The sequence below is a fragment of the Kitasatospora sp. NPDC042419 genome (assembly GCF_056437345.1).
Genome location: NZ_JBWKAW010000032.1, coordinates 1 through 57,671 on the forward strand (window position 1 = coordinate 1; position 57,671 = coordinate 57,671).

A 57,671-nucleotide genomic window follows, 5' to 3' on the forward strand; every position below is an offset into this window, starting at 1 on the left:
TCGCCAAGGCCACCGAGGCCGCCGCGGTGCTCGTCACCTCCTCCGGCGAGGGCAAGGAGGTCGCCGCCCGCGTCGCGCTGCGCCTCGGCTCCGGCATCATCACCGACGCCGTCGACCTGGAGGCCGGCGACGGCGGCCCGGTCGCCACCCAGTCGGTGTTCGCCGCGTCCTTCCAGGTGAAGTCCAAGGTGTCGCAGGGCGCCCCGGTCATCACCGTCAAGCCGAACGCCGTCGCCCCCGAGGCCGCCCCGGCCGCGGGCACCGTCGAGGACGTCACCGTCGCGTTCACCGGCAACGCCGCCAAGGTCGTCTCGCGCACCCCGCGCGTCTCCACCGGCCGCCCCGAGCTGACCGAGGCCGCGATCGTGGTCTCCGGCGGCCGCGGCGTCGGTGCCGCCGAGGGCTTCGGCGTCGTCGAGGACCTCGCGGACGCGCTGGGCGCGGCCGTCGGCGCCTCGCGTGCCGCCGTCGACGCCGGCTGGTACCCGCACAGCAACCAGGTCGGCCAGACCGGCAAGCAGGTCTCGCCCCAGCTGTACATCGCGGCGGGCATCTCCGGCGCCATCCAGCACCGGGCCGGCATGCAGACCTCGAAGACCATCGTGGCCGTCAACAAGGACCCCGAGGCCCCGATCTTCGAGCTGGTCGACTACGGCGTGGTCGGCGACCTCTTCGAGGTGCTGCCGCAGCTCACCGCCGAGGTGAAGTCCCGCAAGGGCTGATCCACCGCCAGGGGCGCGTCCGGGAACCTCCCGGGCGCGCCCTTCGCACGTCCGCCCCTGCCCGCTCCCGGGGTCGGTCAGGGGTTGCGGAACCGGCCCCGGCCCCGGCCTCCCGGCCTGGTCACGGGCCCGGCCGGGATTCCGCGCGGCACGGCGCTCCCCGGCCCCGGGGAGCCGCGGCGGGCCCGTAGAGTCGGCGGCACGAGCGCCGGCGACCGCCGGCGGCGGGGCGGCCGATCGCGGACAGGGGCGAGGGCGGACACATGACACTCTTGACGGCACTTCAAGGCGGTTTCGGGGACTCCGGCGACGCGTTGCGGATCGACGGACGGGCACTCTCCCGGGAACAGTTGCTCGGCGCGGCCGCCGCCGTCGCCGACCGGGTGGCCGGCGCCCCCGCGCTCGCCGTGCTCGCCAGGCCCACCGCCGAGACGGTGGCCGCCGTGGTCGGCGGGCTGCTCGCCGGCGTGCCGGTCGTCCCGCTGCCGCCCGACTCCGGACCCAAGGAGCGGGCGCACATCCTGCGCGACTCCGGCGCGGTCCTGCTCGCGCACGCCGCCGGGGACACGCCGCCGGAGGACGACCCGGCCGGCGCTCCGGCGGTCACGGCGCTCCCCGTCGACCTGGCCGAGCGCTCCTCCACCGGCTACGCCGAACCCGCGCCGGGGGCGGCGGCCTTCGTGCTCTACACCTCCGGCACCACCGGCGCGCCCAAGGGCGCGGTGATCCACCGCTCCGCCGTCGCCGCCGACCTCGACGCGCTCGCCGAGGCCTGGCAGTGGACCGCCGGGGACACCCTCGTGCACGGCCTGCCGCTCTTCCACGTGCACGGCCTGGTGCTCGGCGTGCTCGGCGCGCTGCGGACCGGCAGCCGGCTGGTGCACACCGGGCGCCCCACCCCCGCCGCCTACGCCGCCGCCGGGGGCAGCCTCTACTTCGGCGTGCCGACGGTCTGGTCCCGGATCGCGGCCGACCAGGAGGCGGCCGGGCGGCTCGCCTCGGCCCGCCTGCTGGTCTCGGGCAGCGCCCCGCTGCCCGTCCCGGTCTTCGCACGGCTGGCCGCGCTGACCGGCCACGCCCCGATCGAGCGGTACGGGATGACGGAGTCGCTGATCACCGTCTCCACCCGCGCCGACGGCGAACGCCGCCCCGGCAGCGTCGGCCTGCCGCTCACCGGTGTGCGGACCCGGCTGGTCGGCGACGACGGCGAGCCCGTCCCGTCCGACGGCGAGAGCGTCGGCGAACTGCAGGTCGCCGGGCCGACCCTGTTCGGCGGGTACCTCAACCGGCCGGACGCCGACGCCGAGGCCTGGACGGCGGACGGCTGGTTCCGCACCGGGGACGTCGCGGTGATCGGCCCGGACGGCTTCCACCGGATCGTCGGCCGCGCCTCGGTGGACCTGATCAAGAGCGGCGGCTACCGGATCGGCGCCGGCGAGGTCGAGGCGGCCCTGCGCGACCACCCCGCGGTGGCCGACGCGGCCGTGGTCGGCGCGCCGGACGAGGACCTCGGCCAGGCGGTCGTCGCGTACGTCATCCCGGACGGTCCTGTGACGGGGGAACAGCTGACGGCCTTTGTGGCGGAGCGGCTCTCGGTGCACAAGCGGCCCCGACGGGTCGTGCTGGTGCCCGAACTGCCCAGGAACGCCATGGGAAAGGTGCTGAAGAAGCAGCTGCTCGCCGAGTCGGCGCACGGGTGACGGGCGGTCACCCGGCGGGCGCCGGGTGACGCCCGCTCACCTTCCGTGAGCCCTTCCTTTGGCGCACTCCACTGCGCACGGTGAGCGGACGCGTGCCTAACGTGACACGCAGGCAGAACTGAATCCCGGGCTCCACGCCTCGGCTTCCGGTCGCACGGCCGGAAGCCGAGGCGCGTCGACCGGGGACCCGTTCCCGCCTCCGTCCAGCGTTCCGCGATCCGCGTTCCGCGTTCAGTGCTCAGCAAAGGAAGACAGCAGGATGACGACCGTCAACACCGGCGCACCGGGTGCCGCCGACGAGCCGACCGGGCAGCACGCAGCCGCCACCACCCCCCAGCCGGCGCAGGCCGTCCGGACCTCCCGTCCCTCCCGGGCGGGGCGGGTCCGCCGGGGGATAGGCATGGTGGCCGTGATCGTGGCCGGCACCGGCGTGGTCGGCCTCGGCACCGGCGTGGGAAGCGCGGCCGCCGAGCCGGCGCCGGCCCACGCGGGGTGGGACGGGTCGAAGTACTGGTTCAAGAACAGCCAGGGCCAGTGGCGCTGGACGACGCACTACGACGTGTACCTGGCGCGGACCGGGGGGTCGTCCGGGACAGCCGCCTCGGCGTCCCCGTCGACGGTGACCGTCCCGTCCGGCGGGATCACCCAGGGGTGGGACGGGTCGCGGTACTGGTTCAAGAACAGCAAGGGCGAGTGGCGCTGGACGACGCACTACGACGTGTACCTGGCGCGGACCGGGGGGTCGTCCGACTCCGCGTCCTCGGGTTCCGCCTCCTCGACGCCGTCCTCCGCCGACTCGGCGGTCCCGGCGGCGGACGGTGACGTCGAGACGGCGGTCCAGTTCGCGCTCGCCCAGCTCGGCAAGCCGTTCAAGACGGCCGGGAACGGGCCGGACGGCTACGACTGCTCGGGCCTCGTCCAGCAGTCCTTCCGGCGCGGCGGCATCGAGCTGCCGCGCGTCGCGAACGACCAGTACGCGGCCACCACGCCGGTGAAGGCCAGCCAGCTGCAGCGCGGCGACCTGCTCTTCTGGTCGGACGACGGCAGCGCGCGGGGCATCCACCACGTCGCGATCTACCTGGGCGGCAACCAGTACGTGGAGGCGGCGCGGCCCGGCACGCTGATCCGGGTCTCCCGGATCAGCAGCGGCTACTACCCGACCCACATGGGCCGGCCCTGAGCCCGGTCCGCGGTCGGACGGCGCCCGGGCCGGACGGTCCGGGCGCCGTCGTACGGGGGCGCGGCGGCGGGGTGCCGGGGGCGGGGGCGGGCGGCCGCGGCGGGTCCGTGGTCAGGGGCGGCCGGGGCCGTCCGGGTCGTTCGGGTCGTTCGGGTCGTTCGGGCCGTTCGGGTCGTTCGGGCCGTTCGGACGGGGGAGGGTGCCGCGGGCGCCGGGGGCGGTGACGGCGAAGGCGCCGGCCCGGGCGGCGGCGGCCGCGGCCGAGAGGAGTGACGCTCCCTGCGCGAGCCGGGCGGCCAGGGCGCCGCAGAAGACGTCGCCGGCGCCGGTGGTGTCGACGACCGTCACCTCGGGGGCCGGGACGCGGTGGACCGTGCCGTCGGCGGCGACCAGTGCCCCGGCCGCGCCGAGGGTGACCACCGCGCCCTCGCCCAGGGCGGCCAGGGCGAGGGCGGTCGCGTCGCGGGCCCGGTCGGTCGTCCGTTCGGTGGTCGCGTCGTTGGTCCGGCCGGAGGCCGCGTCGTCGCCGCGGCTCCGGGAGCCGGTGCCGGTGCCGGTGAGCTGGGCGGCCTCGACGGCGTTGGCGACGATCAGCGGTCGCCGACGGGCCGGGCCCGTCCAGTCGGGGAGGCGGCCGGCCGGGGCGGCGTTGTGGATCCAGCGGGGGCCGGGCGGGAGGGCGGAGGCGGTCGCCAGGACGCACTCCTCGGGGACCTCGCCGCTGGTGAGCACGGTGTCGGCGGCGGTGAGGGCGAGCGCGGCGAGCGCCTCGGCCACCTCCGCTCCGGTGAGCCGGGCGTTGGCGCCGGGGACGACCAGGATGCTGTTCTCGCCGGACGGGTCGACCATCACCACGGCCTGCCCGGTGGGTGCGTGCGCGTCGGTCAGCACGGTGCCGGTTCCGACGCCCGCCCGCCGCAGGTCGGCCAGGGCGGCGCGGCCGTCGGCGTCCGCCCCGACCTTGGCCACCAGGTGGGTGGGCGCTCCCATGGCGGCGGCGGCCACGGCCTGGTTGGCGCCCTTGCCGCCGAAGCCCTGCGCCGAGTCGGTCACCAGGACGGTCTCTCCGGGTGCGGGCAGGGAAGGGCAGCGGAGGATCCGGTCGATGTTGACGGAGCCGACGGCCACGACGCGGCCGGGTGCGGTGGGTGCGGTGGGTGCGGTGGGTGCGGTGGGTGCGGTGGGTGCGGTCACCGTTCATCTCTAGGCGGTCGGGCGGCGGGAGGCAAACGACAGGTGGGGAACCGGGGAGCCGACGGAGCCGTCCTCTGATGGGGCCGGGGCCGGGGCCGGGGCCGTGGGCCGGGGCGGGTCGGCGGCGGGAGTCCGACGTGGGCGTGCGACGGCGGTCGGCAGGCGCGCGGGGCGGCGGCCGAGCCGGTCTCGCGTACGCCTTGGGCGGGGCGTGCGGGGTGTGGAGGGGGCGCGTGCGAGGATGTCGGACGCCGGTTGCCGGGGGTGTGCACTCCGGCGTGTCGGGGGTTGTACGGGCGTGGCGGCAGGGCCGCTGGCCTGGGCACATGCCTCCGTCAACCGGAGCGGCCGACGGTCGCGAGCAGGGCGGGCGGATAGGCATGGGGACCGGCGCGGCGGGGGTACCACCTCGGGTGGCGCTGGTTCGGCTGACGGGGGCGCCGCCCGGTGCGAACGGCGCCGGGGGAGGTCGAGGGGCAGGGGACGTTTGTGATCGTTTGGGTCAATGGCACGTTCGGGGCGGGCAAGACGAGTGCCTGCCGCGAGTTGGTGGAACTGCTGCCGGGCAGCACGCTGTTCGATCCCGAGCTGGTCGGGTTCGGGCTGCGCGCGATGCTGCCGGCCGACCGGATGGCGGCGGTGTCGGACTTCCAGGACCTGCCGGCCTGGCGCCGACTGGTGCCCGAGACGGCGGCCGCGCTGCTCGGCGAGGTGGCCGGGCCGCTGGTGGTCCCGATGACACTGCTGCGGGAGGACTACCGGGACGAGATCTTCGGTGCGCTGGCCTCGAACGGCATCACGGTGCACCACCTCGTTCTCGATCCTGAAGAAACGATCCTGCGCGAGCGCATAGCGCAACGCGAGGAGTGCCCGGACGATCCGGAGCGCAGCGCGCGGATCCGTCAGTGGTGCCTGGACCATCTGCCGCGCTACCGGGCCGCCCGCCGGTGGCTCGGCCGGGACGCCCGGCTCGTCGACACCGCCGGCCTCACCCCGCGCGAGACCGCCGCACGGCTCGCCCAGCTGGTCCGCGACGGGTCGGCCCGCTGCCCGATCGTGCAGACGCCCGACCCCACCGGCGACACCGTGGCCGCCGCCGTCCTGCTCTTCGACGAGCAGGACCGGGTCCTGCTCGTCGACCCGGTGTACAAGCCGGACTGGGAGTTCCCCGGCGGCGTGGTCGAGCGCGGCGAGGCACCGACCGACGCCGCCCTCCGGGAGACCGCCGAGGAACTCGGACTGCGGCTCGACCCGTCCGCGCTGCGGCTGCTGGCCGTCGACTGGGAGCCCCGGACCGGGCCGCGCCGGGGCGGGCTGCGCCTGGTCTACGACGGCGGACTGCTGGACGCCACCGCCCGGCAGGGGGTGCGGCTGCAGCAGGAGGAGCTGAGGGGCTGGCGGTTCGTCAGCCTGGAGGAGGCCGCCGGGCTGCTCCCCCCGGGCCGGTACCGGCGGCTGGCGGCGGCGCTGGACGCCAGGCGCTGCGGGGAACTGCGGTACCTGGAAGCCGGTCGCCGGGCCGGGGTGGGGCTGGCCAGGGCTGCCGACGCGGCGTGAGCGTTCCGCCGGGTGCCGGGTGCCGGGTGCACCAGGTGGGCCGGTGGCCGGTCGGTGGCTGACCCGTGGCCCGTGGCCGGTCGGCGGGCGCGGGGCGCGGGGCGCGGGGCGTGAGGTGAGGGTGCGGCCGGGGTGGCGCGAGCCGATGACGGCGCGTCGCCGACCGGGCGGCGGCAGGATGAGGGCATGCCCTTCACACTGAGTCACCCGGCCGCCGTGCTGCCCCTGCTGCGTGCGGCCGGGGAGCGCGGGCCGCTGGTCGCGTCGGCGCTGGTCGCCGGCTCGCTGGCGCCGGACGTGCCGTTCTTCGCCGAGTCGCTGCTGCCCGGCGTGTACCGGCAGGGACGGCTGACCCACCGCTGGTGGGCGGTGCCGACCGTGGACGTCGCGGTCGCGGCCGCGCTGGTGGCGGGCTGGCACGGGCTGCTGCGCGGGCCGCTGGTCGCGCTGCTCCCCGAGCGGTGGGCGGGCGCGGCCGAGGCGCTGACGGCCCGCCGGGGCCGCCGGGCGGGCGGGACGCCCCGGGGCACGGCCCGGGCCGACGCGGTCTGGTTCGCGGCCTCGGCGGCGCTCGGCGCGGCGAGCCACGTCGGCTGGGACGCCTTCACCCACGAGGGGCGGCTCGGCGCCCGGCTGCTGCCGGCCCTGGAGCGGCCCGTGGCCGGCGGACCGCCGCTGTACACGGTGCTCCAGTACGGCACCTCGGTGCCGGCACTGGCCGCGGTGGCGGGATACGCGGTGCGGGCGGCCCGGGCGGTGGAACCGCTCCGCCCGGCGGTCGTCCTGACCGACCGGGCGCGGCGCTCCGCTGCCGCGGGGCTGGGCGCGGCGACGGCGGCCGGGGTGGTGCACCGGCTCGTGCCGCTGCGCCGCCGGCTGATCCCGGAGGTGTGCTTCGGGGCGGGGGCCGGGCTGGCCGTGGGAGCGGTGGGGTACGCGCTGCTTCGGGCCGCGGCCTCGGCGGGGCCGGCGGTGCGGGCGGCGCGCGGGTAGTGCCGCACGGGTGGTGCGGGCCCGCGCGCGGGTCGGCACGGGAGCGCGCGGACGGGGCCGCACGGCGGCGCGCGAGACGTTCGGCCGGCCCGGACGGCCCGGCCGCGCCGTCCCGGGGACAGCGCGGCCGGTGGTGGTCGAGTGGCGGTGGATCGGCGCCGCCCGCCGGCGGGCGACGCCGATCCGGTGTCAGGCGGAGCGCAGCTCGGCGTAGCGGCGCAGGAAGAGGGCCTCGGTGAGAGCCATCCGCTCCAGCTCCAGCGGGTCGACGCTCTCGTTGACCGCGTGGATCTGGGTGGTCGGCTCCTCGACGCCGATCAGCACGATCTCCGCCTCCGGGTAGAGCGTGCGCAGGGTGTTGCAGAGCGGGATGGAACCGCCCTCGCCGGAGGCCACCATCGGGGTGCCGAAGGCCTCGGCCATCGCCGCGCCCATCGCCTCGTACGCCGGGCCGGAGGTGTCGGCGCTGAACGGCGCGCCGTTGCCCTGGCGCTCGACGGTGACCCGGGCACCGAACGGCACCTGGGCCTCCAGGTGGGCGACCAGCGCCTCCTGGGCGGCGGTCGTGTCGGTGCCCGGCGGGACGCGCAGGCTGACGGACGCCTTGGCGGAGGACTGGACGGAGGAGGTCGCGCCGATCACCGGCGGCGCGTCGATGCCGAGGACGGTGACCGACGGGCGGGCCCACAGCCGGTCGGCGACGGTGCCGGTCCCGGTGAGCGCGACGCCGTCCAGCACCTTGGCGTCGGCGCGGAACTGCTCCTCCGAGTACTGCACGCCGGTCCAGGTCTGGCCGCCGGCCAGGCCGGCCACCGCGACGTCGCCGTGCTCGTCGTGCAGCGAGGCGAGCACCTTGACCAGGGCCTGCAGCGCGTCCGGGGCGGCGCCGCCGAACGCGCCGGAGTGCAGGTTGCCGGCCAGGGTGCGGACCGAGACGTCGACCACGGTCATGCCGCGCAGCGAGGCGGTGACGGTGGGCAGGCCGGGGGCGAAGTTGCCGGTGTCGCCGATCACGATGGCGTCGGCGGTGAGCAGGTCGGGGTGGGCCTCGGCGTAGCGCTCCAGGCCGCCGGTGCCCTGCTCCTCCGAGCCCTCGACGATGATCTTCAGCCCGACGGGGTACCCGCCGTCCACCTGGCGCAGGGCCCGAAGGGCCGTCAGGTGCATCAGGATGTTGCCCTTGCAGTCGGCCGCGCCGCGCCCGTACCAGCGGCCGTCACGCTCGGTCAGCTCGAACGCCGGGCTGAGCCAGGCGTTCTCGTCGAGCGGCGGCTGGACGTCGTAGTGCGAGTAGAGCAGGACGGTCGGCGCGCCCTCCGGGCCGGGCAGTTCGGCGTAGACGGACTGGGTGCCGTCGGGGGTGTCCAGCAGCCGGACGCCGGTCAGGCCCTCGGCCTCGAAGGCCGCGGCGACCCAGCGGGCGGCCTTCTCGCACTCCTCGACCGGGAACTGGCGCGGGTCGGCGACGGAGGGGAAGGCGACCAGCTCGGCGAGGTCGGTGCGGGCGCGGTCCATCAGGGACCGGACGGCGTCGGCCAGGGGCTGCTGAGGCATCGGGATGCTCCGGGTGGGGCTGGTCCGTCCGAGGGGTGGTGCGGGCGAACGGCGTTGACGGGGGGTAGCGCCGATCATAGGCGGACACGAACGGTCCGGTGCGTGGGGGCGGCCCGGTACGGCACCGGGGGCCGGTGGGTACGGGGCCGCCCGGGCGCCGCCGAGCGGTGCGGGCGGGGGATTCGGCCGGGCGTTCGGTGCGGTGCGGCCGACGCCGGCGGGGTCGGCCGCATTAGGATTGCTGCCCGTGACTGACTCCGGAAGCCCTGATTCTCGTAGCCCGCACGATGCCGGTGGCCCGCAGGTCGCGCGCGGCCCGCTCGACGCCGATTCCGATGCCGGAACGGTGGCCGATGGCGTGGCCGATGCCGCGGCTGACGCCGTGACCGACGAGGTGACCCGCGAGGTGACCGACGAGGTGACCGACGTGGCGGCCGACGCCGTGGCCGACGGGCCCGGGCGGCTGGACGGCGTCTGGGACGTCGTCGTGGTCGGTGCCGGTCCGGCCGGCGCCTCGGCCGCGTACGCCGCCGCCGCGCAGGGCCGGCGGGTGCTGCTGCTCGACAAGGCCGAGCACCCCCGGTACAAGACCTGCGGCGGCGGCATCATCGGCCCCTCCCGGGACAGCCTCCCGCCGGACTTCAAGCTCCCGCTCCAGGACCGGGTGCACGCCGTCACCTTCGCGTACCGCGGCCGGTTCACCCGCACCCGGCGCTCGAAGCGGATGCTGTTCGGGCTGGTCAACCGGGACGAGTTCGACCTGCGCCTGGTGCAGGCGGCCAAGCAGGCCGGGGCGGTGCTGGTCACCGGAGTGACCGTCACCGGGGTGGAGCAGCGTGGCGGCGAGCACCGGACGGCGCTGGTCACCGCGGCCGACGGGCGGAGCTTCGAGGCGCGCGCGGTGGTCGGCGCGGACGGCAGCGCCAGCCGGATCGGCCGGCACGTCGGCGTCTCCTTCGACCAGATCGACCTGGGCCTGGAGGCGGAGATCCCCGTCCCGGCGTCGGTCGCGGCCGACTGGGCGGGCCGGATCCACCTCGACTGGGGCCCGCTGCCGGGCAGTTACGGCTGGGTGTTCCCGAAGACCGAGTCCAGCAGCCTGACCGTCGGGGTGATCTCGGCGCGCGGCGACGGCGAGCGGACCAAGCAGTACCTGGCCGACTACATCCGCCGGCTGGGGCTGGCCGGCTTCCCGCCGAGCGTGGAGTCCGGGCACCTGACCCGCTGCCGGGCCGAGGACTCGCCGCTCTCGCGCGGCCGGGTCCTGGTGGCCGGCGACGCGGCCGGACTGCTGGAGCCGTGGACCCGCGAGGGCATCTCGTACGCCCTGCGCTCGGGTCGGCTGGCCGGCGAGTGGGCGGTGAAGGTGGCCGAGGCGGGCACCGCGGGCGAGGTGCGGCGCGAGGCGCTGAACTACGCCTTCGCGATCAAGGCGGGGCTGGGGGTGGAGATGCGGGCCGGAAAGCAGATGCTGACCGCGTTCGAGCGCAGGCCGTACCTGTTCCACGCGGCGGTCTGCCTGGTCGACCCCGCGTGGCGGGCGTTCGCCCGGACCACGCAGGGGCACACCACCTTCGCCCAGGTGCTGCGGCAGTACCGGGCGGCGCGACGGCTGGCGGCGCTGGCCTCGCGCTGAGGACGGGTGCGGTGCGGCGGGCCTCGGCACGGGCCTCGGCACGGCCCTCGTGCCGGGGGTCGGGGGCCGGCGGGCCGGGGCGCCGTCGGGGAGTGCCCCGTCGAGGAGTGCCGCGTCGGGGACGCTCCGTCAGGGACGCTCCGTCAGGAACCGGACCGTCCCTGACGGAGCGTCGGTCATGCGGTGGTGACCGGCGGTGCTACTTGAGCCCGTTGTCGATCGCCGTGATGAGCGTTCCACCCGGGGTGTCGCCGGTCATCTCCCAGATCATCGCGCCGAGCAGGCCCTTCGACTTCAGGTAGGCCGTCTTCTTGCCGATGGACCAGGCGTCGTCGAAGGTCCACCACTGCCCGCCCGCGCCGGTGTACCCGTAGGTCGCGACGGACTGTTCGTCGTGGTGGACGGAGAGGTTGGGGAAGGTGGTGATGAGGTTGTTGTACCCGCGGGTGCCGGCCTCCTCCGCGAACTGGCCCGGGGCGGCGCCGGTCGCGCTCTGCCACTCGCCCTTCACGCCGCCGTCGGCCACGCCCTGCCAGCCGCGTCCGTAGAAGGCGAGGCCGATGGTGAGCTTGCGCGGGTTGACCCCGGCGTCGAGGTAGGGCTTCAGCGCCGCGTCCACGCTGAAGTGGTTCGGGTACGGGTCCTGGGCGTCCTGGTAGAGGTTGCCCTGGTGGCCGGTGCGGTTGGGCTCCCACGAGTTGTCGCTGCCGGCGCCGTGGAAGTCGTAGCCCTGGACGTTGGCGATGTCCAGGTAGTTGAAGATCTTCGAGAGGTCCCAGCCCTGGTCGATCTTGACCGGGTCGGCCGGTGTGAAGGCGGTCAGCAGCTTGTGCGAGCCGCCGAGGGCGTCGAGCTGCTTGCGGAACTCGGCGAGCAGCTGCGTCAGGTTGTTCTTGTCGTTGGCGTTGTAGTGGTTGCCCGCGTGGCCGTCGGGGGACCCGGGCCACTCCCAGTCGAGGTCGATGCCGTCGAAGATCCCGGCCGCCACGCCGTCGCCGCCGGCGCCGTTGTAGAGCGGCAGGTTGCCCTTGATCCACACGTCGACGCAGGACTTGACGAACTTCTGCCGGGAGGCCTCGGTGGCGGCCGCGTCGGAGAAGTACTTGGAGTACGTCCAGCCGCCGAGCGAGACGACGATCTTCAGGTGCGGGTACTTGGCCTTGAGCTTCTTCAACTGGTTGAAGTTGCCGCGCAGTTTGCCCCAGCCGTCGTCGGCCACCCCGTCCACCGACTGGGCGGCGCTCATCGGGCGGGCGTAGTCGGCGTCCGCGTCGCCCGCGCCGGTGCCCTGGTCCGGGTCCTGCGGGTTGGCGGTGGTGCCCCTGGTGACCCCGGCCATGCAGGTCAGGTTGACCGGATCGATGTTCTCGAAGGCGTAGTTGATGACGTCGAGCTTGGCCGCGCTGCCCGAGGTGTCGAGGTTCTTGACGAAGTACTGGCGGCCGTAGATGCCCCACTGGGTGAAGTAGCCGACCCGGGCGTACTTCCCGGCGCCCACCAGGTCGGAGGTGGTGACGGAGAGCGGCGCCGAGGCGGGCGAGGCGTTGTCCGCGCCGTCGCGGGCCTTCACCGTGAACGTGTAGGCCGTGGACGGGGAGAGGCCGGTGACGGTGGCGCTCAGCGTGGAACCGGTCACCGTGCGGACCAGGGCGGCGCCCTGGTAGACGTCGTAAGCGGCGACCCGGAGGTTGTCGGTGGCGGCGTTCCAGGCGAGCGTCACCTCGCTCGAACCCACCGCGGTGGTACGGAGGTTGGTCGGTGCGGTGGGCGGCGTCGGGTCGGTGGCCGGGTCGAAGGTGGAGGCGGTGACCGGGGCGCTGAGCGGGCCGGTGTTGCCGCGGGTGTCCTTGGCCCGGACGGTCAGGGTGTAGCTGGTGGCCGGGGTCAGCCCGGTGACCAGCGCGTCGGCGGTGGCGCTGGTGGCGAGCACGGTGGTGCCGCTCAGCACCTCGTAGGACGCGACCGCGAAGTCCCCGCCGGTGGCGGCGGGCCACTTCAGTGCGAGGCTGTGCGCGGTCGAGTCGGTCACCACCGGCGTGCCGGGCGCGGACGGCAGGACGTCCGAACTCCCGTCGCACTTGTCGCCGTTGATCCGGCAGCCGGTCGGGGTGCCGACCGGCCCGTTGGCGACGAACCAGAAGCTGTACGGCTCGGTGGTGCCGTGCGCGGGCACGTTGGCGTTGTAGAACGCGTTGGTGGCGGTGACGTGGCGGCCGTTGGCCGTCGCGGTGCCGTTGTAGCTGTTCTGGATGGTCACGCCGGCCGGGAGGTCGAACTCCAGGGTCCAGCCGGAGACGGCGGCGGCGTTGTCGTTGCGGACGATGTAAGTGCCCTTCCACCACGAGCCGTTGTTCTCGGTGGTGAAGGTGGCGGTGAGCTTCCCGGCGGCGTTGGCCGGCGTGGCCAGCGCGGTGATCGCGGCCAGCGGGAGGAGCAGGACGGACAGCAGCGCCAGCAGTCTGTGGCGCGCTCGCGGGCGGTGCGCCCGGGGTCGAGCGGACATGGTTCTCCCTGTGACGTGGGGGTTGGACAGGGTGACGTAGAACCGTACGGGTGGTGCGGGGCGGTGCTGGGTGGTGCTGGGTGGTGCGGTGATGCCGGACGGTGGTGCGGTGTGGTGCCGGATCGGCGCGTGTCGGCGCGCGTCGGCGCCTGTCGGTGCGGGTGGTGCGTGGCCGATCGGTGCCCGCGCTTGTGGGGAGACGGGGCATGGGAACTGTAGGAGGACTGGACCAATGCGTCAACAGGTCTGTACCAGTGGGGAGTTGGAGTAGTGGTTACCGGGCCGGCTCCCGGGCGCGCCTCAGGCGCGGCGCGGGCCGCCGACCAGCTCGTCGCCGAGCGGACTGCGGGCGTACAGCACCGAGCGGCCGTGCCGGGCCCGGCTCACCAGGCCGGTCGCGTGCAGGACGGCCAGGTGCTGGCTCACCGCGCCCGCGGTCACGCCCAGCCGGTAGGCGAGGTCGGTGGTGGTGGCCGGCTCGGCGAGCAGCGCCAGCAGCCGCGACTTCGGCGCGCCGAGCAGTTGCTCCAGCGCGCGCGGGGTGGCCGGCGGCCGGGGACCGGCCATGCCGGCCTGGCCGCGGGCCGGGTAACTGATGTGCGGTGCGCGGGTGTTGCTGATCATCGTGATCGCGCCCCGGGCGAAGAACGTCGGCACCAGGACCAGCCCGCGGCCGTCCACCGTGATCTCGTCGTCGCAGTCCGACCAGTTCCGGTTGATCGAGAGCACGCCGTCCGCCCAGTGCAGGCGCCGGTCGAGGTCGACGAAGAGCGCCGCCGCCCCCTGCTGGGCCAGCACCCTGGCCCGGTAGACCAGGTCCGCCTCCAGCACCGCACGGGCCTGCGGCCACCAGGCCGGTGCCAGGCAGCGCTCCCAGTACTCCTCCAGCGCGTCGGCGATCCTGGCCAGCAGTCGGGCCGGATCGGCCAGCCCGGCCGCCAGGACGGCGGGCAACGGGCGGTGGTCCAGCAGGAAGGTCTGCTCCAGCTCCGGACGCAACTGCTCGGGCGGCAGCGCCCGGACGGTGGCCAGCTCGGTGCGGAAGTCGGGGGAGGGGGTGGCCGGGCGCGGTGTCAGGAAGTCCGGGACCCAGCGGTTGGAGGAGACCAGGGAGCGGAGCAGCGAGGAGTCCAGCCGCTCGAACGAGGGCCGGACCCGCTCGAAGGAGGGGGACTGGAGCGCGTAGACGCCGGGGTGGGTCCACATCCGCAGGCTGAGCGCCGCCTCCTGGATCGGCGAGCAGGCGAACGAGGTGGTCGCCAGGTCGGCCAGGCCGAGTCTGAACCGGTGCACGCCGCCCCCCGTCGCCAGCTGCTTTTAGGCCCAGCCTAAATCAGTACTGCTGAGGGGAGGTCCCGGGGTGGGATCGTGTGCATGACCACCTCACCGGCGGCGACCGCCGCACCCACCTCCGGCCTGCCCGAAAGCGGCGGGCCTCCCGGCGGGCGACCGGGGAGCCCCGAGCTGCCCGAGCTGTCCGGGGCCTCCGAGGCCTCCGGGAGCGCGGGGGCGTCCGTGCGCTCCGCGGGCACGTCCGGGGGCACCTCAGGGGACGCCGGAGCGGCCGGGCCTGACGAGCCGTCGGAGCGGCGGGCGTCCCGGCTGCTGCACCCCGACCCGATGGTCCGGCGGCTCGCCGGGATCACGCTGCTCAACACCGTCGGCAGCGGGCTCTCGCTCTCCGTCGGCGTGCTCTTCTTCACCGGAGTCCTCGGACTGAGCGCCGCTCAGCTCGGCCTGGCGCTCACCGCCGCCGGGCTCTGCGGGGTCGTCGCGAGCGTCCCCGCGGGACGGGCCGCCGACCGGTGGGGAACGCGGCGGCTCCTGGTCGCCCTGGTGGCCCTCACCGGTCTGGGCACCGTCGGGTACACCCTGGTGGACGGTTTCCCGGCGTTCGTGGCGCTGGCCTGTCTGGTCGCCGCCGCCGACCGCGGCGCGTCCGCCGTGCGCGGCGCGCTCTACGCCGAGGTGCTGCCCGCCGACAAGCGGGTCGCCGGCCGGGCCTACCTGCGGGTGGTGACCAACGTCGGCATCTGCCTCGGTACGGGCGTGGGCGCCGTCGCGCTCCACCTGGACTCGCGGCCCGCGTACCTGACGGCGATCCTCGCGGACGCCGCCTCGTACCTGGTGGTGGCACTGCTGTTCCAGCGGCTGTCCGTGCCGGGCCCGGGCGGTGCGGCGCGGAGGCGGCCGGCGGAGGAGAAGCCGTCGCGGCCGGACGGGGAGCGGACGAAGGGCGGCCGCAACCCCGCGCTGCGCGACGGACCGTTCCTGGTGGTCACCGCGCTCAGCTCGGTGCTCGGCCTGCAGTTCGCGATGGTGGAGGTCGGTGTGCCGCTCTGGATCGTCCAGCAGACCGCCGCGCCCCGGATCACCGTGGCCGGCACCCTGATCGTCAACACCGTACTGGTGATCGCCTTCCAGGTGCGGGCCACCAGGGGGACCGAGGATCCGGCCGCCGCCGCCCGGGTCTGCGGCCGGGCCGGGCTGATCCTGGCCGCCTCCTGCATGGTGCTCGCGCTCGCCCACGGCGTGTCCGCCCCGATCGCCGCCGTGGTGCTGCTGGTCGGCGTGGCGCTCCAGGCGATCGGCGAGGTGCTGAGCCAGGCCGGCAGTTGGGCGCTCAGCTACGACCTGGCCGGTGAGCGCGCGCACGGCGCCTACCAGGGCGTCTTCAACGCCGGGAACTCCGCCGCGATGATGATCGGGCCGGCCGTGGTCTCGACCGCCGTGATCGGGTACGGCCTGGCCGGCTGGGCCCTGCTCGGTGCGCTGCTCGCCGCCGCCGGCCTGGCCATGGGCCCCGCCGTCCGGTGGGCCGCACGCGGCGGCGGCGAGCGGGGGGCTGCCGGGGCGACGCCGCGGGCCCGGCTGCGCCGGTACCTCGCGCGCCGAAACCTCGTACGCCGGTACCTCGCGCGCCGGAACCTTCCGCGGCGTCACCGGCCGCGCTCGTGCCGGAGCCTCCGGTACCGGACGCTCCGGCACCGGCTGCTGCGGCACCGCTGAGGGTGGTCGAGGTACCGCCGAGGACTGCTGCGGCACCGCTCAGGGCTACTCCGGCACCACCGCGAGTGCCTCGATCTCCATCAGCACCTCGGGCAGGAAGAGCGCCGACACCTGCATCGCCGAGCTGGCCGGGGGCGGGGTGTCGCCGAGGAACTCGTTCCGGACATCGCGGATGGCGCCCAGGTGCCCGATGTCGGTGAGGAAGTAGGTGAGTTTGACGAGGTCGGAGAAGTCCGCCCCCGCGGCCGACAGGCAGCGGCGGAGGTTCTCGAAGATCTGTCGGGCCTGCGCCTTCGGGTCGCCCGGCCCGACCAGCCGCCGCTCCTCGTCGAAGGCGACCTGGCCGGAGATGACCACCAGCCGGCCGGTGCCGGTGACGACCTGGGTGTAGCCGGTGCCGGCGGCCACACCGGGAGGCTCGGTGATGTGGGTGATGTGGGTGGGGTGCGCGGGCTTCCGCCCGGGTTCGGTGCTCATGAGGTCATCGTGGCTGACGGGTGATCACCGCACCAGTGTGTTTCCGGGGAGGGGCGGGGACGGGTGGGGAGGGGCGGGAGGGAGCCCGGAGCCCGGAGCCCGGAGCCCCGAGCCCGGAGGCCGGAGGCCGGAGCCCGGACCGCGAGGGCCCGGCCGGACCGGCCGGTCGGCGGCTCCAGCAGCGCCAGGTCCAGCACACGGCCCACCGCGTCGCCGAACAGCGGCCCGCCGTAGACGTGCACCGGCCGGCCGAGCAGCTCCGCGGGGGCGCGCCAGGCCGTCGCGGTGGAGGCCCGCAGGCCGCGTCGGCCGGCGGCGGTGCGCAGCTGCAGCCCGGTCTCGTTGATCCGGGGCGCGAGCAGGAGGACCGGAGCGGCCGTGTCGGTGGTCATGGGCACCGATGGTGCCGGGCGCGGTCGGCGTGCTGCCACCGGATTTCGCCGGCGGATCCGGTACCCGAGCCGGCGCCCGAGCCGGCGCCCGATTCGGCGCCGGGCGTGGCGCGGGGTGTGGCGCCGGATCCGCCACCGGATCCGCCACCGAATTGCCGGGCCGGTCGCCGATGGCTCTGGTCGAGCGGAGGGTGGGCATGTCAGAGTCGTCCGGGCGGCGCCCCACCGGACGGCGACCGCCCCTCCGACCCACCCTCAGCCGGAAAGCAGGACCGCACCGATGACCCGCGAAGCGCCCCTCGTCCACGTCACCACCGAGGACGCCGTCACCACCCTCACCCTCGACTCGCCGCACAACCGGAACGCGCTCTCCACCCGGCTGATGGCCGAGCTCACCGCCGGCCTCGCCGCCGCAGCAGCCGACCCGGAGGTGCGCGCGGTCGTGCTCACCCACGCCGGCAAGGTCTTCTGCGCCGGCGCCGACCTCTCCGAGGCGACCGGCGCGGACCCGACCGTCGGCCCGCGCGGCCTCGTCGACCTCCAGCGGGCGATCGTGGACTGTGCCAAGCCCGTCATCGCCGTCATCGACGGACACGTCCGCGCCGGCGGCCTCGGACTGGTCGGCTCGGCCGACCTGGCGGTGGCCGGACCGGCCGCCACCTTCGCGTTCACCGAGGTCCGGCTCGGCCTGGCGCCCGCCGTCATCTCGCTGCCGCTGCGCCCCAAGCTGGACCCGCGCGCGGCCTCCCGCTACTACCTGACCGGCGAGGTCTTCGACGCCGCCGAGGCGGCCCGGATCGGGCTGATCACGCAGGCGGCCGACTCCGCCGAGGCCGCCGCCGTCGCGCTGAAGGGCCTGCTGGACGCCCTCCGGCTCGGCTCGCCGCAGGGGCTCGCCCAGTCGAAGCGGCTGGCCAACGCCGAGGTGGTGCGGTCCTTCGAGCGGGACGCCGACGAGCTGGTCGAGCTGTCGGCGCGGCTGTTCGGCTCGGAGGAGGCGCAGGAGGGGATGCGGGCGTTCCTGGAGAAGCGCCCGGCGCGCTGGGCCCGCTGACGGGCGGCGGCTCCGGCCCGTCGGTCACCCGGCCGTCGCGAGCGTTGCGGGCGTCGGCCGGGTGGGGCGTACGGTCCGGAGCCGCGTACGCCCGGGGCGTCGGCTTCAGCGGACGGCGGCGGTCTCGCGCCAGAGGTCGAGCAGCGAACGGTCGCCGGAGAGGGCCACCCGGTCCGTGTCGACGGGAAGCCGGTTCCACAGCAAGAGGTAGAGGTCGTGGGCCGGGCCGGAGAGCGTCAGGTCGGCGGCCGGGGCGTCGGCGGGTCCGCCCGGCGGGAGTTCCACGGACAGCGGCTCCCGGCTGACGGTCAGCAGCCAGGACCCCGGCCGATCGCCGTCGGTCGGGCGGATGCCGTCGGGAGGCCGGACGCCGTCGGTCGGGCGGATGAGCACCGTCCGGGGCCGCTCGCTGCGCACCCGGGTCCGGCCGAGCGACATGAACCCGCGCAGCAGCTCGTCGATCCCGTCCAGTGCGAGCTCCGCGTCGACCCGGGGGCCCTCGACGCCCGCCGCCGCGTCGGCGTCGGCGCGGTGGACCGCCGTCTCGTGCGCCTGGCGGCGGGCCCAGAACGCGAGCGGGCTGGGCGCGGGCAGGAAGCTCCAGCAGTCCAGGTCGGCCGGGGCCGCGGTGAGCGTCGCCACCAGGGCGGCGTGGCCGGTCCGGAACCAGTCGACCAGGTCCGCGTCGTCCGGCTCCGGACCCCAGGCGGCGCGTTCGCCGTCGGCGTCCATCCGAGTGCGGTGCGCGTCGCGGACGTTGGCCGTCACCCAGCGGTGCACCTGGCCGGTGTGCAGCACCAGATCGCGCAGCCGCCAGTCCGGACAGGTGGGGACGGGGGCGGCGAGGTCGGTGCCGGCGGCGGCGTCCGCCAGCAGGGTGCCCTCACGGCGCAGCGCGTCGATGTGGTCGGTGATCTCCATGGGTGAAGAGTCTTGCAGCACCTGCGGTTTTCGGACCCGGGAACCGGGGCGGGCGGCCGGATTCGGTGGCAGGTCGGCAGTTTCCCGACGGCGTCGCGCGGTCACCCCGGGCCGTCGCGCGGTGGCCTCGCCGGTCGTCGCGCGGTGGCCGTGTGACCTTGGCCGCCTCCGCGCCGGTGGCGTCCTACGGACCGGTAACGTGAGCGCATGTCGATCACGCGTTCCCTGTTCAGCGCGGCCCGGGCCGGCGGCCGGCGTGCCGCGAGCCGGGCCGTCCACCGGGGCTGGCGGTGGGTGCAGCGTGCGGGTGCGGTGTCCAGCGAGAACCCCGGGCCGTACCGGTTCGGGGAGCTGGGGGCCGGGACCAAGCTGACGTTCCCGCTCGGGGCGGTGTTCAACGAGCAGTGGATCACCATCGGCCCGTTCTCGATCATCGGCGAGCGGGTCACCATCAGCGCGGGGTTCCTGCCGGGGCTCGACCTCGGGCCCGAGCCGATCGTGCGGATCGGCGGCGGCTGCGTGATCGGGCGGGACAGCCACATCGTCGGCCACCAGTCGATCGTGCTGGGTGACGACGTCTGGACCGGCCCCGGCGTCTACATATCCGACCAGGCCCACGAGTACCGGGCCACCGACCTGCCGATCGGCAAGCAGTGGCCGCGCAACGAGCCGGTCGAGATCGGCGCGGGCAGCTGGATCGGCACCGGCGCGGTGATCCTTCCCGGCGCCAGGCTGGGCCGCAACGTGGTCGTCGCGGCGGGCTCGGTGGTCCGCGGCGAGGTGCCGGACCACACGGTGGTCGCGGGCGCGCCGGCGAAGGTCGTCCGCCGCTGGACGGAGGAGGAGGGGTGGCAGCCGCCGTTCCGCAACGAGGCGCCGCGGCCGCTGCCGGACGACGTGACCGCGGCGCAGCTGCGGGCGCTGGCCGGGTGGGACCTGCGGCTGCCGGGTGAGTCGGAGGGCTGAGCCCGGGAGTTGCGGGGGCGGGGGACGGGGCGGGTTGGGGGCGGGGTGTCGTACGGGGGCGGGTGCTAGGCCGGTTCGCGGGTGGGGTCGGGGCCGCAGCCGGTGTCCGGTCCGGTGCGGTGGTCGGTGCTGCGGGTGCTGGTGGCACCGCGGGGGTCGGTGCGCCGACCGGAGTCGCGCTCCGCGTCGCGGGCGGCGATGGCGGCGGCGATGCGCGGGAGGTCGGCGGGCCGGGCCGGGTCCAGGCCGGTGAGGGCGGCGATCCGGCGCAGCCGGTAGTCGACGGTGTTGGGGTGCAGGTGGAGCACCCGGGCGGTCTGACGGCGGTTCGACCCGCCGGACAGGTGGGCGCGCAGGGTGGCGAGCAGTTCGCCGCCGTCCTCCAGCGGCGCGAGCAGTGAGGCGAGCCGGGACCGGGCCTGGCTGGGACGGCTGAGCTGGTACTCCAGCAGGAGGTCGTCCAGCCGGTGCAGCCCGGGCGGCCGGCCGACGGCCCTCGCCACGTCCAGCACCTCCTCGGCGAGGGCGGCGGCCGACGGCACCCCGGTCGGCGTCGCGGCCGCCGCGCCCGCCCGGACGGTGACCCCCGCCGCGCGTGCGGTGCGGTCGACGGTGTCGGCGAGCCGCTGCCAGACGGTGTCCGGTACGGCGTCCGGCCGGTGCTCCAGCGGGATCAGCACCACCCCGCCGGTGGCGGCGAGCACCGAGAGCGCCGACTGCCGGGTGGCGTGGTCGAGTTCGGCGCGCAGCCGGCGGAGCTTGCGGTGGCCGGCCACGGTCCGGTCGACACCGGGGGAGCGCTCGTCGGGGTGGTCGGCGACGGCGAGGCAGAGCACGGCGTACGCGGTCGGGAGGCGGAGCCCCGCGCGTCTCGCGGCCTCCTCGGCGGGCGCGCCGTCCAGCAGGGCGGTGAGCAGGGCGTGCCGGGCGGCCTGCTGTTCGTCGGCGCCGGTGCGGCGTTCGTCCAGGTAGCCCGCGCCGGCGGCGGCGGTGGCCTGGCGGAGCTGGTCGAGCAGCAGCCGGTTGAGTACCAGCAGGTCGGCCGCGTCACCGTCGTGGGCGTGCCGGGTGACCAGTTCCCAGCAGACCTCCAGCCCGAGGTGGTGGGCGAGCAGGACGGCGTCCAGCGGTACGCCCTCCTCGGCGCGCCGCGCGGCGGCCTCCCGGACGGCGGCGAACTCCGTCGCCGGGGCGGGCTGCCCGGTGCGGACGGCCTGGGCGAGCGCGCGGATCCGGCGTTCGGTGACCTGGACCAGCTCGCCGGCGACCTGCTCGCGGGGCAGCCGGTGGTACGTCGGCACCCGGTCGAGCAGTGCGGCGATGACGGCCTCGACCAACTCCGGGACGGCGCCGAGCAGGCGCTGGTCGGCGGGGACGCCGCCGATCACGGGGATCCGCCAATCGGCGGCTCGGGCGGGTGAATTGTGACCGGTCACAGGGATCACCGTCCAGGTCTGGGGGACACCCAAGGGCCAGGTCGGAGGGGCGACCGCATGATGGAGCCACTCGGGTTACCTGTTGGTAACAAACTTCCGCCATGGAGGCAACAGTTGAGAACCCCACTTCTCCGCTTCGCCGCAAGACCGGTACGCCGCAGGATCCTTGGGCCGCTCGGCTCGGCCCTGCTGGCGGGCGCGCTGCTCGCCGGCGGGCCGGCCGGGGTGGCGCGGGCGGCGGACGCGACCCCCACCGCGCCCGCCGTCACCGCCGCTGCCGTCACCGCCCCCGTCGCCGCTCCTGTCGCCGCTCCGTCCGGTGAACTCCCGCCCGACGGCGACCCGGTGGCCTCGCCGCCCGGCGCCAACGACTGGAAGTGCAGGCCGAGTGCGGCGCACCCGAACCCGGTCGTCCTCGTGCACGGCACCTTCGCCAACCGGTACGAGAACTGGCTCGCGCTCTCCCCGTTGCTGAAGGGCAAGGGCTACTGCGTCTTCGCCCTGGACTACGGGATGATCCCCGGCGTCACCTCGTCCGGCAGCGGACTGCTGCTCCCGATCGGCGGGCTCGGTCCGGTCGCGGAGTCGGCGGCCCAGCTCGGCCGGTTCGTCGACCTGGTGCGCGGTGCGACCGGTGCGGCGAAGGTCGACATCGTGGGCCACTCGCAGGGCGGCATGCTCCCGAACTACTACCTGAAGTTCCTCGGGGGCGCGGCGAAAGTCGACAAGGTGATCGGACTGGCGCCGTCCAACCACGGGACGACGCTGTCCGGGATCGCCAACCTGGCCCCGTACTTCCCGCGGGTCGCCGAACTGATCTACACCGTGTGCGCCGCGTGCCGGGACCAGGTGGTGGACTCGGACTTCAACCGGACCATGGCCTCGAAGCCGGACACCGTGCCGGGCGTCCGCTACACCGTGATCGCGACGGTCTACGACGAGGTCGTCACGCCGTACCGGACCCAGTTCCTGTCCGGGGTGAACGTGAACAACGTGGTGCTGCAGGACCGTTGCCCGATCTCGCTGGCCGAGCACGTGGCGATCGCCTTCTCGCCGACCGCACTGCACCTGGTCGCCAACGCCCTGGATCCGGCGCACGCCACGCCGGTGATCTGCGGCTGAGGCGGGCGGGGGCGGGGCGGGGCGGTTTGCCGCCGCCGCGGGGGGCAGCTGCGCAGGAAGTCGGACCGGCCGACTTCCTGCGCAGCGGCACGTCCGTGCCAAAAGGTCTTTGCAAAGTCCTGCCGGGACTTTGCAAAGCCGGGGGCTTTGCAAAGTCGTTCTGGGAGTCTCCTGAAGGTCTTGTCCTGGCTGCCCGAATCACACCGGATCGCCGGTAGATGTCAATCGGGTTGAAGCGGCGCAAGCCGGGCGAGTCGGGCAAGTCGGGCATGCTTTCAAGATCTCATCAGCCTTCTAGGCGATGATGGCTTCGCGGAAGGTGATCACGGCGGTCACGCCGTCGGGCCGCAGCTCGTACGTGCCGGGCGCGTCGAGGAGCGCGCCGTCGTAGCGGGTGAGGTCGGAGGCGCCGGCGGTCGCGGTGCCGGACAGGCAGACCAGCAGGACGGTGGCGCCGTCCGGGACGTCCACCGCGCGGGGCGTGTCGGCGAGCAGGAGCTCGGCGGTGACGCGGCCGCGGCGGGTCATCACGTTGAAGTCGACCAGCGGGCCGCCGAGCAGCCGGCAGTTGGTGGCCGCGTCGCCGGGGAAGGCGAGCGGGCGGAACGGGGCGTCGACGACGTGCTCGACACCGTCGACGGTCAGTGCCATGCCCTCGCCCTCGACCAGGGTGATCACCCGGTCGATGCCCGGGAAGGCCGAGAACGGACCGGCTGACGCGACGTCGGCCAGGCTCACCCGCCACCCGAAGTCGTCCAGCCCCGACCCCGCGGGGTACCCGGCGACCTCCCTGGTCACCCCGCCGCCGTTCCGCCAGGCCGTGGCCGGGCGCTCGGCGGCGCGTAGGAGCTGGACCGGTCCGCTGCTGCTCGTCATGGCGCGATCCTCGCACGGCGGGGTGGGGGTGGGAGGCGAGGGCTGGGACTGGGGCTGGAGGCCGGGGTGGACGAGGGGTGAGTCGGGTGCGGAGCCGCCCGCGCCTGTCGGGCGTTGGGTGGTGGCCGCCGAGTGGCTAGGGGTCGGGGGCGGGGCTGGAGGCCGGGGCGGACGGGGGCGAGTCGGGTGCGGGGCCGCCCGCGGCCGTCGGGTGGCCAGGGTCGGGGGCCGGGCGCGACCGGTCAGCGGCTGCGGGCGGTGAGGGGGAGGACGGCGGCGACGGTGGCGGCGACCGCCACGGTGGTGAGGGCCAGCGGGAGGCTGCTCGCGTCGGCGAGGAAGCCGATGACGGGCGGGCCGACGAGCATCCCGGCGTACCCGAGGGTGGAGGCGAACGCCACCGCCTGCGGGCCGCCGCCGGCGCCGGCCCGGGCGATGGCGAGCGGGAAGATGTTGGCCAGGCCGAGCCCGACCAGGACGAACCCGGCCAGGGCGAGCGGTACCGCCGGGGCAAGTGCGGCGAGCAGCATCCCGGCCGCCGCGGTGAGTCCGCCGAGGGTCATCAGCCGGGTCTGGCCGAGCCGGGCGGAGAGCCAGGTGCCGCCGATCCGGCCGGTCGTCATGGCGAGCGCGTACGCCACGTAGCCGGCGGCGGCCACCCCGGCGCTCGCGTGGACGTCGTCGGTGAGGTGCAGGGTGGTCCAGTCGGCGATGGCGCCCTCGCCGTAGGCGCAGCAGAGTGCGGTGAGGCCGAGCAGGAGGACGAGCAGCCGGGTGTGTGCGGGGCGGCCGTCGGTCCCGGACGCGGTCCCGGACGCGGACGCGGTTGCCGTCCCGTCCTTGGCGGGGGTGGGCGCGACCGCCCCCGCCGAGGACGGGCTGCGGAGCAGCACGGCGCCCGCGACCGCGGTGACCGCCAGGCCCAGCAGGCCGCTGAGCGCGAGCGACCAGCCGGCGGTGACGGCGCCCGCGAGCAGCCCGCCGGCGCCCGCGCCGACCAGGCCGCCGAGGCTGTAGCCGGCGTGGAAGCTGGGCATGACGGGGCGGCGGAGTTCGGCGACGATCTCGACGGCGGCGCTGTTCATGGCGACGTTGGCCCCGCCGTACCCGGCGCCGAAGAGCAGCAGGACGCCGCCGAGGGCCGCCACCGAGTGGGTGTGGGCGGGCAGCGGGACGGCCAGGCTGAGCAGGGCGAGGGAGGCGACGGTGACCGGCCGTGAGCCGTACCGCAGGCAGAGCCGCCCGACGACCGGCATGGTGGCGACGGCCCCGGCGGAGACGCAGAGCAGGGCGAGTCCGAGGGCGCTGTGGGAGGCGCTGACCTGGCTGCGGACGTCCGGGATGCGGACGACCCAGGCGGCGAAGAGGAAGCCGTCGACCGCGAAGAAGGCGGTGAGGGCGAGCCGGGCGGCACTCCAGGGGGTGCGGGCGGCGGTGTCGGCGGCGGCGTGAGTGCGGTCGGGGCTGTGGGGCTCGGGGGTCTTGCTGCGAGACTGGGGGGACGGCCGGTCGGCGGGGGCGAGGGGACGGATTTTGTTTCGGAGCGGCACAAAGTAACAATAGGCACGTGCAGCTCACACCATCAAGTCCCAAGCCCGGCTCCGGGGCCGAATCCGACGCGCAGCGCGACGCCCACCGCCGCTCGGCCCCCGACCGCGGCCGGACGCTGCTCGGTCCGGCGCTCTCGCTCATCCACACCGGCCAGACCCCGACCCGCTCGGCGCTCACCCGCGCGCTGGACGTCACCAGGGCCACCGCCGGAGCCGTCACCGCCGAACTGGAGGCGCTCGGCCTGATCACGGTCGACTCCCGCCCCGCCGGCGGCGGCCGCGGCCGCCCATCGCACCGGCTCGCCATCGACCCCGAGGGCCCGGTGGTGGTGGCCGGACAGATCCACGCGGACGGCCTGAGCGTCACCCTCGCCGGGCTCGGCGGCCTGCTCGACCCGCCGGTCCACCTCCCGCTGCCCGCCGCCACCGACCCGGTGCGGCTGCTGCGTGCCGTCGCCCAGGCCGGCGCCGAACTCGCCCGCGACACCGACCGGCGCTGCCTCGGCGCCGCGCTCGCGCTGCCCAACCCGGTCACCGAACCGGACGGCACCGCGCTCGCCGCCCTGCACTTCGCCTGGCCCAGCGGCACGCCCGTCGCCGACCTGTACGACGTCGAGGTGGGCCGTGCCGACCACGGCCCGCGGGCACTCGACCCGCTGCCCACCGCGATCGCCAACGACGCCAACCTCGCCGCCCTCGCCGAGTACCGGCACGGCGCCGGACGGGGAGCCCGGCACCTGCTGCTGGTCACCTCCGGCCACCGGGGCGTCGGCGGTGCACTGGTCATCGACGGCCGGCTGCACACCGGCAGCGCCGGCCTCGCCCTGGAGGTCGGCCACCTCACCGTCGACCCGCAGGGACGCCCCTGCGGGTGCGGGAACCGGGGCTGCCTCAACTCCGAGACCGACCCCGACGCGCTCTTCGCCGCCGCCGGCCTCACCCCCGACCCGGACCGCCCGCTGCTCGACCAGGGGCGCGAGCTCTGCCGGGCCGCCGCCACCGACGAGCGCGCCCGGGCCGCCGTCGAGCACGTCATCGACCGCCTGGGCCTCGGGCTGGCCGGCGTCGCCAACATCCTCAACCCCGACCGGGTGGTGCTCAGCGGGCTCCACCGGGACCTGCTGGAGGCCGCGCCCGAGCGGCTGCGCGCGGTCGTCGCCGAACGCAGCCTCTGGGGGCGCAGCGGCCGGGTGCCGATCGTCGGTGCCGAGCTCGCGCACAGCGCGTTGGCGGGGGCGGCCGAGCTGGGGTGGCTGCCGTACCTGGCGGACCCGCAGTCGGTGCTCCCGGGCTGAGCGGGTCGGGAGGGCCGGCGGGCGGCACCGGGCCGGGAGGGTCGGCGGGCCGCGGCGGGCGCGGTGCGGCGGTCGCGGTGCGGTGGGCTGGGTGCGACGAGGCGATAAGCGGAAGCTGGGTCTTCGCATAACGTCACTTATCGTGACTCTCATACACTCGTAGTGAGCATTCGGGGGGGCTTCGAAGGACTCGATCCACCCGCACGAGGAGAGTGGCCATGAGCACCCAGCCGACCGTCGAGCCGACCGTCGACGTCGACCGATCCGACGCCGAGTACCGGCGCTGGCTCAAGGAGGCGGTGCGCAAGGTCCAGGCGGACGCCAACCGCTCCGCCGACACCCACCTGCTCCGCTTCCCGCTCCCCGCCGAGTGGGGCATCGACCTCTACCTCAAGGACGAGTCCACCCACCCGACCGGCTCGCTCAAGCACCGGCTGGCCCGTTCGCTCTTCCTGTACGGGCTCTGCAACGGCTGGATCCGCCCCGGAAAGCCGGTGATCGAGGCGTCCAGCGGCTCCACCGCCGTCTCCGAGGCGTACTTCGCGCAGCTCGTCGGGGTGCCGTTCATCGCGGTGATGGCCAAGTCCACCAGCCAGGCCAAGATCGACCTGATCGAGTTCCACGGCGGGGAGTGTCACCTGGTCGAGCGTTCGGACGAGGTGTACGAGGCCTCCGCGCGGCTCGCCGAGGAGACCGGCGGCCACTACATGGACCAGTTCACCTACGCCGAGCGGGCCACCGACTGGCGCGGCAACAACAACATCGCCGAGTCGGTCTTCGCCCAGCTGCGCCTGGAGCCGCACCCCGAACCGGCGTGGATCGTCGCCACCGCCGGCACCGGCGGCACCTCGGCGACCATCGCCCGGTACGTCCACTACATGCAGTACGACACCCGGATCTGCGTGGCCGACCCGGAGAACTCCTGCTTCTTCGACGGCTGGGTCCGGCACGACCCGGACGCGGTCTGCGACAGCGGCTCGCGGATCGAGGGGATCGGCCGGCCCCGGATGGAGCCGAGCTTCGTGCCCGGGGCGATCGACCGGATGATGAGGGTCCCGGACGCGGCCTCGATCGCAGCGATCCGGGTGCTGGACGGCGTCCTCGGCCGGAAGGCGGGCGCGTCCACCGGGACCGGGCTGTGGAGCGCGCTGAGGATCGTCGCCGAGATGCGGGCGGCGGGGGAGCGCGGCAGCGTGGTCACCCTGATCTGCGACCCGGGTGACCGCTACCTCGACAAGTACTACTCGGACGACTGGCTGGCCGGCGAGCGGATCGACATCGCCCCCTACCGGGCCGGGCTGGAGTCGTTCCTGGCCGGCGGCGCCTGGGTGGGCTGACGGCCGCGGCCGGGCCGGACGGTGGGGCGGGCCGGTCAGCCGCCGGCGGCTGACGGCCGGTGGTCGGCGGGTGCCGAGGGCGACCGGCGGAGGGCGACCGACAGCGGATGGCCGACAGTCGACGGCTGACGGATCTCGGATCGTGTCAGCCGTCAACTGTCGGCGGCCGTCTGCCGGTCGTCGGCTTCCGGCCTCCGTCCGTCCGGCGTCGCGGTGCTGCCGACGGCCGTCCGGGGAGCGGGAGTTCCCCGGACGGCTACGGAAGCCGCGCGGTCGGCAGGTCGGCGGGGACGAGGAGTTGGAGCTCCTCCGTCGACGGGTCGGCGAGCTGGGCGACGCGCATGGCGTGACGCTCGACCATGGTCTCGAAGACCTGGCGGGCGGTGCGGCCGTTGCCGAAGCCGGGGCCGCGTTCGATCGTGGCGAAGTGGTCCAGCAGGGCGCTCGCGGTGTCGTCCGTGAGGGCGTACTCGTGCTCGGCGCACTGGGCCCGGGCGATCTGGAGCAGCTCGTCCGCCGAGTAGTCGGGAAAGGTGACGGTCCGTGAGAAACGGGACGAAACGCCGGGGTTGGCGGAGAGGAAGCGTTCCATCTCCGCGGTGTAGCCGGCCACGATGACCACCACCTCGTCCCGGTGGTCCTCCATCAGCTTCACCAGGGTGTCGATCGCCTCCCGGCCGAAGTCGCGGGCGCCGTCCTCGGGGGCCAGGGTGTACGCCTCGTCGATGAAGAGCACGCCGCCGCGCGCCCGGTCGAAGGCCGCGGCCGTGCGGATCGCGGTCGAGCCGATGTGCTCGCCGACCAGGTCGACCCGGGCCACCTCGACCAGGTGGCCGCGCTGCAGCACGCCGAGCGAGGCCAGGATCTCGCCGTAGAGCCGGGCCACCGTGGTCTTGCCGGTGCCGGGGGCCCCGGTGAAGACCAGGTGACGGCGGAGCGAGGGCGCCTTCAGCCCGGCCTGCCTGCGCCGCCGGCCGACCGAGATCAGGTCGATCAGCGTCCGCACCTCCTGCTTGACGGTGGCGAGGCCCACCAGGCTGTCGAGTTCGGCCAGCGCCTCGTCGGCGGGCCGGCAGTCGGGGATCGGTCCGATCGCCGCGGAGGCCGGGGCGGAGGAGGCCAACGACACTGCGGCCGCCGTCAGTTGGGACGCGCGCGGGGTCGGCACGTCGAGCGCCGCGGCGGGTGCCGCCACCACGTCGTCCGAGGTGCAGCCGTCCACCACCGGACCGGGTTCGGAGAACTCGAAGCCGGCCCGCTCGTTCTGCTCGGCCCGGCACCTGGTCAGCACCGTCCGGCAGCCGTCGATGATGTGGAAGCCGAAGCCCTTGCCGTGCGAGACCCGGCAGTCCTCGAAGGTGCCCCGGCCCTGCGCGGAGACGTAGACGCCGGCGTCCGAGCCGGCCCGGACGGTGCAGTCGCGCAGCACCGGGTCGGCGCCCTTGGTGACGATGACGCCGGTCGCCACGTCCGAGATCTCGCACCCGGTCAGCAGGCCCCCGCTGCCGTGGTCGCGGAACCAGAGCCCGGTGCCGGCCTCCTGGACCCGGCAGCCGGTGAGGTTGACCGTCGCGCCGCCGCTGACCGAGACCGCCGAGCTGCGGATCCGGCTGAACGAGCAGCCCTCCGCGACGGCGGCGGAGTCGCGGTCCAGTACGAAGAGCGCGTCCGGCAGGTCGTGCAGCGCGCAGTCGGTGAGCGTGAGCCGGGCGCCGTCACTGACCCAGAGCGCCGGGTACTCGCCGGCCGAGCCGTGGATCTGGCAGGACTCGGCGGTCGCCTCGGTGCCCTGGTCCCAGACCGAGAGCGCCCCGCGTCCGAAGTCCCGCACGGTGGAGTTCACGAGGCTGAGCCGGGCCCGGCCGCGCAGGTCGGCGCCGTTCTCGGGCAGGTCGTGCACCCGGCAGCCGGTCAGCACGAGCTCGGCCTCGCCGTCCAGGGTGAGCCCGTTGCCGGTGACCCGGTGGATGTCGCAGTCGACCAGCCGCCCGCCCGCCTGCGCCTCGGCCTGGACGCCGCTGCCCCGGATCTCGTAGATCTCGCAGCCGGTCAGCTCGGCCGCGCTGCCGGGGTCGGAGAGCAGGACGCCCGCGCCGGCGGCATGGTGCACCCGGCAGCGTTCGAGGGCCGCGGTGGCGCCGCCGAGCACGGCCAGACCGGCCTGGCCGGCGGCGGACACCTCGCAGTCCTCGAACGCCGCCGCGGTGCCCTCGCCGCGCAGCCGGAGGCCGAGCCCGGCCGGGTTGGCCACCACGCAGCCCCGCAGGGTGGGCCGGGCGCCCTCGGTCACCTCCACCCCGGCCGCCGAGCGGGTCTCCACCCGGCAGCCGGTGAACGAGGGCGTGGCTCCCGCCCCGGTCACCAGCACCGCGGGGACGGAGCTGTCGCTGCCTTCGATCACCAGGTCGCGGACGGTCGCGGCGGCGGTGACCGTCAGCGGCACCCCGCCCGGCGGGTCGATCCGGACCGTGCCGGGGCCCTGGGCGGGGACGATCGTGACCGGCTTGTCCAGGACGACGTTCTCCCGGAACGTGCCCGGTCGCACGGTGACGGTGTCGCCCGGCTCGGCGGCCGCCAGGGCCTCCGCGAGCGTGTCGTACTCGCCGGCGCGGCGTCGCCAGCGGGATGCGCTGTCCTGGGTGACCCGAACCCTGTGCTCAGCCATGACGGTCTGTCGTCCCACCTTCATCGAGCCGGCGATCTACGGACCGGACGCGCGCGGATGCGACTCACCTTCGTGCGACGCGTACGGGAGCGGTGCACGCGGGTGTGCGGGCCGTCCGCCCACCGTAGCGCGCCCGGGCGGGTGCTCCGGTCCGTCCGCCGCCGCGCGGGCCGGGGACCGTCGCGGGTTCCCCACATGCTTCAACGAGCGCGCACACTTCCGGTTCCGGTACGCGGGTGCGGGCCGCACCACGGCCCCGGTGCCGCCTCCGGCGCGGACCCCGGCGCCGGCCCCGGCGTGGACCCCGGCGCGGGGGTCAGAGCGGCCGGTCGGCGGGCCACTGCGCGCCGTCCTCCAGCACCTCGACCTCGTCGCCGAGCCGGAGGGTGCCGAGCATGTCGCCCTCGACGCCGGCCGGGCGCTCGGGGATCAGGTTCTGCCCGAACGCGGCCTTCTTGATCAGCCGGTGGTGCCGGGCCAGGGTGCGCAGCGGCTCGGGGCCGCGCCGTTCGCCGCTCTCCTGGTCGGTCGTGGTGACCACGCACCGCCCGCACGGCTTGACCACCCGGAAGGTCAGCTCCCCGATCCGGATCCGGCGCCAGCCGTCCTCGGCCCAGGGCTCGCCGCCGGAGACGACCGCGTTGGGCCGGAACCGCTCCATCGGCAGCTCCTCGTGGCCCTCCGGGTGGTCGGCGGCGATCAGCGCGTTGAGCTCCGCCAGCGAGGCGGTGGTGGTGAGCAGCAGCGGGAACCCGTCGGCCATCGAGACCGTGTCGCCGGGAGCGGAGAACGCCGGGTCGACCGGCCGGGCCCGCGGGTCGTCCAGGTGCACCAGGCGGTAGTCGCCGACGTGCTCGGCGATCCACAGCTGGGCCTCCTTGGCGGCCTCGGCGGCCGGGAACCGGGTGCCCCAGACCTCGACCTCGGCCGACGGGTCGCCGACCGCGACGGCGGGGGCGGGGATCTCGGCGCGGGCGCCCGAGGGGGCGGTCAGGACGAGTGTGCCGTCGGCGAGCAGCTCGGTGCGGACCTGGCCGAGGGCGGCGTTCTCGCGCTGGGTGACGAACCGGCCGGTGGCGTCGGCGAGCATCCAGCGGCGGTCGCCGGACAGGCCCCACGGTTCGACCCGGGCGCTGTCGGGGCTCAGGCGGTACATCGACTTGACGGGGTAGACGTGGAGTCCGGTGAGCTGCATTCCCCCATCCTGCCAGGACCGATCGGGCCGGAGTCGGCCCGGTGCGGGCCCCTCGTGGCCTCACCCCCGGAGGGGACCTCCCCCGGGCGCGGGCCCTCGCGCCGGTCGGCCCCGGAATGCGCACGGACCGCCCGGGACGCCGGTGGGGCGGCGTTCCGGGCGGTCCGTGGATGACCCGTTTCTCCGTACGCCCGACGCCTTGGGTACGCCGGGTGGTGCTCAGGTGGTGCGGGTGCGGGCAGGGTGGGGGTCCGGCCCGGGGTTCAGTGGTGTGGGATCAGTAGGTCTGCCCCTGCGGCTGGTAGCCCTGCTGGAACTGGCCGGGCTCCGCGTACGGGGCCGGGCGCTGCGGCTGCATCGGGCGGACCGGGGCGACCGGGGTGACGGCCGGGCGCAGCTGCGCACCGCCGAAGGACTGGTCGCCGGCGCCGTTGAAGCCGGATCCGTTGAAGCCCTGGCCGTTGAAGCCCTGGCCGCCGGGGGTCGGACCGCCGAAGCCCTGCGGGGCGCCGAAGGACGGGGAGCCGCCCTGCGGCTGGCCGGCCGGGTGCTGCGGGCCGCCCGGGGCACCGGCCGGCTGCGCACCGAAGGTCTGCTGGCCGTGGCCGCCGACGAAGGTGTTCTGGCCGCCGAAGCTCTGGCCGCCGGACGGCTGGTACCCGCCGGTGGTGGCCTGCGAGAAGCCGGGGGCGGGGGCCTGCGGTCGCTGGCCGGGCACGTACGACTGGGGGCCGCCGTAGCCGGGGACGGGCGGCTGGGGCGCGGCGGCGTACGCGGGCGCGGTCTGCGCCGGGATGTACGTGGTCGCGGGGCCGGAGGAGGGTGCGCTGCTCGGGCCGGGGCCCAGGGCGAGGCGGGCGGGCGGCAGGGCGGGGAGGTTGCCGCCGGGGGTGTCGTACCCGGTGCCGTACCGGTTCTCGTAGGACGGGCCGGAGAGGCCGGATCCGTAACCGGACGAGAGGGCCGGCGGCAGGGCGGCCGGCACGTTGATGGGCGCGATCTGCGGGACACCGCGCTCTGCGACGAGGCTGTCGTAGATGGGCGTGCCGGAGGAGAAGGACGGAGGGGGGTAGCCGACTCCGTCGTAGGAGCGGGGCGAGGTCATGGGGCATACGGTAAGCCCACAACGAGCCTGCTGAGGAGAGTGGGAGGCCGAGCAGTTCGAGTGTTTACACAAGCTTCGCTCGCACAAAAGTTTCGAAAGTGTGAAGAACGGACATTCCGGCGGCTAGTTCTGGCCACCTCTCGGAGAGGGTGCGGACTCGAACGATGTCCGGACGGTGTCGGCTGAGGGCCGTGCGGTGACCGGCCGGTAGCCGGTTCGGGACCGGTCGGAGAAAGTTCTGCGGACGGGTTGTGCGCCGGCGCTTTCGAGCCCCCGCCGACGGCGCGACGGGGGCTCGTGAATGTTTCGGGGATAAAGTCCCCGTGAGGCAGGATTCCCGGACGCTCCCGGACAACCCTGCCGTCGGGTGGACCCGGAGGGGTCAGCGCGGCTGCACCGGCTGGGGCGCCTCCTGGTGCGCGGCCTGGTGGGTCGGCTGGTGCGCCGCCTGGGCGGGGAAGCCCGGCCGACCGGCCACCTCGGAGGTGCAGAAGGAGCAGCGCACCGCCGCGACCGGGATCTTGCTCAGGCACTCCGGGCAGTCCGCCTTCGGGGTCGGAGCGGGCTTGTCCCCGTCCAGCCGCGCCTGCAGCCTGCCGACCGGCACCACCACGATGAAGTAGATCACGGCCGCGACCAGCACGAAGCTGATCGCCGCGTTGACGAAGACCCCGTACGGGAACCGGGTGCCGGCCACCGCGAAGGTCTTCTGGGTGAAGTCGCCGACCGCGCCGGTCGCGACCCCGATCAACGGGGTGAGGAAGGCCGTCACGAACCCGGTGACCACGGCCGTGAAGGCCGCGCCGATCACGATGCCGACCGCGAGGTCGACGACGTTTCCGCGCAGCAGGAAGCTGCGGAATCCCTTGAGCACCGGGTACTCCAAATCCGTACGGGGAAGGGTGAGATGGGACCGCGGGCCCCGGCCGGACATCCTGCCGACCGGGTGGGCCCGCGGTCCAACCGGGTTCACCCGATGTGCGTAACCGGCCGCGGTCGGCTCAGGCGGTGCGCAGGCGCTCCGCGTACGGCTGGATCCGGACCACGGCCTCGGCGATCCGGCGGACGGTGGGCGCGTCCATCTGGGACCAGAGCGGGACGGTCAGCACCGATTCGGCGAGCCGGTCGGTGAGCGGCAGGGCGTCGGCCTGCCCGAGGTGGGCGTAGGCGCGCTGGCGCTGCACCGGCGGGTGGAAGTAGCGGCGCGAGTCGATGCCCTCGGCCCGCAGCGCGTCGGCGAGTTGGCGTGCGGTGAGGCCGAACTCGGCCGCGTCCAGGATGAGTGTGAGGTCCTTGAAGGTGGACGTGTCGCCGTCCTCCGGCAGGGCCGGCCGCAGCCCGGGCAGACCGGCCGTCACGGCGGTGAACTCGCCCACCAGCGCGCCGCGGTGGGCGACCCGCTCGGGCAGGCCGGCCAGCCAGTTGAGGCCGACGGCGGCGTGCAGCTCGCTCATCCGGGCGTTCAGGCCGGGGAAGAGGGTGTCGTAGTCGCCCGGGTTGCCGTAGTCGCGGGCGGTGCGCAGGCGTTGGGCGAGGGCGGCGTCGTGGGTGGCGACCAGGCCGCCCTCGCCGGCCACCGCGACCTTGGTCGGGCTCATCGAGAACACCTCGGCGTAGCCGAAGTTGCCGATCGGCACACCCTTGCGGCGGCTGCCGAAGCCGTGCGCCGAGTCGTACACCAGCGGCACCCCGGCGGCGTCGGCGACCTCCTGCAACCGCTCGACCTGGCAGGGCGTGCCGTAGACGTGGGTGGCCATGAGCGCGGCCGGCCGGTCGGCGGCGGCCAGCCGGGCGGCGGCGTCCTCCGGGTCGAGGGTGATGTCCAGCTCGCGGGCCTCGGCGAACACCGGGGTGCCGCCCGCCCAGTGGGCGGCGTGCGCGGTGGCGGAGAAGGTGAAGCCGGGCATCACCACCGGCCGGCCGCCGTCGACCCCGGCGGCCTGCAGCACCAGCATCAGGCCGGCGGTGCAGCTGGAGACCGCCACCACGTGCGGCACCTCCAGCAACCCGGCCGCGGTCTCCTCCAGTTCGGCGACGGTCCGGCCGTTGGTCAGCTGCCCGCTGTCCAGTACGGTGCCGAGCCGTTCCAGCAGCGCGGCGCGGTCGGGCACCTCGACCCGGGTGAGCGGCAGCCCGTCCGGGAAGGCGGGGGTGCCGCCGAGGGCGGCGGGCAGGGCAAGGGTGTCGGTGGTCATGGCGCGGGTGATCCCCCCTGGGACGGTGACTGCCGGGTCGACGGCGACTGCTGCCGCCTGGACGGTGGGGCGGACTGCGAGCCGGCCGGCGGGTGCGCCGAGGCCGGTGCGCCGCGCGGCGGGTGGCCGGCGCGCGGCGGATGCGCGGAATGCGACGGGAGCCCGGAGTACGGCGAGTCCTCGGAGTGCGGCGGGCCCTCGGAGTGCGGCGGGTGCGCCGCGGACGGCGCCGCCGCCCCCACCGCCGCGGCGGACCGCCGGGTGCCCCACTGGCCCGGCGCGACCCGCCAGACCGGCGGCGGCCGGCGGCTCGCCACGGCCCCGCGCGTCGCGGCGGCGGCCGGGACGACCAGCAGGACCAGCGCCAGCGGCAGCACCTGGACGCGCTCGCGCGACAGGATGCCCATGTTGTTGATGGTCGAGAAGGCCCAGCAGAACAGCAGCGTGTAGACGGCGGCGAAGGCCACGTACGAGCGCTGCACGAACAGCCTCGGCACCCGGCTCAGCCGAGGCCAGGCCCGGATGAACATGACCAGCAGCGCGAAGCACTCCACCGACTGGATCAGGTTCTGGATGTTGGACGCCTCGAACGGGAAGGGCCGGAACAGCACGCTGATCACGGCGACCGGCAGCCCCGCCGGATTGAGGCTGAACTCGGGCGCGGCGTCCTCGGGCGCGGTCGCGTTGATCATCGAGTTGCCCTGGCTGGTGCGCCGGGAGGTCTCCGAGAGCACCTGGTTGACGGCGTCGCCGCCGGTCCCGTCGGTCCCGAAGAAGGTGGAGACCTGCTGCAGCATCAGCACCGCCATCGCGCCCAGCACCACGGCCGTCAGGATGGTGCGCAGCGGTCCGAGCGCGCTCACCTGCTGCGGCCGCCGGCGCAGCACGTACGCGACCATCAGCCCGGCCCCGACGAGCGCGGTGACGTGCGGGCGGACCATCGCGGTGCCCAGCGAACCGACGGCGATGCAGGCGAAGGCGCCGAACCGGCGGTCCAGCAGCCGCGCCGTGCCGTACGTGGTGAGGCCCAGGCAGAACATCATCCAGGCGTCCTTGCCGATGCTGGACGGCCAGAACAGCAGGGACGGCAGGAAGAAGACCAGCTTCGCGTACTTGCGGGTGTCCGCCTCGGGGAAGGCGATCTGCAGGGCCCGCCAGAACAGCAGCAGGCCCCAGAACCCCAGCCAGGAGAAGACCAGGAAGCCGCCGATCAGCGAGGGCCCGGTGACCGCGTACACCACGCCGGTGACGATGATGACGAAGCCGGTGCCGGCCACCTTCATGCCCAGGTCGTAGTGGATCCCGGTGAGCAGGTCGGCCTGGTCGAGGTAGGCGGCGAGCTCGGTGCCCTTCTGGTGGTACATCTTGGCGTCGGCGGCGCCGCCGTACAGCACGAAGGCCATCAGGTAGCGGGGGAAGGCGCAGAGCAGCTTGGCGGTCATGGCCAGCAGCAGCAGCCGGAAGATGTCGCGTTCGGGGTTGGCGGAGGCGATCCGGGCGAGGACCGGGGTGCCGACGGCCATCAGCGCCGGCAGGATGAGCAGCGCGCCCCAGGTGTCGTACGAGGTGTGGGCCGAGGCCAGGACGAAGACCGTGACGTAGCCGGTGACCAGGGCCGCCGCGAGGGCGGACGGCCAGGGGACGCGGCTCAGGGCCGCCCGGGGGAGGCCGGACCGGGGCCGGCTGCCCCGGGACGGTGGTCGGGGGGTGCCGCGCGGGGCGGCCCTGGGCGGCGCGGCCGTCCCCGACGCCCCCGGCGCACCGGGCATCAGAACACCTCCAGGTCGCCGAGGCTGAACCGCCAGTCCGCCGGGGTGAGCGGGGTGGGGCCGGTCGGGGTGCGGGCGGCCAGGGTCATGCCGGTGCGCGGGGCGCGCAGGTAGCCGGCCCGCAGCGCGGCCGCGGCGGCCTCGGTGCCGGGGGAGAGGTGGGTGGCGACGTGGTCGCAGCCGGATTCGCGGGCGGCGGCGCGCAGCAGGCGGGCGGCGCTGTCCCGGTCACCGGGGCGGACGATGACGTCGGCGAGGGTGAACTCGGCCAGCGGGCCGCGCCGTCGGGGCCGGCCGAAGGCCAGGCCGGTGAGCTCGCCGCCGCGGTCGCAGGTGAGCACCCGGTAGTCGAGGCCGGGCGCCAGGCCGTAGCGCCAGCGCAGGAACTCCGGGGTGCGCCGGACGGCGAGGCGGTCGTCGGCGGTGTCGGCGGCGGCCCGCTCGCGGAGCAGCTCGGCCACGGGGCCGTCGGCGCCGGCGCCCGGCTGGGCGGCGAACCAGTCGCCGGCGGTGGGCAGTCGACAGTCCGGCGGACCGGCCGGACCGGCCGGGCGGCGGGCCAGCGCGGCTCGCACGCCGCGGGCGAAGGCGGCCGGCCGGACGGCCCGGACCGCGATCGGGACCCGGCCCAGCTCCTGCCAGCCCATCTTCCGGTAGCCGGGCAGGCTGTTGCCGTTGGGCGTGTTGAAGACCAGGTCGGTGTCGTCGGCGACCTGGTCGAGCAGGTCCGTGGTGAGCCGGCGGAAGATCCCCCGGCCCCGGAAGTCGGGGTGGGTGGCGGTGTCCACCGGGCGGACCGCGGCCACGGCACGGCCGTCGCCGCCCCGGTGCCACTGCCAGCGCAGGAACAGCCGGACGCCGGCAGGCCGGCCGTCGGCGGTCTCGGCGAGCAGTCCGGGGCTCGCTCCGAAGGGGTTCTGCCGGTGCTTCCAGGTGAAGAACTCGGCCGTGCGGGTGCCGGTCGGGCCGCCCGCGAGGGAGGCGGTCAGCAGGTCGAGCACGGCGGGGAGGTCGGGCTCGGCGAGCGGGCGGAAGGTCAGCTCGTCGGGGGCGGGCAGGGCGCTCACGTCCGGACTCGCTCTCCCATCGGTGGTCGGGGGCAACGGGGAAACTCGGTGCTCCGGCGGGGGCCGGTGGGAGGTCAGCGCAGCAGGACCCGTGCGTACACCGCCTCGACGGCCCGCTGGGCGCCGGCCACGTCGAACCGCTTCGACCGCTCGCGGGCGGCCGAGCCGAGCCGGGCGCGCAGCCCGGGGTCGTCGGCGAGCCGGGCGAGGGCGCCGGCCAGGGCGGACGGGTCGCCGGGGGGCACGAGGAACCCCTGGTCGCCGTCGTCCAGCACCTCGGGCATGCCGCCGACCCGGGTGACGACGGCGGACAGGCCGCTCGTCATCGCCTCCATCAGGGCGACCGGCAGCCCCTCCTGGCGGGAGCTCAGGGTGAACACGTCGAAGGCGGGCAGGAGTTCGGGGACGTCGGGGCGTGAGCCGGTGAACAGGACCGAGTCCGTCAGGCCCAGTCCGGCGGCCCGGGCGCGCAGTTGCGCCTCCAGAGGACCGGCGCCGATCAGCACGAGCCGGGCTTCCGGGTGGTCCCGGAGCAGTGCGGCGTGCGCGGCGAGCAGGGTGGCCTGGTCCTTCTTCGGGGTCAGGTTGCCGACCGTGCCGACCACGAACGCGCCGTCCGGGAGCCCGAGTTCGGCGCGGGCGGCGGACCGGGCGGCGGGCCCCCCGGGAGCTCCGGCCAGGTCCGGTCCGTGGTGCACCACGGACACCCAGTCGCCGGGGCGGCGGCGGTCCGCCGGGATGGTCCGCTCCACGGCGTGCGAGACGGCGATCACCGCGTCGTTGCGCCGGTAGGTCAGCGCGTTGGCCCAGCGGGTGGCCGTGCGGTAGCGGTCCCAGACGTTGTGCTCGGTGTGCACCAGGCGCGGCGGCGGCGCGACCGTGGGGGAGAGCAGTCGGACGGCGGCCGCCGGGACGGGCATGTGGGTGTGGACCAGGCCGTAGCGGCGGTCGGCGAGCAGCCGGCGCAGCCGCAGCGGCCAACGCGGATCGGCCCGGCCGGGGGTGCCGGGTACGCCGCCCAGGCAGTGCACGGTGACGCCGGCCTCGGTGAGCGCCGGGGCGAGGGCGTCCTTCCACGGCAGCACGTAGGCGACCTCGATGCGGTAGCGCGAACGGTCCGCGTGGCGGGCGCAGTTGAGGAGCAGCTGTTCGGCGCCGCCGCGGCCCAGGCCCTTGGCCAGCCAGAGCACCCGGGTGGGTTCGGCCGGGGGCTCGGCCGGCTTCCCGTCCGCCGCCCGGTGCGCGGGACCGCCCGGTGTGTCGTCGATCGGGTCGTCCGCCGGGGCGTCCACCGGGTCGTTCACCGCTCCTCCGCCTCGCGCAGCAGGGCCGGCTCACCGTGGTCGCCGCCCCGGTCGCTGCTGCGGCCGGGACTGTGCCCGGAGCCGTGGCCGGGGGCGCCGGTCTGCGGTCCGTGACCGTTCGCGCCGGTCACGCCGGTCACGCCGCGGCCGGGCCGGCCGGTGTGGCCGTTGCTGCCGGGGCCGTCCGAGGCGCGGGCGCCGGCCCCCGAGCCGTGCTCCGGCCCGTACGGAGACTCGTACGGCGACTCGTACGGCGACTCGTGCCGCGAGGTTTCCGTCGGTCCGTGCGCCGGCCCGTGTCCCGCTCCGTGCGCCGGCTCGTGTCCGGGCCCGTGCTCGGGCTCCGGCCCGTGGCCCGGGCCGGGCGTGCGCCGGGCCCAACTGGGCGTCGCCCGCCCGTCCCCGCGGCCGTCCCCGCGCTCGCCGGCCCGCTCGCCCGGCCGCTCCCCGGCCCGCTCCGCGACCGGCCCGGCCGGACGCGGCGGCGCGGGCTGGTGCCCGACCCGCCCGGTCGGCGCGACCGCCCCGCCGCCCGCGGTGCCGCGCCGCCGCCGTCCGGACGGTCGCCCGTACGTCCCGAGCAGCGCCACCCCGGCCACCGGGACACCGGTGCGGGAGAGCAACTCCGCCACCCGGTCCGCCTGTTCCGGCGTGACGTTTCCGCTGCGCACGGTGACCAGCACCGCGTCCGCGTGCTGAACCAGGTCGTAGGCGTCGTTGGCGTGCAGCAGCGGGGAGGTGTCGACCAGGATGACGTCCGCGTGCCGGCGGGCCCGGCGCAGCACCTCGGCGGCGCGCAGAACGAGCGCGGCCGGGTACGCGGTGGTGTTCCCGCCGGTGATCAGCGCGACGCCCTCGACGTTGGTGGGCCGGATCAGGTCGTCCAGCTCGCCCAGCCGTTCGCCGCTGAGCAGCTCGGCCATGCCCGGACCGTCGCCGACCCCGAGGTGGGCGTACAGCTGGGGGTGTCGGAAGTCGCAGTCCAGGATCAGGACTTCGCGGCCCGTCTCGGCGAGCGCGGCGGCCAGGTTGGCGATCGTGGTGGTCCGGCCGTCGCGGCTGCTGCCGGAGGCGACCAGCACGACCGGGGCCGGCTCGGCGAGCCGCCGCGAGACGGTCTCCGCCGGGTCCCACCCGTCGCCGCCGGCCGTCCGGGCGAGCGAGTCCGGCCCGGTGAGCAGCAGGGTCGAGCGCAGTGAGCGGTACGCCTCGGCGGCGGGGTCGGAGGGCCGGGCGCGGACCAGCGGTTCGCGCAGTCTCCGCAGCCGGCGCGAGAGTTGCGGCACCTCGCCGATCACCGGCAGGTTGAACGCCTCCTCGACGGCGTTGCGGGTGCGCAGCTTGGTGTCCATCCGGCTGAGCATCAGCGCGGCGACTACGCCGAGCGCGAGCCCGAGCGCCACCGCGAGGCCGAGGCGCACGCTCCGGCTGGGGGAGGAGAGCAGGTTGCCGGTCCCCTGCCGCGCGTCGATGCTGCCCCACTGCTGGATGGCGTCGGTCTGCGCGGCGTTCTGCAGCTTGCTGATCGTGGTGAGGGTGGAGGTCAGCGAGGTGTTGGCGGCGGTCAGCTTGGGCTGGAGCTTGGGCTGGTCGGCGGCCGAGGCGCGGGTGAACTGCTGCTGGATGTCGTTCAGTTGCCGCTGCTGCTCGTCGGCCTGGGCCTGGAGCTTCTTGATGGTCTCGGCGGCGCTGCGGGCGGACTCGTCGCTGTACCCCTTGATGATGGCGGCGGAGTAGGCGGTGGCGAGGTCGGAGCAGGACTGCCGGGTCGGCCCGGTGGTGGCGATGGTGAGCATCTGGGCGCTGTCGGCGGTGACCGTCCGGCGGGCGATCACCTCGGCGGCGTCGGCGATGCCGAGCTGTTTGGCGGTGGCCGTGGCGACGTCGGCACCCTGCGCGTAGGAGAGTACCTGGTCGGCCCGCACGGTCTCGCCGGCCCCCGCGACCGGCGTGATGGCGACCTTGCACTTCCATCTGGCGTTGTCCACCGTGCCGCCGGCGGGGGTCAGCAGCCAGCCGACGACGAGCGCGGCGAGCGTACAGCCGACGAGCAGCCGCCAGTACCGCCGCAGGACGGTGAAGTGGTTTGCCGGTTCCACCCGTTGGATCCCCTCGCGTTCGTGGTGCGGTGGTGCTGTTCAGCGCCCGTTCGGCTCCTGTCGGGGAGCGCGGTGGGTCGGGGTACTGCCGGCACTGTCCGGGCAGGTGGCTCGGCCCGGCCCGGGCACGGTGGAATCCCTCGGCTGATGTCGCAATCCGCCCCCCTGACGACTCGCGGACAGTGTCCGGACGACGCGCCCCCGCAGACACGGCCCGGCCCGGCGGTGTACCGGCGCACCGACCGGCCGCCCCCGCCGGTCCCCCTTGCGATGCTTCCCGAGCCGCGACGTGCGGCGCAACCTCTTTGGCGATACTGGTCCGGGAGATCTCGTACAGCGGGCCAGGACCGCCCGGATCCGGACAGACCGCACCCGGCGAGCCCGGCCCCGGCCCCCCGCACCGGCTGTCCGGCGGACCGTCGGAACGGCAGGGCACCGGAACGGCGGACCACCCGACCGGCAGGGCACCCGACCGGCGGACCACCAGCCCGGCCGCGGACCGGACCGGACCGGATCAGACCGTCCGCAGCCGCAGCGAGCGCTCGTAGAACCCGACCATCTGCGCCGACACCTGCTGCAGCGTGAACGAGGTCAGGAACCGCGCCCGCGCCGACTTCGCCCGCACCCGCGCCGAGGCCCGGTCCTCCAGCGTGTCGACCAGCGCCTCCGCCAGCGCCGCCGGCCGCTCCGGCGACACCAGCCGCGCGTAGTCCTCCGACCCGACGGTCTCGCGCAGCGCCGGGACGTCGGCGGCGACCAGCGGCACCCCGACCCCCATCGCCTCCATGGCCGCGCTGCCCAGCCCCTCCCAGCGCGACGGCACCGCGAACGCGTCGGCCGCCGCCATCAGGTCGAACACGTCGTCCCGCGGCCCCAGGAACCGCACACCGCGGGTCGCCTCCGCGAGCGCCCGCAGCCGGTCCGTCTCGCCGCCCTCGCTGCCGGCCAGCAGCAGCACCGCGTCCGGCTCCGCGCGCAGCACCGCCGGCCACGCCTCCAGGAGCACGTCCAGGCCCTTCTGGTACTGCTGGCGGGCCGCCGCCAGCACCACCGGCACGTCCTGCGGCAGCTCCAGCGCCGACCGCACGGCGGCCCGCCGGTCCGGCGTGACCGTGCCCAGCCGCTCCGGGTCCCGCCCGCGCGGCACGACGTCGATCCGCTGCGAAGGCACCCGCAGCCGGCGGGCCATCGCCCCGGCCACGTACCTGGTCAGCGCGTGGAACCGCCGGGTGCCCTGCGCGGTCGCCGCGTCCACCGCCTGCGCCGCCCGGACCTTCCACGGGCTCAGCCCGCGAGCGTTGCGGTGCTCGGGCCCGTACGCCGCGTTGACGAGGCTGGTCACCACCGGTGTGCGGGCGGCCAGTGCGGCGGCCCGGCCGAGCACGTCGGACTCGTACAGCGTGGTGTGCAGCAGGTCCGGGCGGCGTTCGCGGACCAGCCGGTGCAGCGCGGCGACGCTCTGCCCGCGGGTGGGTCGGCCGACCCCGAACACGTCGGCGCCAGCGGCGGTCAGCTCCGGCTGGAAGCCGCCGGGCGAGTCCTTGAGGTACGCGACGTCGAGGCGGACCCCGGCCCGCACCAGCTGGGGTGCCATCGCCACCAGGCCCTGCTCGGCCCCACCGACCCGGCTCACGCTGTCGATCACATAGAGCACATGCACAGGCCAACCCCCGCCCTCCTGGGCGCGCCCGGTCTCCCGTGCCGGGACGGCACCCTGACTGCCGCTCAGCATCGCAGGTCGCGACGGGTGCCCGCCAGCGATTCGGACAGGACGGCCGGTCGGTGGCCCGTCGACGGACGGCACGGGCGGGACCCGGCGGGACCATGGCGGACCGGGCGGGCATGCACGGACCCGGGCGAGCCCGGGCGGGTGCCGACGAGACGGTGCGGGGCCGGCGCGGGGACGGTGGGGGCCGGTGCGGGGCCGGTGGGCGGGGGCGCCCGACGGCGCCGGGCGGGGCGCGCGGACCCGCCGAAGGGCGCACCCCGGCACCCGATCGGCGCCCGCCGGGAGTACCCGCGCCGACCAACGGACCACCGCCGGGTTATGCCCAGGGGTCGTCCCGCGCGCGGGCCCTGTGCCAAGGTCTTTCCCATGCCTGAAGCGACACCGGTCAGGACGGCCGGAACCCGCCCCCGCATCCTGCACCTCATCACCGACCCCCGCCGCCGAGGCGCGCAGAACCTCGCCCGCGACCTCCACCGCGAACTCCGCCGCCGCGGCCAGGCCTCCGCGCTGCGCGCCCTCGCCCCGCACCCCGACGCCCACCCCGACGCCGCCGACACCCGTACCACCGCCGTGCTCGGCCCCGGCCGGCTCCACCCCCGCACCCTCGCCGCGCTGCGCACCGCCGCCCGCACCGCGGACCTCGTCGTCGCGCACGGCTCCTCCACCCTCCCGGCCTGCGCCCTCGCCCTGGCCGGCACCCGCACCCCGTTCGTCTACGTCTCCATCGGCGACCCCCGGCACTGGACGGCCGGCCGGGTGCGGCGCCTGCGCACCGGAGCACTGCTGCACCGCGCGGCCGCCGTCACCGCGCTCGCCGACGAGGCCCGGGAGGTGCTGGTGGAGCGGTTCAGGCTGCCCGCCGCGAGGGTGCGCACCATCCCCAACGCCCGTGCGGCCGACCGCTACCCGCCCGCCGGCGGCGACGCGGACCGGCGCGCCGCCCGGCAGTCCCTGGGCCTGCCGCCGGACGGCCTGCTGGTCGCCTGGCTCGGCGCGATCTCCCCGGAGAAGCGGCTGGACGTCGCCCTCGACGCCCTCGACCGGCTTCCCGACGTCCGGCTCGCCGTGGCCGGCGACGGCCCGCAGCGCGCCGCCCTGGAGCGACATCCGGCCGCCGCCAGGGCCCACTTCCTGGGGACCCTCGCGGACCCCGCCCCGCTCTACCGGGCCGCCGACGCCGTCCTGCTGACCAGCGACAGCGAGGGCGTGCCCGGGGTGCTGATCGAGGCCGCGCTGGCCGGGCTGCCCGCCGTCGCCACCGATGTCGGCTGGGTCCGCTCGGTGGTGCGGGACGGCACCACCGGCGCGCTGGTAGCCCCGGGCGACCCGGTCGCCCTCGCCGAGGCGCTGGCCAAGGTGCTGGCCGGCGACCGGGCCGGGCTCGGTGCGGCGGCCCGCGTCCACGCGCTCGCGCACTGCGAGCTCGACGTGGTGGCGGACGCCTGGCAGGAGCTCTTCACCGAGGTGTGCGGACGCGACGGACGAGGCTGACGCGTCCCGGTACGCCGGGCCGGGTGCGCCGATCGGGCGAATCCCGGCCCGACGCACCGGGGCGACTGGCCAGATGACGTTCGGTCACCGTCACACTGCCCCGTGTGAAGTCGATCCTGAGAACCACTCTGCTGCTCGCCGTCGCCACCGGGATCGCCGCGTGCCCCGTGCAGGCCGGCGCCGTATCCCACCAGCCGCCCCGCGAGGGTGCCCAGTTCGTCCGCCTCGATCAGCCGCAGCCGGTGCGCGAGAGCGCCCGCACCGAGGCGGTCGAGTTCTTCTGGTACGACTGCGGCCACTCCCAGCAGCTCGAACAGCCGCTCCAGGCCTGGGTCGAGAAGCACCGGGCCGATGTCGATCTGCGCCGGGTGCCGGCCATCTGGCAGGGCAGCCGCGAGGAGGGCGCGCAGCGCGGCCACGCGCGCCTCTACTACACGCTGGAGCGGCTCGGCCTGGTCGAGCGGCTGCAGACCAGCGCGTTCCGCGCGATCCACTCCAACGAGCAGGACCTCACCACCGAGGACACCACCACCGACTGGGCCGCCCGCCAGGGCGTCGACGCGCAGCGGTTCCGCGAGGTGTACCGGTCGGAGGACGTCGCGCGGGCCGTCGACGAGGCCGTCGCGCTGTTCGTCCGGTACGGCATCAACGAGCTGCCCACCGTCGTGGTGCAGGGCGAGTACCGGACCTCGCCGACCAACGCCGGCGGTGTCGAGGCGATGCCGGACGTGCTCGACCACCTGGTCGCCCAGGACCAGCAGCGCCACCCCCGCGCGCACCGCCACTGACCCCGTCCCCCTCCCCGAATCCCCTGGCGGGTCGGCCGTTTTCGGCCGACCCGCCCTTTTCGGTCTCCCCTCCCGGTCGTGATCCGATCTCCTTCACCGAACCGACCCCCGGCGACCACACTCTGTGCCACAGTGGGGGCCGGGCCGCCACCGCGGCGGTGTCGACCACCGCCCTGACGAGCCCACTTCTCGATACCGCCGGTACCGGAGAGGGCAGGTGTCCGTGGGGGGACAACGCGCACAGCTCGTCGACGAGCGTGACGGCCGGGCGACGGGTGCTCCGGGGCACCGGCCGGCCGCCGACGGGCCGCCACCCGAACTGATCTTCAAGCGCGGTCTCCGCCCGGCCCAGGTGGCCCGCGAGCTGTGGGGAGCCCGCGAGCTGGTGCGTGCGCTGGCCGAACGCGACCTGCGGGCCCGCTACAAGCAGGCGGTGCTCGGCTTCGCCTGGGCGGTGCTCACCCCGCTCGCCCTCTGCGCCATCTTCACGCTGGTCTTCCGACGGGCCGTCCACGTCGACACCGAGGGCGCCGCGTACCCGCTGTTCGCCTACGTCGGCCTGATCGTCTGGCAGTTCTTCAGCAACACGATGAACCAGGGCGCGCTGAGCCTGGCCAACAACCTCAGTCTGCTCAACAAGGTGTACTGCCCGCGCGAGGTCTTCCCGCTCGCCACCATGCTGGTCGCCGGCGTCGACATGCTGATCGGCACGGCCGTGCTGGGCCTGCTCTTCCTGGCGTTCTGGACGGCGCCCGCGGCGACCTTCCTGTGGGTCCTGCCGCTGCTGGTCGTCCAGTTCGCCTTCACCTACGGCGTCGCGCTGGTCCTCTCGGTGGCGGTGGTCTACCTCCGCGACGTCCGGCACCTGCTGCCGATCATCACGCAGATGGGCGTGTTCGCCACGCCGGTCGCCTACCCGCTGGCGCAGATCCCGGAGCGCCTCCAGGAGGTGTACGTCGGGATCAACCCGCTCGGCGCCGTGATCGAGGGCTACCGCAACGCCCTGCTGTACGGCCGGGCGCCGGACGCCACGCTGACCTCGATCGCCGCGGTCTCCTCGGCGGTGTTCCTGGTCGGCGGCTACCTGCTGTTCAAGAAGCTGGAGACGGGGATCGCCGATGTCGCCTAGCCCGACCGCCGCCCGCGACCTCCCGCTGGGCACCATCCGCACCGACCAGGTGTGGAAGCGCTTCAAGGCGGACCAGCAGCGGATGCTGCTGCGCGACAAGGTCGAGTCCATGGCCCGCCGGCTGCGCGGCGAGAAGGGCGAGGAGTGGCGCTGGGCGCTGCGCGACATCTCGATGCACATCGAGCCGGGCGAGTCGGTCGGCCTGATCGGCTCCAACGGCTCGGGCAAGTCCACCCTGCTCAAGATGCTGACCAGGGTGATGTACCCGTACGGCGGGGTGATCGACGTGCGCGGGCGGATCGGTGCGCTGATCGAGATCCGGGCCGGCATCCACCCCGATCTGACGGGCCGTGAGAACATCTACCTGTTCGGTGCGTTGCTCGGCCTGCGGCGGCGCGAGGTGGCCACCCGGTTCGACGACATCGTCGAGTTCGCCCGGCTCGGCGGAGCCATCGACCGGCAGGTCAAGTTCTACTCCTCCGGCATGCAGATGCGCCTCGGCTTCGCCGTCGCCGCCTACCTGGAACCCCATGTCCTGCTGGTGGACGAGGTGTTGGCGGTCGGTGACGCGGTGTTCCAGCAGCGCTGCCTGGACCGCATGCGCGAGGTCGCCGAGCAGGGCACCACGATCGTCTTCGTCTCGCACGACCTGCCCGCGGTGGAGTCCATCTGCCGGCGCGGCATCTGGCTGGAGCAGGGCTCGATCCGGGTGGACGCCGGGATCAAGGAGGCGATGGCGGGCTACCGCGACTCGATCGAGGCGCAGTCCGAGGCCGGCGGCCGGACCGGGGAGCCGCTCCAGCTGCTCAAGCACGAGGTACGCGGCGGGGACCGCGAGAGCCTCACCACCGACGAGCCGATGACCGTCGGACTCACCCTGGGCGGCGACTACCGCGGCGACGCGACCCTGCACCTGGGCGTCAGCGAGGGCACCTCCAGTCCGATCTTCCAGATCAGCCACGAGGTCCGGCTCACCGGCGGGGACCGCCGGGTCGCCTGCGTGATCCCCCGGCTGCCGCTGCCGCGCGGCCGGTACACGCTCTGGGCCGGCGTCTACAGCATCGGCAAGACCGACGGCGGGACGCTGATGAGCTGGCACTCGGTCGGCCAGTTCGACGTCTTCGGGCCGATGCTGGACTCGCCGCCGCGCGCCGTGGTCCTGGCCGCGCCGGTGTTCGTCCCGCACCGCTGGGAGGAGTGACACGTGCGACCGGTCAGGGTGCTCGTCCACCTCAACAACCTGGCCCTGGGCGGTGCCCAGCTCAACGCCGTCGACATCGCCCGCACCCTGCGGGAACGGGGTCACGACCCGGTGCTGTTCGCCCAGGGCGTGGCCGGCCCGGCGCCGCTGCTCGACGTCGCCGCCGGGCACGGCCTGGACGTGGTCGTCGCGGGCGGGCCCGACACCCCGCACGCCGAGGTCCGTCGCCGGCTCGGCCGGCTGGCGGCCGAGCACGGCAGCCAGCTGCTGCACGCCTGGGAGGTCCGGGCGGCCCGCAACTCCTACTTCGGGCCCGGGCGTTACGGTCGGCTCCCGGTCGTCACCACCTTCTACGGCATCCGGATGCTGCGCGGCCTGCCCCGGCACCAGCCGCTGGTGCTCGGCCTGGGTGCGCTGATGGGCGACGGCCGGGCCTTCGGCCACCGGGACGTCAGCCTGATCGAGCCGCCGGTCGACACCGCGACCGATGCGCCCGGACTGGTGGACGGCGCCGCCTTCCGACGCGAACACGGCGTCCGGGACGACGAGTTGCTGCTGGTCATCGTCACCCGGCTGGTGCCCGCGCTGGAGAAGGACGCCGGCGCCGAACTCACCGTCGACGCCGTCCGGTTGCTGGACGACCCCCGGATCCGGCTGGCCGTGGTGGGGGCCGGGCCCAGCCTGGAGCCGCTGCGCGCCCGGGCGGCCGCCGCCAATGAGGCGCTCGGCCGTGAAGCGGTTCTGGTCCCGGGCCAGTTGGCCGATCCGAGGCCGGCCTACGAGGCCGCGGACATCGTTCTCGGGATGGGTGGCTCGGCGCTGCGCGGCCTGGCCTTCGGCAAGCCGGTGGTGGTGCACGGCGCGGCCGGCTACACCGCCGTGCACGAGCCGGGGCCGCTGGTCGAGCCGCACGCCTCCCGCTGCATGTACGGCTTCGGTGACGGCTCGCGCGCGCCCGGGGCACTGGCCGCCCAGCTGCGCGGGCTGCTCGACGACCCGGTCCGCCGGGCCGGACTCGGCGACTGGGGGCGGGACTGGGTGGTCGGCCGCTTCTCGCTGGAGAGCGTCACCACGGCGTTCGAGGAGCTGTACGCGCGGGTGCTGGCCCGCCCGGCCGGGGCGATCGGCTGGCTGAAGGACCTCGAACAGATGACCCGGTTCGAGTTCGCCAAGCCGGCCGGGCTCAGGCTGCTGCGGCGGTGACGGCGGTGACGGCGGTGAGGGGGGAGGCCGGCGGAAGCGGGAGATGAAGGGCGGCGGTGACGGCGGGGGAGCGCGGGTGGGCGCCCGCCGGCCCGGTGGTCATCCGGCCGGCGTTTACCTAACCGGTTCAGCGGTGTTTAATGGTTAGCATGAGCGAGCTGACGATCCCGCACATCCACCACCGCCACGTCGACGTCGACGGCCTGCGCGTCTTCTACCGCGAGACCGGCCCGGCCGACGCCCCCGTCCTCCTGCTGCTGCACGGATTCCCGTCCGCCTCGCACCAGTTCCGCCGGCTGTTCGACGCGCTCGGCACCCGCTACCGGCTGATCGCCCCCGACTACCCGGGCTTCGGCCACAGCGAGAGCCCCGCCCCCGACGCGTTCGACTACCGCTTCGACACCCTTGCCGACGTGGTCGAGGGCTTCTGCCGGGCCCTCGGTCTCGACCGGTTCGCGCTCTACGTCTTCGACTTCGGCGCCCCCGTCGGCCTCCGGCTCGCCACCCGGCACCCCGAGTGGATCACCGGCCTGGTCGTCCAGAACGGCAACGCCTACGAGGAGGGACTCTCCGACCAGGCGAGGGAGTTCATCGCCAACCGGCCCGGCGTCGAGGGCGCCGCCGAACGCGCCCGCGCCATCCTCACCCTGGAGATCACCCGTGCCCAGTACGAGGGCGGCACCGGCGATCCGGAGCTGGTCGCCCCCGACGGCTGGACGCTCGACCAGCACGCCCTCGACCTGCCCGGCCGCAAGGACATCCAGGTCGAACTCGCCCTCGACTACCACTCCAACGTCGCGCTCTACCCCGTCTGGCAGGAGTGGCTGCGCACCCACCGCCCGCCGGCGCTGATCGTCTGGGGCCGCAACGACCCGTTCTTCACCGAGCCCGGCGCCCGCGCCTACCTGCGCGACCTGCCCGACGCCGAGCTGCACGTCCTCGACACCGGACACTTCGCGCTGGAGGAGAAGCTGCCCGAGATCGCCCCGCTGATCGACGACTTCCTCGCCCGCACCCAGAAGTAGCCCGGGGACGGGCGCCGGACCGGCCCCAGTCCCCCGGCCCTGGCCTCCCTGCCCCCGGCCGCCCCGCCCCGCGGGGGCCGCTCAGCCCAGGCGCAGCAGCAGCGTCACGAACCCGAGCGTCCCCCGGTAGCCGTGCAGCCACTCGGCGCGGTGCAGGTCGGCGGCGGCCCGGGCGTCCTCCGCGTCCGGGTGGTCCGGGTGGTCCAGCACCCACTCGGCCAGCGAACCCGTCCAGGAGAACTCGTAGTCGTCCCACTCCTGTCCGCTGCTCACGTACCCGAACACCGGCGTCCAGCCGTCCGCCGTCACCCGGTCGACGGTGGTCGCCAGGTCCGCGTAGTCGTCCCGGGCCGCGCCCAGCCCGTCCAGCACCGACTGGGCCGGCTCGCGCTCCCAGAACATCTCGCCGACCAGCACCTGCCCGCCCGGCGCCAGGTGCTCCCGGGCGGCGGCCAGCGTCGGCAGCAGCCCGCCGAAGGCGTGCGTGGAACCGACGTTCAGCACCAGGTCGAAGCCCGCGGGGTCGCTGAACTCCAGGGCGTCCAGGTGGTGCAGGCCCAGCCGCCGCTGTACGCCGAGCGCCTCCGCCGTTTGCCGGGCCCGGGTCAGCGCCGCCGCGTCCAGGTCCACCCCGACCGCCTGCCAGCCGGTCCGCGCGGCCAGCGCCCGGACCAGCCAGCCACCCTCGCCGCACCCGAGGTCGAGCGCCCGGCCGTGCTCGGTGCGCGCGGTCGCCCGCGCGAGCAGCCCGGTCACCGACTCGTCGGAGATCGGCGCGGCGATCGGGTGGTGGGCATGGGCGAGGCGGGAGATCGTCTGACGGTCCATCCGACCAGTGTGGCGCAGCCGCGCTCAGTACGTCCGGCCTTTCCAGGCTGCCCCCCGCCCCCGCCAGTGCTGCACCGCCGAGTCCACCGTCATCAACAGGTAGAGCGACGCCGTGAACGGCAGCAGCAGGGCGGCCGGCGCCGGCTGCCGGTAGTAGCGGAGCATCGGCAGGAACGTGCCCGTCATCAGCGCCCACGCCGCCCCGCCCGCCGCAGCAACCCGCCACTCGCCGGCCGCGAGACCCGCCACCGTGGCCACCGGCGGCACCAGGTACACCAGCCCCAGCCCCAGGACCGTGCCGAGCAGCAGCAGCGGCGAGTGCCGCAGCTGGGCGTACGCACTGCGCGAGACCATCCGCCAGAGCTGCGCCAGCCGCGGGTACGGCCGCACGCTGTCCACCTGCTCGGCCAGGCCCAGCCAGGTCCGGCCGCCGGACGCCTTCACCGCCCGCGCCAGCGACACGTCGTCGATCACCGCCCCGCGGATCGCGGCCACCCCGCCCGCCCGCTCCAGAGCCTCCCGCCGCACCAGCGAGCAGCCGCCCGCCGCCGCGGCCGTCCGCGAGCCCGGACGGTTGCTCCACCGGAACGGGTAGAGCTGGGCGAAGAAGTAGACGAACGCCGGCACGATCAGCCGCTCCCACCCCGTCTCCACCCGCAACCGGGCCATCTGCGAGACCAGGTCCAGCCCGTTGCTCTCGGCGGCGGCCACCAGCTCGGCCAGCGAGTCCGGGCCGTGCGCGATGTCCGCGTCCGTCAGCAGCAGGTACTCGGCGTCCGGCCCGGCCAGCTCCACCCCGTGCCGCAGCGCCCACAGCTTGCCGGTCCAGCCCGGCGGCAGCGGGGGAGGCGTGGTCACCGTCAGCTCCAGACCCTCCGGCGTGGCCAGCCCGGCCGCCAGCGGCCCGGTGCCGTCCGAGCTGTGGTCGTCGACCAGGACCACCCGGGCGCGCCCGGGGTACTTCTGCGCCAGCAGGCTCGGCAGGCTCACCGGCAGCACCCCGGCTTCGTCCCGGGCCGGCACCACCACCGCCACCTGCGGCCAGCGCTCGGGCGGACGGCGCGGCGGCAGCCGCACGTCGGTACGCCAGAACAACCCGTGGCAGCCGGCCAGCCAGAGCCAGACCAGCAGGGAGAGCGCAGCGATCCACAGCAGGACGGTCACCCGGGCAGTCTCCCGCACGACGAGCCCGGCGCGGGGCATCGACTAAAGTCTTGACCCGTGAAGATCGCACTGATGGACTCGGGAATCGGCCTGCTGGCCGCCGCCGCCGCGCTCCGGACGCTGCGCCCGGACGCCGACCTGGTGCTCTCCTCGAACCCCGTCTCGATGCCCTGGGGCCCGCGGACGCCAGAGGAAGTGACCGAGCTCGCGCTCGGCTGCGCGCGGGCGGCCGCGGCGCACGCGCCGGACGCGCTGATCGTCGCCTGCAACACCGCCTCGGTCCACGCGCTCGCCGCCCTCCGCGCCGAGCTCGAACCGGACCTCCCGGTCATCGGCACCGTCCCGGCCATCAAGCCGGCCGCCGCCCTCGGCGGCCCGGTCGCCATCTGGGCCACCCCCGCCACCACCGGCAGCACCTACCAGCGCGGCCTGATCCGCGACTTCGCCGGGGCCGCTGCCGTCACCGAGGTGGCCTGCCCGGGCCTGGCCGACGCGATCGAGCACGGCGACGACGAGGGCATCACCGCCGCGATCGCCGCAGCGGCCGCCCGCACCCCCGCCGGCACGGCCTCGGTGGTCCTCGGCTGCACCCACTACGAGCTGGTCGCCGACCGGATCCGGGACGCCGTCGCCCCGACCGCCGCCCCGGGACTCACCCTGCACGGCTCCGCCGAGCCCGTCGCCGCCCAGGCGCTGCGCCGCGTCGCGGACCTCGCCCGCCGGGGCACCGGCACCCTCACCGTTCTGCACGCGGGCGCCCCCGCCGCCCTCCCCGCCGCAGCCCTCGGCTACCCCCAGTCCCTCGCCCTCACCGCCCCCGCGGCCTGACCCGCCGCCCCTCCCGTCGACCTTCTGACGCAAGGCTGCCCCGAGGCCGTCGCGGTTCCCGGCCGTTGGTTCTCGCGGCGCGGTGGTCGTCTGGTCGGGTGTTCCTCGCTGCGCAGGAAGTCGGCCCGGTCGACTTTCTGTGTGGGGAGGGTCCTGCTGCCGCGTTCGGCCGTCCTCGCCGCGGGCTGCTGGGCCTGTCACCCGGGGCGGTCGGTGGTGTCGGCGACGTGGGGGTCGACGGGTACGGGCTCGGGGCGGGCGGCGAGCGGGGCTCCAGCCGCTGGTTCCCCGAGGGGAGCGCAGGAAGTCGGGTGGGCCGACTTCCTGCGCTGCGGGGGCGTGAGGGTAGAGGGTGGGAGAGGGCAAGGTTGTCAGGCGGCCTGGCCGCGCCAGCGGCGGTAGGCCGGTTCGAGACCGGACAGGATGGTGTCGAACCGCCGCGAGCTGGTGGTGGAGTCGACCTGGAGTCGGCTGATCTGCAGCGGGTGGCTGGGCAGGCGCGGGCCGAGCCGGTGGTCGGAGAGGAAGCCGAGCCGGTAGCCGAGCTCCTGCAGGACGGTTTCGGCACGGGGGTCGTGGCCGCCGTCGGGGTAGGCGAAGGCGGTCGGCGGCTCGCCGAGCCAGCGGGTGAGGGCCTCGTGGGCGCCGGTGATCTCGGAACGGACGGTGGCGTCGTCGCAGCGCCCGAGGCACGGGTGCCCCTGGGTGTGGTTGCCGATCGCGACGCCGCCGTCGCGGAGCGCGAGCAGGTCGGCGGCCGTGAGCTGTTCCTGGCCGGGCGGGCGGCGGTGGGCGCTGACCCGCAGCTCCTGGAGGCTGCGCCGGCGGTCCGGGTCGGGCATCGCCTTGAGCCGGCGCAGCAACTGGGAGGGGTGCCCGCAGTCGAGCGAGCGGGCGCGCCCGCCGTGCCGGGCGAGGAAGTCCGCCTCGTGCCACCAGAACGGCTTCTCCGTCCCGATGAGTTCGGAGATCACGAAGGCCGCGGCGGGGATGCCGCGCTCGTTGAGGGCGGGCAGCGCGTGGGTGAGGACGCTGCGGTCGGCGTCGTCGAAGGTCACCAGCACGCTGCGGGCGGGCAGCGGGCGCCGTTCGGCGACGGCCTGCTGCACGGCGGCGAGCGAGACGGGTGTGGCGAGTCTTCGCAGCCGGTCCAGCTGGGCGCCGAAGGAACGGGGGTCGGTCACGCCGTGGTACGCGAGCACGGCGAGCCGCTGCGCGGCCCGGGCCCGGAAGAGCGGCTGGACGGGTGCGAAGCGGAGCCACGCACCGCGCGCGTCCGCCGGGCAGGCCTCGGTGACCCGGTCCGGGCGCGGTGCCGGGCCGGGTGCGCGCCGTGGCGCGGGCCGAAGGCCCGGGCTCGCCGGCTGCCCCGTGAGTGCCTGCCCGGTCAGCGCCTGCGCGCTGAGTGGCCGGCCCGCGAACGCCTGCCCGGCGACCGGCTGCCCGTCGGTCGGCGTGACGATGGCGGACACGGACACGGGTACCGGCACCGACGCGTGTACCGGCACCGGCACCGGCGCGGGCGCCGGAACGGGTGCGGGCACGGTCACCGGCACGGGACCCGCGGGTACCCGGCGCACGGATTTCCGCCCCGTGGACGGGGCCCCGGTCGGCGGTAGCGGCCGCAGGCCCGTGAGGGCGCTGACCGCGGCCGCGGTCCGGGCCATGGAACTGGAGGTCGATGTCGTGGACTGGGACTGCGGCACGGTTCCCCCTCGGTCGCCGATGCGGCGTGGCGGTACCGCCGGAGGACGGAGCCCGGCCTCCGACTCCAGGGCACGGCGGCTCCGCCCCCTGGGTATCTCCGGTCCACGGCGGGGACTCCCAACCCGCACCGCGGACGGCTCCTGGATCGCTCAATGTAATGGAGACAGCTACGGCGCGTTGATGGTTGTACCGGACAGTCCAGGTTTTTTCGGGGGCCGGAAACCAACCGGCAACGGGGCCGAAACGGGGGCTCCGGGCGTGCGCCGGATTGTGTGCCGGTGTGTGGGGGGAAGGCCGGGGGCGGGCGGAATGCGGAAGGAGCCCGGGTGGGGGAGCCGACGGTCCGGGGGCGCACGGCGATCACTGAGCGTGTTCACCGAATCGCGTCCTGCGTGCTGCCTCCGCCGCCGCACCGGGGTACCTTGGGCTCATGGCAGACGCGGAACGTGATCACGTCCACCCGCATGGTGCGACCCGGATGGACCGGTTCTGGCACGGCGGTGCCCTGGTCACCCACCAGGTCCCGCTGGCGCTGGTCGGCCTGGCCTGCCTCGCGCTGGGCATCGTGGTCGCCGTCGTGGTTCCGGACAGTGACGGTCCGGCCTGGGCGATGGCCGTGGCGGGCTGCCTCGCGGCCGGCGTGCTGCTGCTCGGCCGGATCGGCTTCGCGCTGTTCCGCCAGCGCCGTCGCGCGGCGGCCTGACCGGCCGCGGAGCGCTTCCCGACAAACCCGGTCAGGTGCTGAACACCGGATCGCCCCCAACCGGTCGGATCGGCCTGTTTTCGGCCCATCTGCCAACTCCTTCTCGCTTCTTTCACAATTCCGGGGCACCAGCCCCACAGTTCCCCCTACTGTGAATTCCGTCCGGGCCGCCAACTGGCCAGGGTGCGAGGCCACTTGCCGGCGCCGGGGAGGGTGCCGCAGAGGGGGGAGCGATGAGCGGCACCACCGTGTCCGGAACGGCCCCGTCCACCGGGGGGATCCGGGCCCAGGTGAAGCGCCAACTGGCGCGCCGGGTCGGGACCAGCCCCGGCGAGGGCGCCACCGTGCTGATCTACCACCGCGTCGGCGGCGGAAGCCCGGACGAACTGGACGTATCCACCGCGGACTTCACCGCCCAGGCCGACCTGCTCGCCGAGCTGCCGCCCGGCCGGGTGGTCTCCCTGGACGAGGCCACCGACCGGATCGAGGCGGGCCGCCGCACCCCCGGCGCCGTCCTCACCTTCGACGACGGCTTCGCCGACGTCTACCGCAACGCCTGGCCGCTGCTGCGCGAGCGGCGCCTCCCGTTCACGATCTACCTGGCCAGCGGGCACGTCGGCGGGGAGATGCGCTGGGCGGGCTCCACCGCCAAGACCACCGGCGCCCCCGCGCTCAGCTGGGAGCAGCTGGGCGAGATGACCGCCTCCGGCCTCTGCACGGTCGCCAACCACACCCGCAGCCACGCCCGCCCCGAACTGCTCTCCGTCGCGGAGCTCGACGCCTGCAACGACGACGTCGAGGAGCACCTGGGCGTCCGCCCCCGGCACTACGCCTACACCTGGGGCGTACCCGTCCCGCACATGGAGCCGGCCCTGCGGGCCCGGTTCCGGACCGCCGCGACCGGCGAGGTCGGCCGCAACGCGCCCGGCGTGGACCCGGTCCGGCTGCGCCGGGTGCCGGTCCGCCGCACCGACCCGATCGACTTCTTCCGCGCCAAGCTCTACGGCCGGCTGCTCCCCGAGCGCGCCTACGCCCGGATCGTCGCCACCGCGAAGGCGGTGGGCGCCCGTGCCTGAGGGCCCGCCCTTCCCCCGCCTGCCTTTCCCCCGCCTGCGCGGCCCCGGCGGCCGCCCGCTGCGCGTCGCCCACCTGACCACCGTCGACATGAGCCTCCAGCTCCTCCTGGCCACCGAGCTGAAGGTCGACCTGGCGGCCGGGTTCGAGACGTACGGGATCAGCGCACCCGGCCCGTACGTCCCCGACCTGGAGGCGATCGGGGTGCGGCACGAGCCGCTGCACGCGCTCACCCGGGCCTGGCAGCCGCGGGCCGACGCCGCCGCCGCCCGCGAACTGCTCGCCGTGCTGAACCGGATCCGCCCGGACGTACTGCACACCCACAACCCGAAGACCGGTGTGCTCGGGCGCGTGCTGGGCCGGCTCGCCCGCGTCCCGGTCGTCGTCAACACCTGCCACGGGCTCTGGGCGCAGGCCCACGACCCGCTCGCCAAGCGGACCCTCGTGCTCGGGGCGGAGGCCTTCGCGGCCCGCTTCTCGCACGCGGAGCTCTACCAGAACGGCGAGGACCGCCGGACGCTGGCCCGTGCCGTCCCGGCCCGCCGCTCGCGGGTGGTCGGCAACGGCGTCGACCTCACGAGGTTCGCCACCGACCCGGGCGACCGCGCCCGCGTCCGCAGCCGGCTCCGGGACGAACTCGGGGTAGGGCCGGACGAGCTGCTGGTCGGCGGGGTCGGCCGGCGGGTGGCCGAGAAGGGCATCCGCGAGTTCGCCGAAGCCGCCCGCGCACTGGCCGGCAAGGCCCGGTTCGTCTGGATCGGACCGGACGACCCGGACAAGCCGGACGCCCACGGCTCCGAGGCCGGCGTCGAATTCCCGGGCCCGCGCAGCGACATGCCCGCGGTGTACGCGGCCCTGGACGCCTTCGTACTCCCCTCCTACCGGGAGGGGTTCTCCCGGTCCGCCATGGAGGCCGCCGCCGGCGGCCTGCCGATGGTGCTCAGCGACATCCGCGGCTGCCGCGAGATCGGCACCCACGACGAGCACCTGCTCCTCGCCCCGCCCGGGGACGCCCGGGCCCTCACCAACGCGCTGGACCGGCTCCTCACCGAGCCCGGCCTGCGCGACCGGCTCGGCGCCGCCGTCCGGCGCCGCGCCACGGAGCACTTCGACCAGCGCGCCGTGGCAGCGGTCTCACTGGAGACCTACGCGGCCGTCGCCCGCGCCAAGGGACTGCCCTGGACGGTCGGCTGAGCCCGCCCACACCACACCGCATCAGGGGGAAGGACCGTCATGAAGCGAGGGGGGGACCTCGCGGTCACCGTCCTGGCCGGGATCGTCGCGATTCCGCTCGGCCTGGTGATCGCCCTGCTGATCCGCTGCACCATGGGCGGACCGGTGCTCTTCCACCAGACCAGGACCGGGTTGCGCGGCAAGGAGTTCCGGATCCTCAAGTTCCGCACCATGCGGGACAGACGGTTTCCCGACGAGCCGGACGCACCCAGGATCACCCGGCTCGGGGAACTGCTCCGCAGGACCAGCCTGGACGAGCTGCCGCAGCTGTGGAACGTCGCACGCGGCGAGATGGGCGTGATCGGGCCCCGGCCCACGCTGCCCGAGCAGGTCGTCCACTACTCCCGGCGCCAGCGCGGCCGGCTCGACGTCCGCCCCGGCCTCACCGGCTGGGCGCAGGTCCGGGGCCGCAACTCGATCACCTGGCCCCAGCGGATCGAACTCGACCTCTGGTACGTCCAGCACCGTTCGCTCCGGCTCGACCTGCGGATCCTGCTGCTCACCGTCAAGGTGCTGCTGCGCCCGGCCGGGATCACCGCGGCCGGCGGGGTCAACCCGGGGTTCCCGGCGCCCACCGAGCCGGCCGACACCGCCACGCCGGCCACCGCAGTCGCCCCGGCAGCCCCGGTGCCGGCCGCCCCGGCCGCCCCGGCAGCCCCGGTGGGTCCGGCGGCCGCAGCGGCACCGGCGGGCGT

46 protein-coding genes (1 of these 46 running past the window's edge) are annotated in these 57,671 nt (G+C 75.3%); 23 read left to right on the top strand and 23 right to left on the bottom strand.

The window, feature by feature from the left end:
• The 3 genes from AC067J_RS36760 to AC067J_RS36770 form a co-directional block, all read left to right on the top strand.
• The coding region (locus tag AC067J_RS36760; RefSeq protein WP_478306810.1) for an electron transfer flavoprotein subunit alpha/FixB family protein at window positions 1–722 on the top strand (722 nt) is incomplete at its 5' end.
• 263 nt (window positions 723–985) lie between these two features.
• Window positions 986–2,422, top strand: coding sequence for an acyl-CoA synthetase (locus AC067J_RS36765; RefSeq protein WP_478306812.1), 1,437 nt, complete (start codon window positions 986–988; stop codon window positions 2,420–2,422).
• Between the two features lie 259 nt (window positions 2,423–2,681).
• Window positions 2,682–3,602 (top strand): C40 family peptidase, encoded by a 921-nt coding sequence (locus tag AC067J_RS36770; RefSeq protein WP_478306814.1) that lies wholly within the window; start codon window positions 2,682–2,684, stop codon window positions 3,600–3,602.
• Window positions 3,603–3,713: 111 nt separating this feature from the next.
• Here the strand turns inward: AC067J_RS36770 and AC067J_RS36775 are convergent, their stop codons facing one another.
• The gene (locus tag AC067J_RS36775; RefSeq protein ID WP_478306816.1) at window positions 3,714–4,796 is read right to left on the bottom strand and encodes a PfkB family carbohydrate kinase; all 1,083 of its coding nucleotides are present in this window, start codon (window positions 4,794–4,796) and stop codon (window positions 3,714–3,716) included.
• Window positions 4,797–5,285: 489 nt separating this feature from the next.
• Here AC067J_RS36775 and AC067J_RS36780 point away from each other — a divergent pair, with 489 nt between their 5' ends.
• Window positions 5,286–6,353, top strand: coding sequence for an NUDIX hydrolase (locus AC067J_RS36780; protein WP_478306818.1), 1,068 nt, complete (start codon window positions 5,286–5,288; stop codon window positions 6,351–6,353).
• 186 nt (window positions 6,354–6,539) lie between these two features.
• Window positions 6,540–7,346, top strand: a complete 807-nt coding sequence (locus AC067J_RS36785; protein ID WP_478306820.1) for a DUF4184 family protein — start codon at window positions 6,540–6,542, stop codon at window positions 7,344–7,346.
• 189 nt (window positions 7,347–7,535) lie between these two features.
• Here AC067J_RS36785 and AC067J_RS36790 read toward each other — a convergent pair whose 3' ends face one another.
• Window positions 7,536–8,900 (bottom strand): M20/M25/M40 family metallo-hydrolase, encoded by a 1,365-nt coding sequence (locus AC067J_RS36790; RefSeq protein WP_478306822.1) that lies wholly within the window; start codon window positions 8,898–8,900, stop codon window positions 7,536–7,538.
• 418 nt (window positions 8,901–9,318) lie between these two features.
• Here AC067J_RS36790 and AC067J_RS36795 point away from each other — a divergent pair, with 418 nt between their 5' ends.
• The gene (locus tag AC067J_RS36795; protein WP_478306965.1) at window positions 9,319–10,536 is read left to right on the top strand and encodes a geranylgeranyl reductase family protein; all 1,218 of its coding nucleotides are present in this window, start codon (window positions 9,319–9,321) and stop codon (window positions 10,534–10,536) included.
• A 199-nt stretch (window positions 10,537–10,735) separates the two neighbouring features.
• Here AC067J_RS36795 and AC067J_RS36800 read toward each other — a convergent pair whose 3' ends face one another.
• Window positions 10,736–13,039, bottom strand: coding sequence for a glycosyl hydrolase family 18 protein (locus AC067J_RS36800; protein ID WP_478306824.1), 2,304 nt, complete (start codon window positions 13,037–13,039; stop codon window positions 10,736–10,738).
• A 300-nt stretch (window positions 13,040–13,339) separates the two neighbouring features.
• Window positions 13,340–14,332, bottom strand: coding sequence for an ArsR/SmtB family transcription factor (locus tag AC067J_RS36805; RefSeq protein WP_478306826.1), 993 nt, complete (start codon window positions 14,330–14,332; stop codon window positions 13,340–13,342).
• Window positions 14,333–14,413: 81 nt separating this feature from the next.
• Here AC067J_RS36805 and AC067J_RS36810 point away from each other — a divergent pair, with 81 nt between their 5' ends.
• Entirely contained in the window at window positions 14,414–16,048 is a 1,635-nt protein-coding gene (locus tag AC067J_RS36810; protein WP_478306828.1) for an MFS transporter, read from the top strand.
• A gap of 45 nt (window positions 16,049–16,093) precedes the next feature.
• On the opposite strand, the gene AC067J_RS36815 is transcribed toward AC067J_RS36810, so the two are convergent.
• On the bottom strand, window positions 16,094–16,525 hold the full coding sequence (locus tag AC067J_RS36815) for a RidA family protein (protein ID WP_478306830.1): 432 nt from the start codon (window positions 16,523–16,525) through the stop codon (window positions 16,094–16,096).
• Window positions 16,522–16,917: a hypothetical protein gene (locus AC067J_RS36820; protein WP_478306832.1), complete on the bottom strand. Its 396-nt coding sequence runs from the start codon at window positions 16,915–16,917 to the stop codon at window positions 16,522–16,524. Before AC067J_RS36820 ends, AC067J_RS36815 begins: the two co-directional genes overlap by 4 nt.
• Window positions 16,918–17,197: 280 nt before the next feature.
• On the opposite strand from AC067J_RS36820, the gene AC067J_RS36825 reads away from it, so the two are divergent.
• Complete coding sequence (locus AC067J_RS36825; RefSeq protein WP_478306834.1) at window positions 17,198–17,971, top strand: enoyl-CoA hydratase family protein; 774 nt, start codon at window positions 17,198–17,200, stop codon at window positions 17,969–17,971.
• Window positions 17,972–18,076: 105 nt separating this feature from the next.
• On the opposite strand, the gene AC067J_RS36830 is transcribed toward AC067J_RS36825, so the two are convergent.
• Entirely contained in the window at window positions 18,077–18,892 is an 816-nt protein-coding gene (locus tag AC067J_RS36830; protein WP_478306836.1) for a maleylpyruvate isomerase family mycothiol-dependent enzyme, read from the bottom strand.
• Between the two features lie 207 nt (window positions 18,893–19,099).
• Here AC067J_RS36830 and AC067J_RS36835 point away from each other — a divergent pair, with 207 nt between their 5' ends.
• Window positions 19,100–19,858 (top strand): acyltransferase, encoded by a 759-nt coding sequence (locus AC067J_RS36835; RefSeq protein WP_478306838.1) that lies wholly within the window; start codon window positions 19,100–19,102, stop codon window positions 19,856–19,858.
• A 65-nt stretch (window positions 19,859–19,923) separates the two neighbouring features.
• Here the strand turns inward: AC067J_RS36835 and AC067J_RS36840 are convergent, their stop codons facing one another.
• Window positions 19,924–21,294 carry a PucR family transcriptional regulator gene (locus AC067J_RS36840; RefSeq protein WP_478306840.1) on the bottom strand — a complete coding sequence of 457 codons (1,371 nt, stop codon included), beginning with the start codon at window positions 21,292–21,294 and terminating at the stop codon, window positions 19,924–19,926.
• Between the two features lie 201 nt (window positions 21,295–21,495).
• Between AC067J_RS36840 and AC067J_RS36845 the strand changes: the two genes are divergently transcribed.
• Complete coding sequence (locus AC067J_RS36845) at window positions 21,496–22,416, top strand: esterase/lipase family protein (protein WP_478306966.1); 921 nt, start codon at window positions 21,496–21,498, stop codon at window positions 22,414–22,416.
• A gap of 294 nt (window positions 22,417–22,710) precedes the next feature.
• Here AC067J_RS36845 and AC067J_RS36850 read toward each other — a convergent pair whose 3' ends face one another.
• Both AC067J_RS36850 and AC067J_RS36855 read right to left on the bottom strand, forming a co-directional pair.
• A complete protein-coding gene (locus AC067J_RS36850) occupies window positions 22,711–23,292 on the bottom strand; it encodes a HutD/Ves family protein (protein ID WP_478306842.1) in 582 nt (193 codons plus the stop codon).
• Between the two features lie 242 nt (window positions 23,293–23,534).
• Window positions 23,535–24,842: an MFS transporter gene (locus AC067J_RS36855; protein WP_478306844.1), complete on the bottom strand. Its 1,308-nt coding sequence runs from the start codon at window positions 24,840–24,842 to the stop codon at window positions 23,535–23,537.
• Window positions 24,843–24,958: 116 nt separating this feature from the next.
• Between AC067J_RS36855 and AC067J_RS36860 the strand changes: the two genes are divergently transcribed.
• Together AC067J_RS36860 and AC067J_RS36865 are read left to right on the top strand one after the other, a co-directional pair.
• Window positions 24,959–26,137: an ROK family protein gene (locus tag AC067J_RS36860; RefSeq protein ID WP_478306968.1), complete on the top strand. Its 1,179-nt coding sequence runs from the start codon at window positions 24,959–24,961 to the stop codon at window positions 26,135–26,137.
• Between the two features lie 218 nt (window positions 26,138–26,355).
• Complete coding sequence (locus tag AC067J_RS36865; protein WP_478306846.1) at window positions 26,356–27,474, top strand: PLP-dependent cysteine synthase family protein; 1,119 nt, start codon at window positions 26,356–26,358, stop codon at window positions 27,472–27,474.
• Between the two features lie 256 nt (window positions 27,475–27,730).
• On the opposite strand, the gene AC067J_RS36870 is transcribed toward AC067J_RS36865, so the two are convergent.
• The 10 genes from AC067J_RS36870 to AC067J_RS36915 form a co-directional block, all read right to left on the bottom strand.
• Entirely contained in the window at window positions 27,731–30,139 is a 2,409-nt protein-coding gene (locus tag AC067J_RS36870) for a right-handed parallel beta-helix repeat-containing protein (RefSeq protein WP_478306847.1), read from the bottom strand.
• A gap of 316 nt (window positions 30,140–30,455) precedes the next feature.
• The gene (locus AC067J_RS36875) at window positions 30,456–31,334 is read right to left on the bottom strand and encodes an MOSC domain-containing protein (protein WP_478306849.1); all 879 of its coding nucleotides are present in this window, start codon (window positions 31,332–31,334) and stop codon (window positions 30,456–30,458) included.
• A gap of 277 nt (window positions 31,335–31,611) precedes the next feature.
• Complete coding sequence (locus tag AC067J_RS36880) at window positions 31,612–32,439, bottom strand: DUF6643 family protein (protein WP_478306851.1); 828 nt, start codon at window positions 32,437–32,439, stop codon at window positions 31,612–31,614.
• A gap of 382 nt (window positions 32,440–32,821) precedes the next feature.
• On the bottom strand, window positions 32,822–33,313 hold the full coding sequence (gene mscL, locus AC067J_RS36885) for a large conductance mechanosensitive channel protein MscL (protein WP_478306853.1): 492 nt from the start codon (window positions 33,311–33,313) through the stop codon (window positions 32,822–32,824).
• Window positions 33,314–33,440: 127 nt separating this feature from the next.
• A complete protein-coding gene (locus AC067J_RS36890) occupies window positions 33,441–34,634 on the bottom strand; it encodes a DegT/DnrJ/EryC1/StrS family aminotransferase (RefSeq protein WP_478306855.1) in 1,194 nt (397 codons plus the stop codon).
• Complete coding sequence (locus AC067J_RS36895; protein ID WP_478306857.1) at window positions 34,631–36,403, bottom strand: hypothetical protein; 1,773 nt, start codon at window positions 36,401–36,403, stop codon at window positions 34,631–34,633. Before AC067J_RS36895 ends, AC067J_RS36890 begins: the two co-directional genes overlap by 4 nt.
• On the bottom strand, window positions 36,403–37,470 hold the full coding sequence (locus AC067J_RS36900; RefSeq protein WP_478306859.1) for a GNAT family N-acetyltransferase: 1,068 nt from the start codon (window positions 37,468–37,470) through the stop codon (window positions 36,403–36,405). Before AC067J_RS36900 ends, AC067J_RS36895 begins: the two co-directional genes overlap by 1 nt.
• 74 nt (window positions 37,471–37,544) lie before the next feature.
• On the bottom strand, window positions 37,545–38,774 hold the full coding sequence (locus tag AC067J_RS36905) for a glycosyltransferase (protein WP_478306861.1): 1,230 nt from the start codon (window positions 38,772–38,774) through the stop codon (window positions 37,545–37,547).
• Window positions 38,771–40,873 (bottom strand): polysaccharide biosynthesis tyrosine autokinase, encoded by a 2,103-nt coding sequence (locus AC067J_RS36910; RefSeq protein ID WP_478306863.1) that lies wholly within the window; start codon window positions 40,871–40,873, stop codon window positions 38,771–38,773. Before AC067J_RS36910 ends, AC067J_RS36905 begins: the two co-directional genes overlap by 4 nt.
• Before the next feature lie 514 nt (window positions 40,874–41,387).
• Window positions 41,388–42,518, bottom strand: coding sequence for a glycosyltransferase family 4 protein (locus tag AC067J_RS36915; protein ID WP_478306865.1), 1,131 nt, complete (start codon window positions 42,516–42,518; stop codon window positions 41,388–41,390).
• A gap of 450 nt (window positions 42,519–42,968) precedes the next feature.
• Between AC067J_RS36915 and AC067J_RS36920 the strand changes: the two genes are divergently transcribed.
• The 6 genes from AC067J_RS36920 to AC067J_RS36945 all read left to right on the top strand — a co-directional run bounded on the left by AC067J_RS36920 (window position 42,969) and on the right by AC067J_RS36945 (window position 49,439).
• Window positions 42,969–44,093, top strand: coding sequence for a glycosyltransferase family 4 protein (locus tag AC067J_RS36920; protein WP_478306867.1), 1,125 nt, complete (start codon window positions 42,969–42,971; stop codon window positions 44,091–44,093).
• 104 nt (window positions 44,094–44,197) lie between these two features.
• Complete coding sequence (locus tag AC067J_RS36925; protein WP_478306869.1) at window positions 44,198–44,881, top strand: thiol:disulfide interchange protein DsbA/DsbL; 684 nt, start codon at window positions 44,198–44,200, stop codon at window positions 44,879–44,881.
• A gap of 217 nt (window positions 44,882–45,098) precedes the next feature.
• Window positions 45,099–46,010 (top strand): ABC transporter permease, encoded by a 912-nt coding sequence (locus AC067J_RS36930; protein WP_478306870.1) that lies wholly within the window; start codon window positions 45,099–45,101, stop codon window positions 46,008–46,010.
• Complete coding sequence (locus AC067J_RS36935) at window positions 46,000–47,211, top strand: ABC transporter ATP-binding protein (RefSeq protein ID WP_478306872.1); 1,212 nt, start codon at window positions 46,000–46,002, stop codon at window positions 47,209–47,211. The genes AC067J_RS36930 and AC067J_RS36935 overlap by 11 nt, the downstream gene beginning before the upstream one ends.
• Before the next feature lie 3 nt (window positions 47,212–47,214).
• Window positions 47,215–48,414: a glycosyltransferase gene (locus AC067J_RS36940; RefSeq protein WP_478306874.1), complete on the top strand. Its 1,200-nt coding sequence runs from the start codon at window positions 47,215–47,217 to the stop codon at window positions 48,412–48,414.
• 149 nt (window positions 48,415–48,563) lie between these two features.
• Window positions 48,564–49,439 (top strand): alpha/beta fold hydrolase, encoded by an 876-nt coding sequence (locus AC067J_RS36945; protein WP_478306876.1) that lies wholly within the window; start codon window positions 48,564–48,566, stop codon window positions 49,437–49,439.
• An 81-nt stretch (window positions 49,440–49,520) separates the two neighbouring features.
• Here AC067J_RS36945 and AC067J_RS36950 read toward each other — a convergent pair whose 3' ends face one another.
• Together AC067J_RS36950 and AC067J_RS36955 are read right to left on the bottom strand one after the other, a co-directional pair.
• Window positions 49,521–50,267, bottom strand: a complete 747-nt coding sequence (locus AC067J_RS36950) for an SAM-dependent methyltransferase (protein WP_478306877.1) — start codon at window positions 50,265–50,267, stop codon at window positions 49,521–49,523.
• A gap of 24 nt (window positions 50,268–50,291) precedes the next feature.
• Complete coding sequence (locus tag AC067J_RS36955; RefSeq protein WP_478306879.1) at window positions 50,292–51,470, bottom strand: glycosyltransferase; 1,179 nt, start codon at window positions 51,468–51,470, stop codon at window positions 50,292–50,294.
• A gap of 18 nt (window positions 51,471–51,488) precedes the next feature.
• Between AC067J_RS36955 and AC067J_RS36960 the strand changes: the two genes are divergently transcribed.
• Window positions 51,489–52,259, top strand: a complete 771-nt coding sequence (locus tag AC067J_RS36960; RefSeq protein WP_478306881.1) for a glutamate racemase — start codon at window positions 51,489–51,491, stop codon at window positions 52,257–52,259.
• A 371-nt stretch (window positions 52,260–52,630) separates the two neighbouring features.
• Here AC067J_RS36960 and AC067J_RS36965 read toward each other — a convergent pair whose 3' ends face one another.
• The gene (locus tag AC067J_RS36965) at window positions 52,631–53,737 is read right to left on the bottom strand and encodes a polysaccharide deacetylase family protein (protein WP_478306883.1); all 1,107 of its coding nucleotides are present in this window, start codon (window positions 53,735–53,737) and stop codon (window positions 52,631–52,633) included.
• A 659-nt stretch (window positions 53,738–54,396) separates the two neighbouring features.
• On the opposite strand from AC067J_RS36965, the gene AC067J_RS36970 reads away from it, so the two are divergent.
• The 4 genes from AC067J_RS36970 to AC067J_RS36985 form a co-directional block, all read left to right on the top strand.
• Window positions 54,397–54,669: a hypothetical protein gene (locus AC067J_RS36970; protein WP_478306885.1), complete on the top strand. Its 273-nt coding sequence runs from the start codon at window positions 54,397–54,399 to the stop codon at window positions 54,667–54,669.
• A 233-nt stretch (window positions 54,670–54,902) separates the two neighbouring features.
• Window positions 54,903–55,745, top strand: coding sequence for a polysaccharide deacetylase family protein (locus AC067J_RS36975; protein WP_478306887.1), 843 nt, complete (start codon window positions 54,903–54,905; stop codon window positions 55,743–55,745).
• Window positions 55,738–56,937: a glycosyltransferase family 4 protein gene (locus AC067J_RS36980; RefSeq protein ID WP_478306889.1), complete on the top strand. Its 1,200-nt coding sequence runs from the start codon at window positions 55,738–55,740 to the stop codon at window positions 56,935–56,937. Before AC067J_RS36975 ends, AC067J_RS36980 begins: the two co-directional genes overlap by 8 nt.
• Before the next feature lie 39 nt (window positions 56,938–56,976).
• Window positions 56,977–57,671 carry the 5' portion of a sugar transferase gene (locus tag AC067J_RS36985; protein WP_478306891.1) on the top strand. Its footprint extends 172 nt past the window's final position, so the window shows 695 of its 867 coding nt (coding positions 1–695); its start codon is at window positions 56,977–56,979; its stop codon lies off the right edge, out of view.

What these genes read in the sequence shown, in the direction of transcription:
- AC067J_RS36830 (WP_478306836.1), bottom strand. Translation starts at nt 18,892, where the DNA reads ATGGAGATCACCGACCACATCGACGCGCTGCGCCGTGAGGGCACCCTG.
- AC067J_RS36880 (WP_478306851.1), bottom strand. Translation starts at nt 32,439, where the DNA reads ATGACCTCGCCCCGCTCCTACGACGGAGTCGGCTACCCCCCTCCGTCC.
- AC067J_RS36935 (WP_478306872.1), top strand. Translation starts at nt 46,000, where the DNA reads ATGTCGCCTAGCCCGACCGCCGCCCGCGACCTCCCGCTGGGCACCATC.
- AC067J_RS36850 (WP_478306842.1), bottom strand. Translation starts at nt 23,292, where the DNA reads ATGACGAGCAGCAGCGGACCGGTCCAGCTCCTACGCGCCGCCGAGCGC.
- AC067J_RS36970 (WP_478306885.1), top strand. Translation starts at nt 54,397, where the DNA reads ATGGCAGACGCGGAACGTGATCACGTCCACCCGCATGGTGCGACCCGG.
- AC067J_RS36975 (WP_478306887.1), top strand. Translation starts at nt 54,903, where the DNA reads ATGAGCGGCACCACCGTGTCCGGAACGGCCCCGTCCACCGGGGGGATC.
- AC067J_RS36890 (WP_478306855.1), bottom strand. Translation starts at nt 34,634, where the DNA reads ATGACCACCGACACCCTTGCCCTGCCCGCCGCCCTCGGCGGCACCCCC.
- AC067J_RS36785 (WP_478306820.1), top strand. Translation starts at nt 6,540, where the DNA reads ATGCCCTTCACACTGAGTCACCCGGCCGCCGTGCTGCCCCTGCTGCGT.
- AC067J_RS36865 (WP_478306846.1), top strand. Translation starts at nt 26,356, where the DNA reads ATGAGCACCCAGCCGACCGTCGAGCCGACCGTCGACGTCGACCGATCC.
- AC067J_RS36790 (WP_478306822.1), bottom strand. Translation starts at nt 8,900, where the DNA reads ATGCCTCAGCAGCCCCTGGCCGACGCCGTCCGGTCCCTGATGGACCGC.
- AC067J_RS36815 (WP_478306830.1), bottom strand. Translation starts at nt 16,525, where the DNA reads ATGAGCACCGAACCCGGGCGGAAGCCCGCGCACCCCACCCACATCACC.
- AC067J_RS36875 (WP_478306849.1), bottom strand. Translation starts at nt 31,334, where the DNA reads ATGCAGCTCACCGGACTCCACGTCTACCCCGTCAAGTCGATGTACCGC.
- AC067J_RS36810 (WP_478306828.1), top strand. Translation starts at nt 14,414, where the DNA reads ATGACCACCTCACCGGCGGCGACCGCCGCACCCACCTCCGGCCTGCCC.
- AC067J_RS36920 (WP_478306867.1), top strand. Translation starts at nt 42,969, where the DNA reads ATGCCTGAAGCGACACCGGTCAGGACGGCCGGAACCCGCCCCCGCATC.
- AC067J_RS36955 (WP_478306879.1), bottom strand. Translation starts at nt 51,470, where the DNA reads ATGCCCCGCGCCGGGCTCGTCGTGCGGGAGACTGCCCGGGTGACCGTC.
- AC067J_RS36835 (WP_478306838.1), top strand. Translation starts at nt 19,100, where the DNA reads ATGTCGATCACGCGTTCCCTGTTCAGCGCGGCCCGGGCCGGCGGCCGG.
- AC067J_RS36895 (WP_478306857.1), bottom strand. Translation starts at nt 36,403, where the DNA reads ATGCCCGGTGCGCCGGGGGCGTCGGGGACGGCCGCGCCGCCCAGGGCC.
- AC067J_RS36765 (WP_478306812.1), top strand. Translation starts at nt 986, where the DNA reads ATGACACTCTTGACGGCACTTCAAGGCGGTTTCGGGGACTCCGGCGAC.
- AC067J_RS36800 (WP_478306824.1), bottom strand. Translation starts at nt 13,039, where the DNA reads ATGTCCGCTCGACCCCGGGCGCACCGCCCGCGAGCGCGCCACAGACTG.
- AC067J_RS36945 (WP_478306876.1), top strand. Translation starts at nt 48,564, where the DNA reads ATGAGCGAGCTGACGATCCCGCACATCCACCACCGCCACGTCGACGTC.
- AC067J_RS36950 (WP_478306877.1), bottom strand. Translation starts at nt 50,267, where the DNA reads ATGGACCGTCAGACGATCTCCCGCCTCGCCCATGCCCACCACCCGATC.
- AC067J_RS36820 (WP_478306832.1), bottom strand. Translation starts at nt 16,917, where the DNA reads ATGACCACCGACACGGCCGCTCCGGTCCTCCTGCTCGCGCCCCGGATC.
- AC067J_RS36825 (WP_478306834.1), top strand. Translation starts at nt 17,198, where the DNA reads ATGACCCGCGAAGCGCCCCTCGTCCACGTCACCACCGAGGACGCCGTC.
- AC067J_RS36770 (WP_478306814.1), top strand. Translation starts at nt 2,682, where the DNA reads ATGACGACCGTCAACACCGGCGCACCGGGTGCCGCCGACGAGCCGACC.
- AC067J_RS36870 (WP_478306847.1), bottom strand. Translation starts at nt 30,139, where the DNA reads ATGGCTGAGCACAGGGTTCGGGTCACCCAGGACAGCGCATCCCGCTGG.